At 62.7% G+C, this 57,671-nt stretch carries 49 protein-coding genes (1 of these 49 running past the window's edge); 16 read left to right on the top strand and 33 right to left on the bottom strand.

The window, feature by feature from the left end; genetic code table 11:
* Positions 1 to 1,685 carry the 3' portion of a TonB-dependent receptor gene (locus ACO550_RS14240; protein ID WP_485994881.1) on the top strand. Its footprint begins 565 nt before the window's first position, so only the last 1,685 of its 2,250 coding nucleotides appear in the window; its start codon lies beyond the left edge, outside the window; it ends in the stop codon at positions 1,683 to 1,685.
* A gap of 10 nt (positions 1,686 to 1,695) precedes the next feature.
* On the top strand, positions 1,696 to 4,107 hold the full coding sequence (locus ACO550_RS14235) for a TonB-dependent siderophore receptor (RefSeq protein WP_315593142.1): 2,412 nt from the start codon (positions 1,696 to 1,698) through the stop codon (positions 4,105 to 4,107).
* A 64-nt stretch (positions 4,108 to 4,171) separates the two neighbouring features.
* Here ACO550_RS14235 and ACO550_RS14230 read toward each other — a convergent pair whose 3' ends face one another.
* Together ACO550_RS14230 and ACO550_RS14225 are read right to left on the bottom strand one after the other, a co-directional pair.
* A complete protein-coding gene (locus ACO550_RS14230) occupies positions 4,172 to 4,906 on the bottom strand; it encodes a DUF4198 domain-containing protein (RefSeq protein WP_315593143.1) in 735 nt (244 codons plus the stop codon).
* 5 nt (positions 4,907 to 4,911) lie between these two features.
* Positions 4,912 to 7,074, bottom strand: a complete 2,163-nt coding sequence (locus tag ACO550_RS14225; RefSeq protein WP_315593144.1) for a TonB-dependent siderophore receptor — start codon at positions 7,072 to 7,074, stop codon at positions 4,912 to 4,914.
* Between the two features lie 394 nt (positions 7,075 to 7,468).
* Here ACO550_RS14225 and ACO550_RS14220 point away from each other — a divergent pair, with 394 nt between their 5' ends.
* On the top strand, positions 7,469 to 7,978 hold the full coding sequence (locus ACO550_RS14220) for a helix-turn-helix transcriptional regulator (protein ID WP_315593145.1): 510 nt from the start codon (positions 7,469 to 7,471) through the stop codon (positions 7,976 to 7,978).
* A 14-nt stretch (positions 7,979 to 7,992) separates the two neighbouring features.
* Here the strand turns inward: ACO550_RS14220 and ACO550_RS14215 are convergent, their stop codons facing one another.
* Entirely contained in the window at positions 7,993 to 8,727 is a 735-nt protein-coding gene (locus tag ACO550_RS14215; RefSeq protein ID WP_315593146.1) for a hypothetical protein, read from the bottom strand.
* Positions 8,728 to 8,832: 105 nt separating this feature from the next.
* The gene (locus ACO550_RS14210) at positions 8,833 to 9,282 is read right to left on the bottom strand and encodes a Fur family transcriptional regulator (RefSeq protein ID WP_315593147.1); all 450 of its coding nucleotides are present in this window, start codon (positions 9,280 to 9,282) and stop codon (positions 8,833 to 8,835) included.
* A gap of 390 nt (positions 9,283 to 9,672) precedes the next feature.
* Between ACO550_RS14210 and ACO550_RS14205 the strand changes: the two genes are divergently transcribed.
* The 3 genes from ACO550_RS14205 to ACO550_RS14195 all read left to right on the top strand — a co-directional run bounded on the left by ACO550_RS14205 (position 9,673) and on the right by ACO550_RS14195 (position 13,737).
* Positions 9,673 to 10,188 (top strand): sigma-70 family RNA polymerase sigma factor, encoded by a 516-nt coding sequence (locus ACO550_RS14205; RefSeq protein WP_315593148.1) that lies wholly within the window; start codon positions 9,673 to 9,675, stop codon positions 10,186 to 10,188.
* Positions 10,185 to 11,159, top strand: a complete 975-nt coding sequence (locus ACO550_RS14200) for a FecR domain-containing protein (protein WP_315593149.1) — start codon at positions 10,185 to 10,187, stop codon at positions 11,157 to 11,159. Before ACO550_RS14205 ends, ACO550_RS14200 begins: the two co-directional genes overlap by 4 nt.
* 133 nt (positions 11,160 to 11,292) lie before the next feature.
* Complete coding sequence (locus tag ACO550_RS14195; protein WP_315593150.1) at positions 11,293 to 13,737, top strand: TonB-dependent siderophore receptor; 2,445 nt, start codon at positions 11,293 to 11,295, stop codon at positions 13,735 to 13,737.
* 267 nt (positions 13,738 to 14,004) lie between these two features.
* On the opposite strand, the gene ACO550_RS14190 is transcribed toward ACO550_RS14195, so the two are convergent.
* The 3 genes from ACO550_RS14190 to ilvC all read right to left on the bottom strand — a co-directional run bounded on the left by ACO550_RS14190 (position 14,005) and on the right by ilvC (position 17,785).
* A complete protein-coding gene (locus ACO550_RS14190; RefSeq protein ID WP_315593151.1) occupies positions 14,005 to 14,997 on the bottom strand; it encodes a 2Fe-2S iron-sulfur cluster-binding protein in 993 nt (330 codons plus the stop codon).
* 76 nt (positions 14,998 to 15,073) lie between these two features.
* Positions 15,074 to 16,627 carry a Rieske 2Fe-2S domain-containing protein gene (locus tag ACO550_RS14185; RefSeq protein ID WP_315593152.1) on the bottom strand — a complete coding sequence of 518 codons (1,554 nt, stop codon included), beginning with the start codon at positions 16,625 to 16,627 and terminating at the stop codon, positions 15,074 to 15,076.
* A 141-nt stretch (positions 16,628 to 16,768) separates the two neighbouring features.
* Entirely contained in the window at positions 16,769 to 17,785 is a 1,017-nt protein-coding gene (gene ilvC / locus ACO550_RS14180; protein ID WP_315593153.1) for a ketol-acid reductoisomerase, read from the bottom strand.
* A 194-nt stretch (positions 17,786 to 17,979) separates the two neighbouring features.
* On the opposite strand from ilvC, the gene ACO550_RS14175 reads away from it, so the two are divergent.
* Positions 17,980 to 18,663 (top strand): FCD domain-containing protein, encoded by a 684-nt coding sequence (locus ACO550_RS14175; protein ID WP_315593154.1) that lies wholly within the window; start codon positions 17,980 to 17,982, stop codon positions 18,661 to 18,663.
* A gap of 21 nt (positions 18,664 to 18,684) precedes the next feature.
* Here ACO550_RS14175 and ACO550_RS14170 read toward each other — a convergent pair whose 3' ends face one another.
* Both ACO550_RS14170 and ACO550_RS14165 read right to left on the bottom strand, forming a co-directional pair.
* The gene (locus ACO550_RS14170; RefSeq protein WP_315593155.1) at positions 18,685 to 20,004 is read right to left on the bottom strand and encodes an MFS transporter; all 1,320 of its coding nucleotides are present in this window, start codon (positions 20,002 to 20,004) and stop codon (positions 18,685 to 18,687) included.
* Between the two features lie 117 nt (positions 20,005 to 20,121).
* Positions 20,122 to 20,964 (bottom strand): class II aldolase/adducin family protein, encoded by an 843-nt coding sequence (locus tag ACO550_RS14165; RefSeq protein WP_315593156.1) that lies wholly within the window; start codon positions 20,962 to 20,964, stop codon positions 20,122 to 20,124.
* A gap of 137 nt (positions 20,965 to 21,101) precedes the next feature.
* Between ACO550_RS14165 and ACO550_RS14160 the strand changes: the two genes are divergently transcribed.
* Positions 21,102 to 22,013, top strand: coding sequence for a LysR substrate-binding domain-containing protein (locus ACO550_RS14160; RefSeq protein WP_315593157.1), 912 nt, complete (start codon positions 21,102 to 21,104; stop codon positions 22,011 to 22,013).
* 23 nt (positions 22,014 to 22,036) lie between these two features.
* Here the strand turns inward: ACO550_RS14160 and ACO550_RS14155 are convergent, their stop codons facing one another.
* The 7 genes from ACO550_RS14155 to ACO550_RS14125 are packed head-to-tail and all read right to left on the bottom strand — an operon-like array spanning position 22,037 to position 29,770.
* Positions 22,037 to 23,047 (bottom strand): tripartite tricarboxylate transporter substrate-binding protein, encoded by a 1,011-nt coding sequence (locus ACO550_RS14155; RefSeq protein WP_315593158.1) that lies wholly within the window; start codon positions 23,045 to 23,047, stop codon positions 22,037 to 22,039.
* A 34-nt stretch (positions 23,048 to 23,081) separates the two neighbouring features.
* Positions 23,082 to 24,149, bottom strand: coding sequence for an Ldh family oxidoreductase (locus ACO550_RS14150; protein WP_315593159.1), 1,068 nt, complete (start codon positions 24,147 to 24,149; stop codon positions 23,082 to 23,084).
* Positions 24,150 to 24,197: 48 nt separating this feature from the next.
* Positions 24,198 to 25,145: a D-glycerate dehydrogenase gene (locus tag ACO550_RS14145; protein WP_315593160.1), complete on the bottom strand. Its 948-nt coding sequence runs from the start codon at positions 25,143 to 25,145 to the stop codon at positions 24,198 to 24,200.
* A gap of 31 nt (positions 25,146 to 25,176) precedes the next feature.
* Entirely contained in the window at positions 25,177 to 26,169 is a 993-nt protein-coding gene (locus tag ACO550_RS14140) for a tripartite tricarboxylate transporter substrate-binding protein (protein WP_315593161.1), read from the bottom strand.
* A 59-nt stretch (positions 26,170 to 26,228) separates the two neighbouring features.
* Positions 26,229 to 27,221, bottom strand: coding sequence for a tripartite tricarboxylate transporter substrate-binding protein (locus tag ACO550_RS14135; protein ID WP_315593162.1), 993 nt, complete (start codon positions 27,219 to 27,221; stop codon positions 26,229 to 26,231).
* 50 nt (positions 27,222 to 27,271) lie between these two features.
* On the bottom strand, positions 27,272 to 28,861 hold the full coding sequence (locus ACO550_RS14130) for a UxaA family hydrolase (protein WP_485994880.1): 1,590 nt from the start codon (positions 28,859 to 28,861) through the stop codon (positions 27,272 to 27,274).
* Positions 28,862 to 28,873: 12 nt separating this feature from the next.
* Positions 28,874 to 29,770 (bottom strand): dihydrodipicolinate synthase family protein, encoded by an 897-nt coding sequence (locus ACO550_RS14125; RefSeq protein WP_315593163.1) that lies wholly within the window; start codon positions 29,768 to 29,770, stop codon positions 28,874 to 28,876.
* Between the two features lie 157 nt (positions 29,771 to 29,927).
* On the opposite strand from ACO550_RS14125, the gene ACO550_RS14120 reads away from it, so the two are divergent.
* Entirely contained in the window at positions 29,928 to 30,968 is a 1,041-nt protein-coding gene (locus ACO550_RS14120; RefSeq protein ID WP_315593164.1) for a substrate-binding domain-containing protein, read from the top strand.
* Between the two features lie 3 nt (positions 30,969 to 30,971).
* Here ACO550_RS14120 and ACO550_RS14115 read toward each other — a convergent pair whose 3' ends face one another.
* The 6 genes from ACO550_RS14115 to ACO550_RS14090 all read right to left on the bottom strand — a co-directional run bounded on the left by ACO550_RS14115 (position 30,972) and on the right by ACO550_RS14090 (position 36,003).
* Entirely contained in the window at positions 30,972 to 31,961 is a 990-nt protein-coding gene (locus ACO550_RS14115; RefSeq protein WP_315593165.1) for a tripartite tricarboxylate transporter substrate binding protein, read from the bottom strand.
* A gap of 31 nt (positions 31,962 to 31,992) precedes the next feature.
* Positions 31,993 to 32,991 carry an aldo/keto reductase gene (locus ACO550_RS14110; RefSeq protein ID WP_315593166.1) on the bottom strand — a complete coding sequence of 333 codons (999 nt, stop codon included), beginning with the start codon at positions 32,989 to 32,991 and terminating at the stop codon, positions 31,993 to 31,995.
* Positions 32,992 to 33,101: 110 nt separating this feature from the next.
* On the bottom strand, positions 33,102 to 33,608 hold the full coding sequence (locus tag ACO550_RS14105; protein WP_315593167.1) for a cupin domain-containing protein: 507 nt from the start codon (positions 33,606 to 33,608) through the stop codon (positions 33,102 to 33,104).
* A gap of 32 nt (positions 33,609 to 33,640) precedes the next feature.
* A complete protein-coding gene (locus tag ACO550_RS14100; RefSeq protein WP_315593168.1) occupies positions 33,641 to 34,171 on the bottom strand; it encodes a VOC family protein in 531 nt (176 codons plus the stop codon).
* Positions 34,172 to 34,238: 67 nt separating this feature from the next.
* On the bottom strand, positions 34,239 to 35,015 hold the full coding sequence (locus tag ACO550_RS14095; RefSeq protein WP_315593169.1) for an SDR family oxidoreductase: 777 nt from the start codon (positions 35,013 to 35,015) through the stop codon (positions 34,239 to 34,241).
* 4 nt (positions 35,016 to 35,019) lie between these two features.
* Positions 35,020 to 36,003: a tripartite tricarboxylate transporter substrate-binding protein gene (locus ACO550_RS14090; protein ID WP_315593170.1), complete on the bottom strand. Its 984-nt coding sequence runs from the start codon at positions 36,001 to 36,003 to the stop codon at positions 35,020 to 35,022.
* 194 nt (positions 36,004 to 36,197) lie between these two features.
* On the opposite strand from ACO550_RS14090, the gene ACO550_RS14085 reads away from it, so the two are divergent.
* On the top strand, positions 36,198 to 36,701 hold the full coding sequence (locus ACO550_RS14085) for a carboxymuconolactone decarboxylase family protein (RefSeq protein ID WP_315593171.1): 504 nt from the start codon (positions 36,198 to 36,200) through the stop codon (positions 36,699 to 36,701).
* Here ACO550_RS14085 and ACO550_RS14080 read toward each other — a convergent pair.
* Positions 36,698 to 37,708 carry a substrate-binding domain-containing protein gene (locus ACO550_RS14080; RefSeq protein WP_315593172.1) on the bottom strand — a complete coding sequence of 337 codons (1,011 nt, stop codon included), beginning with the start codon at positions 37,706 to 37,708 and terminating at the stop codon, positions 36,698 to 36,700. The two genes, ACO550_RS14085 and ACO550_RS14080, sit on opposite strands and share 4 nt — an antisense overlap.
* Between ACO550_RS14080 and ACO550_RS14075 the strand changes: the two genes are divergently transcribed.
* Positions 37,688 to 38,596: a Crp/Fnr family transcriptional regulator gene (locus ACO550_RS14075; protein ID WP_485994879.1), complete on the top strand. Its 909-nt coding sequence runs from the start codon at positions 37,688 to 37,690 to the stop codon at positions 38,594 to 38,596. The two genes, ACO550_RS14080 and ACO550_RS14075, sit on opposite strands and share 21 nt — an antisense overlap.
* A 17-nt stretch (positions 38,597 to 38,613) precedes the next feature.
* Here the strand turns inward: ACO550_RS14075 and ACO550_RS14070 are convergent, their stop codons facing one another.
* Positions 38,614 to 39,120, bottom strand: a complete 507-nt coding sequence (locus ACO550_RS14070; RefSeq protein WP_315593174.1) for a cupin domain-containing protein — start codon at positions 39,118 to 39,120, stop codon at positions 38,614 to 38,616.
* Positions 39,121 to 39,376: 256 nt separating this feature from the next.
* Here ACO550_RS14070 and ACO550_RS14065 point away from each other — a divergent pair, with 256 nt between their 5' ends.
* A complete protein-coding gene (locus tag ACO550_RS14065; RefSeq protein ID WP_315593175.1) occupies positions 39,377 to 40,681 on the top strand; it encodes an MFS transporter in 1,305 nt (434 codons plus the stop codon).
* Positions 40,682 to 40,696: 15 nt separating this feature from the next.
* Here ACO550_RS14065 and ACO550_RS14060 read toward each other — a convergent pair whose 3' ends face one another.
* Both ACO550_RS14060 and acpA read right to left on the bottom strand, forming a co-directional pair.
* Positions 40,697 to 42,127, bottom strand: coding sequence for an MFS transporter (locus ACO550_RS14060; RefSeq protein ID WP_315593194.1), 1,431 nt, complete (start codon positions 42,125 to 42,127; stop codon positions 40,697 to 40,699).
* Positions 42,128 to 42,346: 219 nt separating this feature from the next.
* Positions 42,347 to 44,458 carry an acid phosphatase gene (acpA, locus tag ACO550_RS14055; protein ID WP_485994878.1) on the bottom strand — a complete coding sequence of 704 codons (2,112 nt, stop codon included), beginning with the start codon at positions 44,456 to 44,458 and terminating at the stop codon, positions 42,347 to 42,349.
* Between the two features lie 231 nt (positions 44,459 to 44,689).
* Between acpA and ACO550_RS14050 the strand changes: the two genes are divergently transcribed.
* Entirely contained in the window at positions 44,690 to 46,072 is a 1,383-nt protein-coding gene (locus ACO550_RS14050; RefSeq protein WP_315593177.1) for a cytochrome c peroxidase, read from the top strand.
* 78 nt (positions 46,073 to 46,150) lie between these two features.
* On the opposite strand, the gene ACO550_RS14045 is transcribed toward ACO550_RS14050, so the two are convergent.
* The 5 genes from ACO550_RS14045 to ACO550_RS14025 all read right to left on the bottom strand — a co-directional run bounded on the left by ACO550_RS14045 (position 46,151) and on the right by ACO550_RS14025 (position 53,119).
* Entirely contained in the window at positions 46,151 to 46,375 is a 225-nt protein-coding gene (locus ACO550_RS14045) for a hypothetical protein (protein ID WP_315593178.1), read from the bottom strand.
* A 292-nt stretch (positions 46,376 to 46,667) separates the two neighbouring features.
* A complete protein-coding gene (gene ggt / locus ACO550_RS14040) occupies positions 46,668 to 48,284 on the bottom strand; it encodes a gamma-glutamyltransferase (protein ID WP_315593195.1) in 1,617 nt (538 codons plus the stop codon).
* An 8-nt stretch (positions 48,285 to 48,292) separates the two neighbouring features.
* Positions 48,293 to 50,878 (bottom strand): branched-chain amino acid ABC transporter ATP-binding protein/permease, encoded by a 2,586-nt coding sequence (locus ACO550_RS14035; RefSeq protein ID WP_315593179.1) that lies wholly within the window; start codon positions 50,876 to 50,878, stop codon positions 48,293 to 48,295.
* 8 nt (positions 50,879 to 50,886) lie between these two features.
* A complete protein-coding gene (locus tag ACO550_RS14030; protein ID WP_315593180.1) occupies positions 50,887 to 51,765 on the bottom strand; it encodes an ABC transporter permease subunit in 879 nt (292 codons plus the stop codon).
* A gap of 178 nt (positions 51,766 to 51,943) precedes the next feature.
* Entirely contained in the window at positions 51,944 to 53,119 is a 1,176-nt protein-coding gene (locus ACO550_RS14025) for an ABC transporter substrate-binding protein (RefSeq protein WP_315593181.1), read from the bottom strand.
* A gap of 236 nt (positions 53,120 to 53,355) precedes the next feature.
* On the opposite strand from ACO550_RS14025, the gene ACO550_RS14020 reads away from it, so the two are divergent.
* From ACO550_RS14020 to ACO550_RS14010, 3 genes are read left to right on the top strand one after another with little or no spacing between them, the layout of a single operon-like run.
* Entirely contained in the window at positions 53,356 to 54,348 is a 993-nt protein-coding gene (locus ACO550_RS14020) for a polysaccharide deacetylase family protein (protein WP_315593182.1), read from the top strand.
* Between the two features lie 31 nt (positions 54,349 to 54,379).
* Positions 54,380 to 55,117 (top strand): FCD domain-containing protein, encoded by a 738-nt coding sequence (locus ACO550_RS14015; RefSeq protein WP_315593183.1) that lies wholly within the window; start codon positions 54,380 to 54,382, stop codon positions 55,115 to 55,117.
* Positions 55,118 to 55,129: 12 nt separating this feature from the next.
* Positions 55,130 to 55,765, top strand: a complete 636-nt coding sequence (locus ACO550_RS14010; RefSeq protein ID WP_315593184.1) for a flavin reductase family protein — start codon at positions 55,130 to 55,132, stop codon at positions 55,763 to 55,765.
* Here the strand turns inward: ACO550_RS14010 and ACO550_RS14005 are convergent.
* Both ACO550_RS14005 and ACO550_RS14000 read right to left on the bottom strand, forming a co-directional pair.
* The gene (locus ACO550_RS14005) at positions 55,742 to 56,788 is read right to left on the bottom strand and encodes an ABC transporter permease subunit (RefSeq protein WP_315593185.1); all 1,047 of its coding nucleotides are present in this window, start codon (positions 56,786 to 56,788) and stop codon (positions 55,742 to 55,744) included. The genes ACO550_RS14010 and ACO550_RS14005 overlap by 24 nt on opposite strands.
* A complete protein-coding gene (locus ACO550_RS14000) occupies positions 56,788 to 57,663 on the bottom strand; it encodes a branched-chain amino acid ABC transporter permease (protein ID WP_315593196.1) in 876 nt (291 codons plus the stop codon). The genes ACO550_RS14005 and ACO550_RS14000 overlap by 1 nt, the downstream gene beginning before the upstream one ends.
* Between the last annotated feature and the right edge of the window lie 8 nt (positions 57,664 to 57,671).

The raw sequence follows: 57,671 nt of genomic DNA, 5'->3' as shown, positions 1-57,671 counted from the left end.
TGGAGGTGCTGAAAGGCCCGGCGGCTATGCTCTACGGCATGTCTCCGAATAGCGGGGTGGGTGGCGTGGTCAACCTGGTACCGAAACGCGCCGGCAATACCGACCTGACACGTTTTACGCTCGACTACGCGTCGGATGCGCAGGTGGGCGGGGCAGTCGACCTGAGCCGTCGCTGGGGCAAGGACAAGGAGTGGGGCGTTCGCTTCAACGGCCTGCATCGTCAGGGAGGAACACCGCTGGACAACCAGAAGTCGCGCAGCGAAGTCGCGGCCGTTTCGGTGGACTATCGCGGCGATCGCCTGCGCGCGTCGCTCGACCTGATCGAGCAGTACCAGTGGATCGACGCACCGACGCGTCCGTTCCTGGTGGCTGCCGGTATCAACGTTCCGGCGGCACCGGACGGCCGGCGCAATATCACCCAGCCATGGGGGTGGTGGAAGTCCAACGACGTGTCGACGTTGCTGCGCGTCGAGTACGACGTTGCGGACAATGTGACCGTCTACGCCGATGCCGGTGGGACACGGTCGGACGTATCGCGGCTTTCCGACCAGACGCCAACCATCCTCAACGCGGCCGGTGACACGTCCACTGCCGTTCAGAACTGGCGGTTCCAGGTGAACCGGATGTCGTTCGACACGGGCGTACGCGCCAAATTCGATACCGGTCCCGTCAAGCATACGCTCGCTTTGCAGGGCAACTTCTATTCGGACCGCATCGCCAATGCGAACGTCGCCGGCACGCCAGTCCAGTCGAACATCTACAACCCGGTGGTACGTCCGGAGCAGTCGATTGCGCCGCCCAAGTATGTGCCCAAGGTTTCGGACTCGACCTTGTCGGGCGTGGCGCTGGTGGACACGCTTAGCGGCCTCGACGACCGCCTGGCGCTGACGGTTGGCCTGCGCTACCAGCAGGTCGAGTCGAACAACTACAACACCGCGACCGGCGCCAAGTCTTCGAGCTACGACGAGAATGCCGTCACGCCGCTGGCCGGTATCGTCTTCAAGCCGTGGCGCAATGTTTCGTTCTATGCGAACTATGTCGAAGGGCTGAGCAAGGGAGATATCGCGCCGACCACCGCTTCCAATGCAGGCCAGGTCTTTGCTCCGTACAAGACCAAGCAGCAGGAAGTAGGTGTCAAGGTTGATGCGGGTTCGCTGATGGCGACGCTGGCCGCATTCCGCATGACGAAGCCAAGCGGCCAGCTGTTTGGCACCGTCTATGCCGTCGACAGCGAGCAGCGCAACCAGGGATTGGAGTTGACGGTCTCCGGTGAAGTCGTTCGTCGTGTCCGACTGCTGGGTGGGGTGACCTGGCTTGACGGCAAGCTGACCAAGACCAACAGCGCCACGACGCAAGGCAATCGACCGGTGGGCGTGCCTGACTTCATGGCAAACCTTGGCGCGGAATGGGATCTGCCGTGGCTTCAGGGGCTGACCCTGACCGGTGCCGTCAACTACACCGGACGCGTTTACGTCAACCAGGCCAACACGCAGTCGGTGCCATCGTGGACCACGTTCGATTTTGGTGCCCGCTATCGCACCAGGGTGGCTGGCAAGGCAACCACGTTCCGCGCCACGGTCATCAACGCGTTCGACAAAAACTACTGGGGTGGCGTGGCGTCGTACAGCACCATTTCGCAAGGTGCGCCGCGCACCTTCCTGGGATCTGTGACGGTGGATTTCTGATGCAGGCCCCATGTCGATGAACCATCGCCAGGCCTTGGCCTGGGTTGCGACCGCGATGGTAGTTGCCATGGGCACGCAGGACTGCGCGGCCGCTGACCCGATGCAAGCGGGCGTGGCCGCAGTCCGACTGTATTCGATACAGCCCGGACCACTCGACAAGGTTCTTATCGAGTTTGCTACGGCATCAAGGATCGATCTGGTCTTTGAGGCCGAAGCATTGCGGAAAAACCAGAGTGCCGGGCTGGTGGGGCACTACAGCGTGGTCGGGGGCATACGCAAGCTGCTTGATGGCACAGGTTTCGAGGTTGTCGATCTGCGCGATGGCGGGTACGCGATACGCAGGCAGGCCGGTCCGGTTGAACGGGCTGAAGGAGGCGAAGGCGCCCCGACGTTGCCAACCGTGACAGTCGTCGGACGCGCCAGTGGCGATTCACGTTCGCATGATACGGATATCCGACGGGCCGCGAATCTTGGGCTGCTTGGCGATGTCGATGGCATGGATGCACCGGTCAGCACGAGTAGTTTCGATGCCAATGCCATCAAGGATCTCCAGGCATCCAGTGTTGCCGATGTGGTCGACACCGATGCTTCGGTGCGCTCGGTCAGCAAACCGGGCGGCATTCTCGATGCGTTCACGATTCGTGGATTCCCGTACAGCAATGGAAACTTCGGGGAAATTGCCTTTGATGGCGTCTACGGCATCGCCTCGAACTATCGTGTCGCGACCGGGTACGTCGAGAGAATCGAACTGGTCAAGGGGCCAACCACGCTGCTGTATGGCATGTCACCGGGCGGCAGCATTGGCGGGGCCATCAATATCGTGCCAAAGCGGGCAGAAGCCACGGATCTCACCGAACTCGGCGTGGACTACGGCTCCGTGGCTCAGTTCGGAACTTCAGTCGGCGTAAGCAGGCGATTCGGCAACGAGCGGGCTTTTGGGGTGCGCTTCAACGGCGCGTATCGGGCTGGGGACACCAGCCTGGACCATCAGCATCGCAACGCCGGCTCAGGCGCGCTGGCGCTGGACTTTCGAGGCAGGCGCCTGCAGGCGAGTCTCGACCTCATCGGCCAGCACGAGACCATTTCGGCGCCGTTCCGGCTGGTACATATCATCCCTGGCATTGCCGTTCCAGAGGCTCCCGACGGGCATCGCAATATTTCCCAGTCATGGGAGTCATCGAGGATCAATGACGGCTCGGTGCTCGCACGCGTCACCTACGACGTGGACGAGCGCGTCCAACTGTATGCCCATGCTGGGGGCGGTAGCACGCGTGTTGCGCGCGTGTTCGCCATCACACCCACCATCATCAACGAAGCCGGGGATGTCTCGGTATTCGATACGAACTACCGGTTCGAAGTCGCCAGGGCAACTGCGGAAGCCGGGGCGCGGTGGCGCTTCGATACCGGCCCGGCGACCCATCGGATGGCGCTGGCCATCAGCGGGTATCGGGACCAGCTCAATCGCGGGTTGGTGAATTCTTCGCTGACGTCGCTCACCAATCTCTATGATCCGGTCACGTTGCCTTCCCAGTCGATTCCCGAGCCTGCGAGCGTGCCGAAGGTGTCCTCGACATACCTGACAGGCTTGTCGCTGGTCGACACCGTCGGCCTGCTCGATCAGGCCTTGCAGGTCACGGCAGGGTTTCGCTACCAGAGAATCCGCTCCGACAATTTCAACCCGGATGGTAGCGTCGTCGCCCACTATGACAAGGGGGCGGTCACGCCGATGCTGGGTATCGTCTTCAGGCCGAGCCAGTCGGTGTCACTGTATGCGAACCGCGTCGAAGGCCTGAGCAAGGGAGATACCGCGCCGACCAGTGCCGCGAATGCGGGCGAGGTGCTGGCGCCATACCGTTCCACCCAGTATGAGATCGGCGTAAGGCTGGCACGGCAGAATCTCGTCGCCAGCTTCAGCGCCTTCCAGATCAGCAAGGTAAGCGGCGTGATGACGGGGACGCGCTTCGCCGCTGATGGCGAGCAGCGCAATCGTGGCCTGGAGCTGGCGCTGCGTGACGAAATTGTTCCGGGATTGCGTCTCAACGCCAGTGCCATGTGGGTCGACGCGTCGATCTCAGGAAGCCCGACGTTGTCCGGCAAGACGCCGATTGGCGTGCCATCCTGGCAAGCCAATCTGGGCGCTGAACTTGATGCTCCCGGGATTCCGGGACTGACACTTACCACCTACGTGACCTACAACGACGGTCAGTATGTGGATGCGGCCAACACACAACGAATCCCGTCATGGACCCGCTGGGACCTTGGTGCGAGATATCGCCTGACCGGCGATCGCTACCCGACCACTGTACGCCTGGTGATGCGCAACGTCCTGAATCGGCGGGGATGGGCGGCGGTTGACGCATACGGCGGGCTGGCGCAGGCCGACCCGCGTACGGTTCTGGCGTCGGTTACCGTGGGGTTCTGAGCATGTGGTGAAGCTCAGGCGCTGCCTAGCCCGCCATGGATGTGCGGCGGGCTGGCGGCAAACCTCAATGAGGCTGGGAAGAGCCCCATTTCACCGGGACCTGGGTTGCAGGACCGCCCGGGACATTGACGGTAGCCGTGGTGCGATGGCGCAAGGCCTCGTAGGCAGTGCCGTTGTATGTACCGGGAGTCTTCTCCAGATGCACGACGTGCAGGATGTACTGGCCGCGCCACGGGAACGCAAATTGCACCTTGCCGTCTTTGCCGGTGGTTGCCTCACGCGTCCAGGCATTCGGCGCGATGATGCGCACGTCCGTGGCAGCCAGCGGCGTGCCGCGGAACAGAACCCGGAACTCGCCGGCGTTGGCGGTCGGCAGGATGTCGAGGGTCATCGCTTCCGCATCGCTGGCGGGCACGCCATCGACCAGCCGGGCGTAGAACATCGGCTTGACGATGCCGATGCCCGCACGGGTCCAGTCCTTGACGGCGTAGGCGCCCTCGGTAGCCACGATGGTGGTGCCGCGTGCAGGGCGCGCGAACGCAAATCCGCCCGCCTCGCGCTTTGCCTGTACCGCGCTGGTCTGACCCGAAGCGGTTACGGCACGAAGCTCGGGTGCCGGCATCTCATCGAGACGGCCGGGAGACCGCTCGCGCAGCATCTCTTCGTACTCGCCAAAGTAGAGGTGTCCCCCCGCCTTGTCCTGTTCGAGCCACAGGTAATGGGCCTGGACTGCCGAAGGGAGCACGGCGGCAATGAGCGTCAGTGCCAGGCCGGCAAGAAGTGAATGGCGTTTCATCATGGTCCTCACTGGAAGCGGTAGCGTGCCGTCAGCATGGCGCTGCGCTTGTCGCCGGGCAGGGCGCCCGAGAACGTCGGCGAGACATAATAAGTCTTGTCAGTCAGGTTGCGCAGGTTCAGCGTGACGTCGAACTTCTTCTGACGATAGTAGATGGCGGCATCGAGCACCACGTACGACGGCACCTGGTACAGGTTCAGCGAATCGGCGTAGCTGTCGCCCTTGTAGGTCAGCCCCAGGCCCACGCCCCAGCCGTGCAGCGCCTGCTGCTGGAAGTCATAGGTGGTCCACAGGCGGCCGCCGGTACGGGACACGCCGGCGGGTCGGGTGCCGGCGATGCTGCGGTTGGTCACGCCCATGACGGCGTTCGATGCCAGCGCGTTCGATTCCACTTCCACGTTCTGCAGCACGAAGTTGGCCAGGATGGTCCAGCCGGGCAGCGGCAGGGCCGACAGTTCCAGCTCCACGCCGCGGCTCTTGTCGCGGCCATCGGGTGTCGGGCTCAAAGCGCCCGGCAGCGTGATGTAGTAGTTCTTGCGCTCGGTTTCGAACAGCGACACATTGGTATTCAGCTTGCCGTCCAGAAACTCGGCCTTGACGCCGATTTCCTTCTGCAGGGCCTTTTCGGGCTCGGTGGACAGTGCCGCCGGTTCGGTGGAGACATTGATGAACTTGCTGGTCGATACGCCGGCGTAGAACGACAGCGCGCGCGTGGGTTGCCAGACGCCGCCCAGCGAACCCGAGGTCAGGTTCTGCGTGTCGCCAATCGAGCGGAACGACGTGCCTTGGGTGCCGACGTCGCTGAACTTGACGCGGTCGGTCCGCACCGCGCCGCGCAGCTTGAAGTGCTCGCCAAAGGCCAGCTGGTCCTGCAGGTAGACACCTACGTCTTCCTGCTTGAGCACGCGATTGAAGCCTTGCGCGGGAACCGCGGGAATGCCGGCCAGTGTCGTCTCGCGGACGACCGGGGCATTGATGTTGAGGATGTCGGGCAGGTTGTAGCCGGTGCGGACCGTGTTGATATGCGTGTCCGAGTATTCCAGGCCGAACAGCACCGTGTGGTCGACCAGGCCGGTGCGGGTCTTCCAGACCAGTTCATTCTGGGCCAGGATGAAGTGTCCGTCGTCAGACTGCGTCCGGGCATTGCGGCCGGTCATCTGGTTCTGCGCATTGCCGCCATTGCCGCCCGCGTTGCGGGTCATGTCGAGCGAGCGTTCGTCGTAGATGAACGCCGTGCGCATGGTCAGCGCGGGATCGATGCGCCAGTCGTGGCTGACCGTGACGCGGTCGATCAGCTGGCGCGTGTCGTTGAACGGGCTGTAGTAACGCGAGTCGCGCGGTGCGCTGGCGATCTTGCCCTGGTTGTTGAAGACGATACCGTAGTTGTCCGGGACGATGCTGATGTCGCGGTGGTCGTAGTCGATCGTCAGCGTCTTGTTGGTGTCGTACGCCCAGCTGAACGACGGCGAGACTTCGCGGATGTCGCGTCCAAGGCCGCGATAGCCATCGCTTTTCTCATAGTCGGCGATCAGGCGTGCGTTGACCTGCGAGCTGACCGGGCCGCCCACGTCCACATAGGTACCCCAGGTACCGAAGCTGCCGCCAAAGGCGCCGACTTCGGCGCTGAACTTCGGCTGCGGCTGCTTGGTGACGATATTCACCGTGCCGCCGGGCTGCCCAGAGCCGTAGAGCGCCGAACCCGGGCCCTTGAGCACTTCGATGCGGTCCACGTCATACATGGTCCGGTAGTAGCCGTTCTGGCTCGGGCCGTCGATATAGCCGTCGCGCAGGAAGCGCATGGCCAGGCCGCGGATCGTGTAGTTGTTCGCGAAACCGTAACCGCCAGCGAGTTGCGGTTGCACGCCGGCAGAGTTCTGCAGCGCGTAGTTCATGTCGATGGCGCCCTGGTCGCGCAGCACGTCTTCGGGAATCACGGTGATGGCGGCCGGGATATCGCGCAGCGGCGTGTCGGTCTTGGTGCCGGTAGTCACCGATTCGTTGGGGTTGCCGGGCAGAACCTTTCCGCCCGAGACCGTCACCGGCGGCAACGTCTGCTCCGAGGGGTTGGACTGGGCCAGTGCGACGGCGGGCAGGCCAGCGATCAGGGCGTACGCCAGAGTGGCGATGACAGTGGGGCGTGGCGAGTGACCGCGGCGGGCAGGACGGGACATTGACGTAGGACGGTTGGAGTCGGAAATGTTGGAAGCGTTACTGCGGCGTTACTGCGGAGTTACTGCGCAAGGACGCCGGAATTCGGGCCAGTTGCACCGCGAGAAATGCGGAGCCAGCCCATGAAACCTAATGGGAATCATTTGCAGCAACAATCCGACTAGTGCGCCCCTCGGACCTTTGTCCCGTAGAAACTGGTCGTTTGCCGGGCGGATTTCGATGAACTTTTGCAACACAGGGCATATGTCCCGTGTGTTTCAGATGCCTTATAAGTTTCTTTTTGGCATTTGAGATGCCAGTCGCCTCTTCCGTCCTAAGTGAGAATCAGTTACATTTGTATGCCTTTTGGAACCGTCGAGCACGGTGACAGGGAATCCACGTCCTGAATTCGCGACCATGCCGATCAAACTCGCTTTGCTGCTGATTGTTTTTCCTGCCTATCAGGCATGGGATCTCTACCAGCTGTTTTCCAACGGTGCCGACTTTCACGTAATGACTGAAACGGTCGCGACCCTCGCATTCATCGCGATTCTTTTCGTCGTGATCCGGGAACGGCGACGAGCGGCAAAGGAATTTGCAAATCTCAAGGCTTCGGCCGAGGCGGCGCAGCGCGCGGTGGCCGAGCGGGACGAGGTATCCCAGCAGTCGACGCGGCATTTCCTGCAGACCATGCAGACGCAGTTCGATTCCTGGAAGCTGACGCCGTCGGAAAAGGACGTTGCACTGCTACTGGTAAAGGGACTTTCCCTCGAGGAAATCGCCCAGGCCAGAAACAGTGGTGCCAAGACGGTTCGCCAGCACGCGGCCAATGTGTACGCGAAAGCGAATCTCAATGGCCGGCATCAGCTGGCTGCCTACTTTCTTGAAGACCTGCTGGTGCCACCGAGCAGCCAGTTTGCCCACTGAGCGCATGGCGTGGTTTAACGCTTCCGCTGCGCCGCCCAATCAAGGGTGGCATCGAATAGCCTGAGGCCTTCAGGCGAGAGATTCGGGAACGTCTCGTTGTCGAGGAAGAACATTACGCGACGTGCCGGCGCGATGGCCTCGTAGTCCATGGTGGCGCCTTTCTCGTACGTGAAAACCGCTGCCTTGTCTGGCTGTCCGTAAAGCGTGGCAATGGTGCTCGCGCCAAGCCCCGGCTTGCCCCAACTCATGGCCGCCTGCTTCTGGTACACGTTCACCACGCCCGCTGGAAGCCCTGCGGCCGCCGGATGCGGGGCATTGACCAGCCAGACATAGCGTTCGCGCGGCACTTCGCCGAAGTCCGTGTCGTGGCGCTTGCCGGTCATCGCCAGATCATCGAGATAGTCGTTCTCCCAGGTCATGAGCGGCACTTGAAGCTGCTTCCAGCCGGCCTTCATCGACTTCGCGGACACGTTCGAGGACAGGATGACGCAATCAGTGTCGGCCACAGCATCCGGCGAGACATCCTGATTGTGGATACTGACGTGATAGCCGCGTGATTCCAGATGTTGCTTCACCATCTGGTCCACGGTCGCATTGGGGCCGGATACCTGCGTGACGAGTGCAATGTTGCCGCTGGCGGCACACACTGACGCAGACCAGATCGTTCCGGTGGCACACAGCACAGCAAGCAGTGCGTTTGGTTGGCGGAATATGCGTCGAACAAGGTAGGGACGATTCTGGAATGGCATGACTGGATCCGATTGCGAATGGCGATTGCGTGGCGTGAGACGAAGGGTCTCAACTGCTATGTCACGCGAGAATCCAGAACAGACCACCTTTACAGGTAACCCGGCTCAGCGCGGGCCGCTGCAGCCTGCACATGTCCCGACCATGGCCAGGTCTACGTTTGCGGGTTTGAGTCCGTGAGCCTGAAAGTGTCCCAGCAGCGCTTTCTCGAAAGTTTCGTCAAGGATCTCGTCGATGGACCCGCAGCGAACGCAATACAGGTGCCGATGGAACGGTTGGTCGGCGAGCTCGTAGAACGTCTGCGTCCGATTATTCCTTTCCTGCACCAGCACGCGCGCCAGCACGCCAAGGCTTGCCAGTTCGTAGACGGCGTTCTTTAACGTGGATACCCCAGACAACTCACCGCTTTCCAGCATGCTCGCGCACAACTGTTCCGCGCTCAGATGTCGGGTTGCACTACGCAGGAGTGCATTCAGGACTGCGACCCTGGCCGGGGTTGCCGCGACCCAATGACGTTCCAGCAGTCGTGCCGAGGACTGGTGCGTTTCGCTGGACATCGGGTAAATCATGGCTCCCATATGTTCGACCGACTCGCAAGGGTGAGGAGGGTGGCGCCGGTGGCAGCGGCATTGAAGGCTGACCAGCGTAGGCCGGACAGCGAGCGGTGCGCAAGGTGCATTCCGGTGGATTGGGACATTTGTACCGGTGCCTTTGTACGTTTGTACCGCCGGAATTCCACGTTGCCGCAACATGAGTCGGGGCAAGGGCGGGCCGCGATGAGGCTCGTCGGCTTGCCCCGAAGCTGCAGTCGCGGCTAAAATCAAATGATAATTATTCGCAAATCAACTCGTCGCACTGTTTTCAGTGCGGCATCGGGTCAATCTACCTAATCGCTTCCTTGTCGTACCTGACATCGCTCAGCAATGTCGAGGTTCGGCAGCATCGACATGTCCGGCAGTCCGCCTTCCTCCGCGCGCGATCTTGGCGCGCTTTATCGCGCCCATCACGGCTGGCTTTATCACTGGCTCCAGCGCCGGCTCGGATATGGCGGGAGTGCGGCCGATGCTGCCGACCTGGCGCAAGACACCTTTACGCGCCTTGCGGGGACCCGGGACCTGACCGCGGTGCATGAACCGCGCGCCTACCTGACCACCGTTGCCAAGGGCCTGATGATCAATTGGCTGCAGCGGCAGTCGCTTGAACGGTCTTACCTTGAGGCGCTGGCAGCCTGCCCGGAGCCATTGGCGCCTTCGCCTGAAGACCGGGCCATCGTGCTGGAGGCATTGCATGAAATCGACGCCATGCTCGATGCCTTGTCGCCACGCGCCAAGCGCGCCTTCCTGCTGTCGCAGCTCGAAGGCATGAAGTACGAGGAGATTGCCGACCGGCTTGGTGTCTCGCTGACATCGGTCAAGCGTTATATGCAGCAAGCGTTCCGGGTTTGCCTGGGAGCGATGTCATGACGCATGAAGCCGGGATCGATCCCCGCATTCTCGACGAGGCAGCCAATTGGCTGATGCGGTTGCATGCCACCAACGCCAGCGCCGAAGATCGCGCGGCGTGCGCGCGCTGGCAAGCGCAAAGTGCCTCGCATGCGCAGGCATGGGTGCGCGCGGAGCGGCTCATGAGCATGCTGGGCACCCTGCCGCCTGGCATTGCCATGCGTGCGCTGGACCGGCCGAACAGTCTGGCGCGCCGCAAGGCGGTAGCACGCCTGGCTGGATGGCTGGCGGTGGCGCCGGCCGCCTGGGCGGTGGCGAGGCTGGCACCTTGGGAGCAATGGGTCGCCACGCACAGTACCGGGCGCGCGGAGCAGCGTGAATTCCGCCTGGCGGACGGCACCCGCATCACGCTGGGCCCGATGAGCGCCATCGACGTGGCGTTCGACACGCAGCAACGTCGGGTAGAACTGCGCGCCGGAGAGATCCTTGTCGAGACCGCGCCAGACCCGGCTGCCGTACATCGCCCATTTATCGTCAGTACGGCTCAGGGCCAGCTCGAAGCCCTTGGAACGCGTTTTGACGTGCAGGTGCAGGGCGACCGGACCCGGGTAGCCGTGCTCGAAGGCGCGGTGCGCGTACAGCCGCGCGAACAGGGCGCATCGGCGCGCGTGCTGCGGGCCGGCGAGCAATCGGGTTTCACGGCTTCGGGCGTCGAACCACCGGTTGCCGCCGATGACAGTGCCATTGCGTGGACGCGCGGCATGCTGGTGGCGGACCGTATGCCGTTGGCCCAGGTGGCGGCCCAACTGGGGCGGTACCGCAGCGGCATCGTGCGCTGCGATCCGGCCATCGCGGCACTGCCCGTGTCCGGGGCATTGCCCATCGGCGATACGGACCGGACGCTGTCGATGCTGATGGCCACTTATCCGGTCGACGTCGTGCTCCGTACCCGCTTGTGGGTCACGCTGGTGCCGCGCACCCGCGACAACTGAATCAACTGAGTCTTTCCGCCGCTGTTACAAATTTTTCTGCGTTTCCCCTGGTACTTTTCGCGCGCCCGGCTGGCAAGGGAAGTGAAACACCTTCCTACCGCAAACCGTCGAGCAACGAAAAGGACCGATTTTCATGGCTGTCTCCCGCTCCCAAACGCCCGAGCGTCCCATCCATCGCGCCGTCAGGCTGGCCGTTCTGGCCATGTCGCTGGCCGGCGCCGGCGCGCCTGCGCTCACACACGCGCAATCGACCTCGGGCGTGGCCGCTCGCCAGGCCTACGACATACCGTCGGGGCCCCTGGGACGCACGCTATCCACGTTCGCGGCGCGAAGCGGCATTGCACTGTCGTTCGACCCGGCCTTGACCGACGGGCTGACCAGTCCCGGCCTGAAGGGCAGCCATACGCCGCGCGAGGCCATCGAACAGTTGATGGCCGGTAGCGGACTGAATCTGGTGCAACGGCCTGACGGCAGCTATATCCTGTCGCGCCCGGTTGCACTGCAAGGCGGCACCCCGGGCAGCAACGCCGAGACCCGCCTGCCGACGGTTACCGTGACGGCCGCTGGCGAAAGCGGCCGAAGCGCCGTGACAGGCTATGTGGCCAGGGAGTCCGCCACGGCCAACAAGTCGGATACCAGCCTGATGGCGACTTCGCAGTCGGTGTCGGTGATCACGCGCGACCAGATGTCCGACCAGGCCGTCCAGACCGTCAGCGACGCGCTCAAGTACACCGCAGGCGTGAACGCCGACCCGTATGGCGCCGATCCGCGCGCCGACTGGTTCTATATTCGCGGCTTCAACGCCGATGTCTACTGGGATGGCCTGCGCGTACCGCAGATTGCCAATCGCGCGGGCAGCTACGCCGCGTTTCGCGTCGACCCGTCATCGGTAGAGCGGGTCGAGGTATTGCGGGGCCCGAGTTCGGTGCTGTATGGCGCCGGCAATCTTGGCGGCTTTGTAAACCTCATCAGCAAAGACCCGCTGGCCGAGCCGTATCACGAACTGGCAATCGATTACGGCTCGCATGACCGGCGCCAGGCACGTTTCGACTTCAGCGGGCCGCTCGACAAGGACGGTACGCTGCTGTACCGCGTGAACGGCCTGGGGCGGCTCAGCAATACCCAGACCTATAACGTTACCGACAACCGCATCAACCTCAATCCGTCGCTCACATGGCGGCCCAACGGCGTCACGAGCCTGACGCTGTCGGCGACGTTTCTCTACGATGACATGGGCTCGTCCGCAAGCTACGGCCCGGCGATCGGCATGGTCACCCCGTCGCGCTACGGCAAGATTCCACGCAGCCTGCTGACCGGCGATCCTGCGTTCGACAAGTACTACAAGACCCAGGCGGCGGTGGGGTATCGGCTCGAACACCGCTTCGCCGACAACGCGGTGTTCCGCCAGAACGTACGCTTCACGCATCTGGACCTCGACTACAAGTCGCTGTTCGGCCGCTCGCTGGCCAGCGACCAACGCACGCTCAACCGTACCGCCTACCAGGCCCAACCCAACCTGAATGGCGTGCAGGTCGACAACAACGTGCAGGTCGACTTTGCCACGGGTCCGTTGACACACAAGGTCGTGACCGGCGTGGACCTGCAGTGGCAGGACTTCCACAACCGGGTGTGGAGCGTGAATGGTCCGTCGCTGGACCTTTACGCGCCCGTGTACGGACTCAACCCGGCGTTGCCGGCCAATGCCACCACCAGCACCGATCAGGAGCAGAAGCAACTGGGGCTCTATCTGCAGGACCAGTTGCGCTGGGGCCATTGGGTGCTGTCGCTGGCCGGCCGGCAGGACTTCACGCGCGCCAGCACGCTCAACAACCGCACCGGCGTGACGACCAACCAGGATCCGTCAAAGTTCACCTGGCGCACCGGGCTGCTCTATGAAGCGCCGGTTGGCGTGTCGCCCTATGTCAGCTATTCCACGTCGTTCCTGCCGACGCTGAGCACCAACCTGGCCGGCGAACCGCTCAAGCCCACCACGGGCCAGCAAGTGGAGGCCGGCATCAAGTACCAGCCCCCGGGCAGCCGCTCCATCGTCACGCTGTCGGTGTTCAACCTGACCCAGCAGAACGTCTCGACGACCGATCCGGCCAATACGGCAAACACCATCCAGACCGGCGAAGTCCGCTCGCGCGGCGTGGAACTGGAGGCCAAGGCAAGCCCGCTGCCGCGACTGAATCTGGTGGCAAGCTTCACGTACCAGGATCCGGAAGTCACGCAGAGCAATGGCGCAGACCTTGGCAAGCGCCCGTACGGCGTGCCGCGCACCATGGCTTCGGCATGGGCTGACTACACGCTCGCGCCAATCCAGGACGTGCGCTTCGGGTTCGGCGGTGGCGTGCGCTATATCGGCAGCACGGCGGGCGATACCGCGAACACGTTCAATGTCTCGTCCGTGGTGCTGTTCGATGCGTCAGTGCATGCCGATTTTGGCGCGCGGTGGCGGCTGCAACTGAACGCGTCGAACCTCTTTGATCGCGAATACGTGGCGGGCTGCAACTCAACGATCCAGTGCTACTACGGCAATGGCCGCACGGTCATGGCTACTGTCAGCACGCGCTGGTAAAGAAGACGAGGGGAGCGTTGGCACAGGCGGGTCGCCCGACTCGGCGGCCAACGCCCTCCGAAGCAGAACCAGGCGTCGGCACGTCGTCTGCGCACAATCCTGGAGTCGATCGTCGACGGACTGCCGCATCCAGGACTGCAGGTGGTGAAGCGTATGCCGGGCCGGCTCTCCAACGACAGGCAACAGCAGCGAAACCAGGCCGAGCAGCAGGAACACGTGCAGGAATGGGCCGCACTCATCGCGCATGGCTTTGCTCGCTGGGGATGGTTACAGGTCCAGGACCAGCGTACCTCCAGAGCATCGGGACACGCATGGTGTCATCACGGTCTGCCGTTCGGTCTCGTCAAGAATGAAGTCCTGGTGATCGACTTCACCGGCCAGGTATCGAACCTTGCAGGTGCCGCACAATCCTGACTGGCAGGACGTTTCCAACGGTGCGCCCGCTTGCTGAAGGACTTCGGCGAGGTTCTGGTCTGGTGCGACAGTCAGCTTCTTGCCCGATTGAGCGAGTTCGACCACGTATCCTTCGGTCGGACTATCCGTGGTGGCCGGCGCCTTCTGAACCGGTGCCTTGAAGTGTTCGCAATGCACCAGTTCCTGCGGCCAGTGTGCCGCGGCATCGGCGCACGCCTGCATGAAACCGCCGGGGCCACAGTAGTAGACATGCGTATCCGGCTCCGGATGCTTCAGCAGTTTGGCGATGTTGAGCCCATCCTTTGGATTTCCGCCGTCGAAGTGGCATTGGATTTTTCCGATCCGGGCCAGGCCCTTGAGCTCCGCCTCGAATGCGGCGTACTGCGGGCCCTTTGAGCAGTAGTGCAACTCGTAGTCGATCCACTTCGACTCAAGGCGATGGACCATGGCCTTCAGCGGCGTCACGCCAATGCCGCCGGCCAGCAGGATGATTTTCCTGGCACCCTCTGCCAGCGGAAAATTGTTCCTCGGTACGCTTACCCTGACGCGATTCGGAACGCGAAGGGTTTCGTGCATGCCACGCGAGCCTCCGCGACCTGCTTCGTCACGAAGGACGGCAACGACATAGCGGTGGCGCTCCTCGGGGTTGTTGCACAGTGAATATTGCCGGATGACGCCGGGGGCGATGTGAACATCGATGTGGGCACCCGCCGTGAAGCCCGGCAACTCGTTACCGTCGGGATCCACAAATTCGTACGAGTTGATGCCGGCAGCTTCCATGCGGACTTGCCGAAGAACCAGTTCCAGGTGGGTGAGCGCGTTGCGCTCGGCGGTGGGGGCATTCATGCTGAACCTCGTGTCTCCAGGTACATCGGGCCGGGCGGTACGGTGCCGCCCGGCGTTGTCATGTGCGACGGTGCGCTTACGCCTTCAGGCTCTGTTCCAGTTCATCGAACCTGGCCTTGACGAATGCGGCACGCTCCTCGCCCCTCAGGCCATCAGCCTCCGTGATGATTGCCACAGCCTTGCGTGCCAGCAGGCGACGATTGGCGACTTCCTGCTCCATCGTTGCTGCTTCCGGGAGCTCGAAGACATTGCCTGTGCAGTAGCTGTTGGGTGCGCCACCGACGTCACGCAGCCATTGCGCAAAGCCTTGCGCAGCCGCTGCGGCGTTGGAGCCGCGCACCGCCTCGCGCAGCATCTTGCGGAAGGCATAGAGGCCGGCGTCGAACTTGGTCGGGTTTTCCAGCGAGTGCACCGCGATCGGCCGCTGGCTGATGATGGCCTCGTAGTCGCCCGGCGCGTACTGGGCATCCTTGTAATTGGCGCGCTCGCGGTGATTGGGCGGAATCGGCGGCATGTCCTCGAGCTTGTACTTGCCGAACCGCTCGGGCCGGCGCATGGCCACCTGGCCATCGAGGAAGTCAATGGATTCGTATCCGACCATGCTCTTGTCGCCCACCAGGCGCGTGTCGATGCCGGGACCCATGACGCGCCAGCCGATCATCTTGCTGTTTTCGTCGTCGACGGGCACGGTCCAGCGGATGATGTGGAAGCGGCTGAACAGCTTTTTCTTCGAGCCATCTTCCGAGGTATAGGCATGCAGGCTGAGGTTCGGCAGGACCTGGTGCTGGATACGCAGGAACATCTTGTCCTTGTCGACCCGCCGGGCGCCCGCGCAGGCCAGGCCGCGGCCCTGATGCACTGGAATGAACTGCATGTCCGGTGCGACCTCCATCGACGCAGCACCGACTTCGTCGAATGTCGTGCTCTGGAACTTGCCACCCACGACGTTCTTCGCGGCATGCAGCGCGGTGGGGTGGAAGTTGTCGGCGGCGTTGTCCTGCACCTGGAGCCAGTTGCAGTGCTGGAAGTTGCTGTACGGCACCAGTTCGTCGGTAGGCAGTACCGTGAAGTCCTGTTCCCACTCGGGGAACGGCGGCTCTTCTTCCGGCGGTCCCATATAGGCGAAGACCAGGCCGTTGCGCTCGATGGCCTTGTACGCCCCCTGGCGAATCGAGCAGGCGTACTTGTCGGCTTCCTTCTCCTCCCCCTCAGGGAACGGCACATGCAGGCAGGCACCGTCCACGTCGAACACCATGCCGTGATAGCAGCATTTGATGCCACGTTCCTGGATCGCACCGTATTCCAGTGAAGCGCCGCGATGCACGCAATGGGCATGCAGCACACCCACGCGGCCACTGCCGTCACGAAACGCCACGAGTTCTTCGCTCAGGATCTTGAGGAAGCGCGGCGTGTCCGTGAGCTCCATCGACATGCACACCGGATGCCAGAAACGACGCATGTACTCGCCCGTGGGCGTGCCCGGTCCCGTTTCGGTGAGTTCAGGGTCGTGGCCTGGCACGCGGCTCGTGTAGTAGCCGCCGAAAGGAATCAGTTTCTTTGCGGTGGGGGCAGCAGCGGCGTTGCCCCCGGTGGTCTTGCCGGCGTCGTGTTGGTCGAACGGTGTGGTCATGGTGCGTCTCCTGAGGGGGTATCTCGTAGTCGTCTTTGACTACTGAATTCTGAACTCTGTATTCAAAGTTTAGGCGCGCAATACGGCGTTGTAAGTGCGGGTTTACGCGGGAATTGGCGCCTTGCTCGTCTTGCCGGGTGGTCAGTTTCTGGATTTGTCGACCAATGCCGACTTACGGATCCACGGCATCATCCCGCGCAGTTGCGCGCCGACCACTTCGATCTGGTGGGCCGCGGTCAGACGTCGGCGTGACTGGAGGGTAGGGCCGCCCGCCTGGCTTTCCAGGATGAATGACTTGGCGTATTCGCCGGTCTGGATCGATTCGAGAACGGCCTTCATGGCGGCGCGGGTCTGGTCGGTGACGATGCGCGGGCCGGTCAGGTACTCGCCGAACTCGGCATTGTTGGAGATGCCATAGTTCATCGTGCCGATGCCGCCTTCATAGATCAGGTCAACGATCAGCTTGAGTTCGTGGAGGCATTCGAAGTAAGCCATTTCCGGGGCGTACCCGGCTTCCACGAGTGTGTCGAAACCGGCCTTGATGAGCTCGACGGTGCCGCCGCACAGGACCGCCTGCTCGCCGAAGAGGTCGGTCTCTGTCTCCTCGCGGAAGTTGGTTTCGATTACCCCCGAGCGGCCACAGCCGATGGCCGTGGCGTAGGCCAGTGCAAGGTCGCGAGCGCGCCCTGACCGGTCTTGCGCGACGGCGATCAAGCCAGGCACGCCGCCGCCTTCCGCATAGGTCGAGCGCACCGTGTGGCCGGGAGCCTTCGGCGCAATCATGACGATGTCCAGATCCTTGCGGGGAATGACCTGCCCGTAGTGAATGTTGAAGCCGTGGGCAAAGGCAAGGGTGGCTCCTTCGCGGATGACCGGTTCAATCGATTCGCGGTACACGCGCCCGATGGTCTCGTCGGGGATCAGCAGAATGACAAGATCTGCCAGCGCGGCAGCGCGCTCGACTGGGGCAACCTTGAGACCTGCCGCCGTGGCTTTTTGCCAGGATTCGCCACCTTCGCGCAGACCCACGACCACATCGATGCCGCTGTCCTTGAGGTTCAGGGCATGCGCGTGCCCTTGAGATCCGTAGCCGATCACCGCCACCTTGCGCTCGCGCAAAAGCGACATATCCGCATCTTTATCGTAGAAGACTTTCATGCCATTCCTTGGTTGCTATACTTTGATTTCTGAACTCTGTATTCAGAGTTCAGATTGTTGATGCCGGATCGCGGCAAAGTCAAGCGGTTAAAGTCAAGCGGTGCTTCCGCTGCAGTGCGGCGGCGATTGCATTGATCCGGCGGCTCGACCACAATGGTCTGGATACAGAGTGCAGAAGACAGAAGGCAGTCATCATGGCAACCACGTTTCCCAAGATCCAGTCCCGGCCCGACTACGTCGATGAGGTGTACAAGATGCTTCTTGACGCCATCAGCGACGGGACGCTCGCCCCCGGCACACGGCTGACCCAGGAAGAGATCGCCGAGCAGATGCAGGTGTCGCGCTCTCCGGTCATCCAGGCGCTGCGCATCCTCAAGAAGGACGGGTTTGTGCAGGACGCGCCGGGGCGCGGCGTGCTGGTGACCCCGCTCGATGCGGTCTCGATTGGCCATCTCTATGAAATCCGCGGCTCGCTGGATGCGCTGGCTGCCCGACTCGCGGCGAAGCAACACTTCAAGGTCGATCCAAAGATCATTGCCAACGGCCGGCGCGCGACCCAGGGCAAGGACGTCAAGGCCATGATCGATGCGGACATGGAGTTTCATCACGCCATCTACCGTGCCGCAGGCAATCCGTTCCTCGAGCAAAGCGCGCAGAACTATTGGGTCCATCTTCGCCGCGCGATGGGCGCCGTGCTGCAATCGTCGGCGCAGCAACGCAAGACCATCTGGGATGAGCACGAGGCCATCGCGGAAGCCATTGCCGCGGGCGATGCCGCGCGAGCGGCTGAGTTGACGGATCTGCATACGACACGCGCGCGGGAGAACCTGACCAACCGTCTTGACGAGTTCTTTGGCGAGACCCGCCAGACGGCCTGACTCAGTTCTTCTTTCCGTTCCTTACCGGCGATCCCGCCTGCCGAGGTTTACCAGTCCGGCAGGTACGGTGAACACCAGCAGCGCGCCGATGACCAGACTCGCGGCCAGCACCAGCACGCCGTTGCCAGTGGTGCCGGTCGAAGTCTGGACCCAGCCAATCAGATACGGGCTGATCACGCCGGAGATGCTGCCTACCGAGTTGGCCAGCGCAATCCCGGCCGCGGCGGCTGCACCCCCGAGAATTGCCGGCGGTAAGGTCCAGAACTGCGAGATCGTGGTCATGATTCCCATCGTGCCGATGGTCAGGGCAAACATCGCAATGGCCGTGTTGTTCGCATAGGCCACGCTAAAGCACAGGCCCAATGCTCCGAGCGCGCCCGGTACCGCCAGGTGCCAGCGACGTTCGCCGCGGCTGTCCGAACTCTGTCCAACCAGAATCATCGAAACGGTTGCAGCGGCGTAAGGGATGGCTGACAGCAGGCCGATGTCCAGCGGATTGGAAACGCCGCTGGCCTTGACGATCGTCGGCAACCAGAAGCTGACGCCGTAGAGCCCCATGGTGAAGAAGAAATAGATCACGCTGAGCAGCAGGATCTTCGGGTTGGTCAGACCGTCACGCACCGAATGCAGCGCGTGACCACGGCTCTCCGCAGCCAGATTGTTTTCGATCATCGCCTTCTGGGACGAACTCAGCCACTTGGCGTCCGAGACTTTGTCATCGAGATAGAAGAACGCGACGATGCCGACAATGACCGTGGGAATGCCTTCGAGCAGAAACAGCCACTGCCAGCCGGCCCAGCCGTGGGAGCCGTGCATGGAGCTCATGATCCAGCCAGACAGCGGGCCGCCAATGACACCCGACATGGGGATGCCTGTCAGGAACAATGCGGTGACCTTGCTGCGGCGTGACGCCGGGAACCAGTACGTCAGGTAGAGCAGGATGGCCGGGATGAAGCCTGCTTCGGCGACGCCGAGCAGAAAGCGCATGATGTAGAAGCTCGTCGGTGTCTTGACGAACAGCATCGCTGCGGAAATCAGGCCCCAGGTGATCATGATGCGGGCGATCCATCGCCTGGCGCCCACGCGCAGCAGGATCAGGTTGCTGGGAACTTCGAACAGCAGGTAGCCCACGAAGAAGATCCCCGCGCCAAGGCCGTAGACGGCATCGCTAAGCCCAAGGTCCTGCATCATCTGCAGCTTCGCATACCCCACGTTGATGCGGTCCAGGTATGCGCACATGTAGCAGAGAAACAGGAACGGCAATAGCCGCCACATGACCTTGGAATATGTTTCCGATTCGGTGGCGACGTAGGGCGTCGCCACGCTCACTGGGGTTTGCATGGGGTGTCTCCTTGGGGCTGTATTTATCGATGTAGAGAAGGCCGCGTCAGCGTCGCGCTGCTCGGAATGCGGCCTGCAAGGTCACGGGCGTGACCTCTGCCGAGGCAAGGCAATTACTTAATCGAACATGTCCGGCTGGCTGAGGCGCAGGTGATCCCAGATCGGTTGGAAGTGCAGCCAGCCGATGTAGTCGCTGCCAACGTGTTCGCGGCTGTAGCGGGCGCGCTCGGGCGTGACCAGATGGGGCTTGACGCCCGTCGCTTCGATCATCAGTTGCTGCTTGCAGCAGCGCTCCAGTGCGATGAACCAGAATGCGGCGGCTTCGATGCTGTGACGGCTTGCCGTAAGCAGGCCGTGATTCTGGTGAATCGCGGCCTTGACGCCCTTGAAGGCATTGGCAACCTTGTGGCCGCCCTTGACCTCGACCGCTACCTTGCCGGCCTCGTCACCGATGACCACGTGGTCTTCGTAGAACGCACATGCGTCCTGCGTAATCGGCTCGATGCCCTTGCCCAGTGAAGCGAAGGCAGTGCCGTACTCGGTGTGCGCGTGGCACATGGCCACGATGTCCTGATGCATTTCGTGGACGGCAGCGTGGAGCACGAAGCCAGCGCGATTGATGGCGTAGTCGCCCTCGACCACGCGGCCTTCGTGGTCCGCACAGATCAGGTTCGAGACGTTCACCTGCGCAAAGTGCACCGCCATCGGATTGGTCCAATACAGTTCCGGATGCTCCGGATCGCGCACCGTCAGGTGGCCGGCAAAGCCGTAGTCCAGACGTTCCAGCGCAAACGCGCGGCAGGCCGCAACCAGGCGTTCCTTGCGATGCTGGCGCTCTTCTGCCAGCGTTGCGAACTTCGGCACGGACGGATAGATCAACCCCATCTGTTCCGGCTGATAAATGGAGGTGCGCTCCTGGTCGTTGAAGACCTGTGGGGCGCGTTCGAGTACTGCTGCCATGTCAACTCCTCGGTAAAAAACTTGTAGCGACTATTCGTGTTCGCAAGCCCGTTTGATGCCTGCGGTACGTGTTCATAGTCGTTGCCGGGGACTGCGTTGACAAACGATGGGTGTTCATGAAAGCATGAACCACACTCATGTATGGCAAACAGATAATGAGACGAGTGCCTAATTTTGTGCTGCTGCGAGCCTTTGAGGCGGCAGCGCGCCTGGAGAGCTTTACGCTGGCGGCCAAGGAGCTTCACCTGACCCAGTCGGCGATCAGCCATCAGGTGAAAGAGCTGGAGGAGTACTTCAGCCGCAAGCTTTTCGATCGGCGCACACGCCGCGTGGAACTCACGCCAGAGGGCAAGCGGCTTCAGGAAAGTCTTTCGCGCGTATTCGATGTCATTGAGGCTGCCTGCAATGAGGTGGCACTTGCCCCGCAGTCACAGGTACTGGCGGTCTACTGCGCGCCAAGTTTTGCCGTGAAATGGTTGGGGCCAAGGCTGCCGCAGTTCATGCAGACGCATGGGGATATCACGATCAGGCTGTCTTCGGGCGCGGAGGCCATCGACCTCACGCACGCGCGCGAGGTTGATGTCGCCATTACCTATGGGTCGGCGCACACCAGGGCGGGGTTGGTTGTTCGTCCCCTGGGTAAGGAGCGGATCGTTCCGCTATGTTCTCCGTCACTGCTCGATCCGGAGGAGCCGCTGCGAAGTCAGCTGGAGAAATTGCCGCTGATCGATTCCCAGCTTAGCCGTGTCAGTTGGCCGGATTGGTTCGGTGCAAACGGCATGACATGCCCGACCCGGCCACGTGCGTCATTTGACCGGGGCGCACTGGCGATATCAGCGGCCGTGGACGGCATGGGCGTCGCGCTGGAGAGCATACGGCTTGCGGAAAGAGAGTTGTCGAGAGGCGACCTGGTTGCAGTGGGCGAAGATCAATTCGCCCACATCGCGCGAGACACCCATTTCCTGTCTTTCCGGCAAAACGAAGCCCATCTTCCGAAGGTCGCAACCTTTGTCGATTGGTTGCTGTTGCAACTTGGTCTTGGGGAGTAGACCGGTAAGCGCCCGGATCTACTTCACGCCTTCGCCGGGGTGACGACCCGCCGCCATTTGGTAATTTCGGCCGAGAGGAACGCGCCCAGTTCCTCGGGGGTTCCCGTGCGAGGGAGAAGTCCGAGCGTCGCAAGCTTGTCGCGTGTGTCTTCGGTCGACATCGCTTTCGTGATCGCGGCATTGAGTCGCGTGATGATTGATGAGGGCGTACTGGCGGGCACGAACACGCCACCCCAGCTGACCACTTCATATCCCGCGACGCCCGACTCGGCTACCGTTGGAACATTGGGAAGGGCGGCAAGCCGCTGCGGTGTGGTCACGGCAAGTGCGCGGAGGTTGCCTGCCTTGAGGTGAGGCATCACCGCGGCGAGCGGGTCGATCATCACGGCGATGCGGCCGGAGATCAGGTCAGGATGTGCCTGCGTGCTGCCTTTGTAGGCGATCTCCACTACGTCCTTGAGACCGGTCTGGCGCGCCAGCAGATTCATGGCGAGTTGCTGCGGGCTGCCCAGCCCCGTGGTGCCGTAGCTCGCCGCCCCAGGGTTCTTCTTCAGGTATGCAACGAGTTCGGGCAGGGTCTTGACGGGTAGCGCCGATCGCACGACCACCACCAACGGGGTGGTGTGGGTGAACGCTACGGGTGCGAAGTCCTTGATGGTGTCGAAAGGCAGGCTCTCCAGCGTGACTGCATTGATGGCCATGTTCGACGAGCATTGGAGCAGCGTATAGCCATCGGCCGCTGCCTTCGCGACGTAGTCGGTTCCGACGACATGCGACGCCCCGGGCTTGTTGTCGACAACGATCGATTGCCCGAACTCGGCGGATACCTTGCTGGCCCACAATCGTCCCACCAGATCGTTGGGCCCGCCCGGCGTAATGGGAACCACCAGGCGAATGGGTTTGGAGGGGTAGTTGTCAGCGAGCGCCCATTGCGGGAGTGCCGCGCCAGCGGCGATTGCCAGCGATTGGCGGAGCATCTCGCGGCGGCTGATCGCTGCGGGGTTCTCCAAGGGTGAGCGGAAGTGTTTCATCATGTCTCCTTGTTTTCGTGCATCGAGGCACATCGCGTTATTTCTGCAGGGGAGCCGGGAAGGCGATATCGAGCTTGCCGGCCCATGGCGCGATGCTCTGGACGATCGCCTGTTGCAGGGCGATACCATGTCGTGAGGCTTCCCGCTTTTCGGAAGCGGCCCGGTCGCCGGGCACACGTACCGGCTTGCCAGCAGGCAGCGGGCGTGCATTGCGGCAGGCGTCCGCGACGAACTGCGTCTGACGCGTAAAGGTGTCCAGTCCCGAAAACGCCGTCGGATCGATGACCTGCATGTAAAGAGAGACACTTGTGCCCTTGGGCTGGTCGGCGCGGCCAAAGCCTGAGAGTCCCTGGGTCAAGGCCTCCACCAGCAATGCCAGGCTGTACCCCTTGTGCCCATGGTCCATTCCTCCCACCGGCAGCAGGGCTCCACCCTGTTTCACGACAACGGCGGGGTCGGCGGATGGATTGCCATCCGGGTCGACGACCCATTCCGCGGGAAACTTGAGACCGTCTCGCTCGAGTTGTCTGGCACGATTGAGCGTGGTAATCGAAGCGCTGATGTCGAGCAGGATCGGATCTGCCTGCGTCGGAAATCCCGCCGCAATGGGGTTGGGTGTGAACACCGGCTGGGCAGAACCGTATGGCGCGACGCCTGCGACCGAGGGCGTGGAACTCGCCATCAGGGCGACATATCCGCGCCGGGCCGCGCGTTCCATATAGGTTGCCAGCGCGCCAACGTGCCCGCATTCGCGGATCACGATGGTCACGGTGCCATACGTGCCGACACGCTCCATCGCCAATTCCAGTGCACGCACGGCAAGCCAGGCGCCAGGCAGGCGGCGACCGTTCCAGGTAGCACATGCACCACGATCAACCAGTACCTCAGGTTCTCCGGACAGGGTCATGGCGCCTGAGACTGCTGCGTCCAGATACCAGGGCAGTAGCGCCAGTCCGTGCGTCGCGTGGCCGAGTTCATCGGCTTCCACGAGGATCTGGGCGACATCTTGCGCGCGGTCCCTGGGCAATCCGGCTGCTGCAAGCAGGTCGATGGCGAAAGTGCTGAGTGCGCCGGATGAATAGCGTTGCGTATCGTGATCGGTCATGGCGTCAGTGGCGTCAATGGCGTCTGTAGCGTGGTTTGAGAGGTGGCTTTACAGGGGATCGAGCGCGGGCCTGCCGCCCAGTACCGCGGCGACGTTCTCCAGCGCACGGATGCCCAGCGCTTCGCGCGTATCCACCGTGCCGGTTCCCATGTGAGGCGTCATGAAGACGTTGTCGAAGCCGGCCAGTCGCGCATCGATGTTGGGCTCATTCATGAATGTGTCCAGACCCGCGGCAGCAAGCTTGCCGCTTGCCAGCGCGTTGACCAGCGCGTCCTCGTCGACAAGATTGCCGCGTCCTGCATTGACCAGAATGGCGTGGTCGGGCATCAACGCCAGCGTCCGGGCATTGATGAGCGGCGTCTCGCCGGCGGGCAGGTGTAGCGTCAGGAATTCGCAATGGGGCAGCATTGCGTCAAGGTCGGCGTGGTAGAGGGCGCCGTGTTCGAGTTCTGGTGGCAAGCGGCGGACGTCGTAATAGTGGATCTGCATGTCGAATCCGCGCGCCCGCTGCGCCACCGCCTGGCCGATTCGTCCCATCCCGGCGATGCCCAGTGTCTTGCCGGAGAACCGCACCCCCAGCAGTTCGTCGAATCCGAGCTTGCGACCCCAGCCTGCCCGCATCAGCGCGTTGTATTCATTGGCCCTGCGCGCTGCGCAGAGCAGCAGCATGAGCGTCAGGTCCGCGGTGCATGCCGTGACTGCCGTGGGGCAGTAGGTCACGGTGATGCCGCGCGCCTTCAAGGCCGGGACGTCCAGATGATCGAATCCGACACTGGTGGTGGCGACGACGCGAATCCTTGCCGGCAGCCGGGCCACGCTGGCCGCATCGAGCCGGATGTTCGATCCCAGCACCAGCCCCTCGGCGTCATGCTGTTCCAGTGCATCGATGGTTTCCCCGGGCGACAGCACGCGCTCGGCAACGAGGGCGTCGAACGTCTGGTGGGCGAAGTCTGTCACTCGCCGAGGCATTGGCCTGGCGACTACAACCTTGTGCATGTGTATTCCCCTGCTGGGAGGTTTGGGCGGACTACTGGGCGGTGATGTTGGCGGACTTGATGATCTCGCTCCACACGCGGATCTCGTCGGCCAACAGCTTCTGCAGATCCTGCGCGGATCCGTTTTGCGGCTCGGCGCCCAGGATCGAGAACTGGTTACGCAACCCATCCGCCCGCATGGCGCCTTGCAGGTTGCCCGACAACGTGTCGAGCACCGCTTTGGGGGTGCCGGTTGGGGCGAAGACACCAAACCAGCCCACTGCCTCGAACCCGGCAAGACCGGATTCTGCGACGGTGGGCACACCAGGCAACACGCTCGATGGCTTTCGGCTCGTGACAGCAAGCGCCCGTACATAGCCTGCCTGGATGTGTTGCCGCATCACCGCCACGTTATCGATCGCAGCTTGCAGTCTTCCCGTACGCAGATCCGCCACGACATCGGTCGAGCCTTTGTAGGGGATGTACTGCATGTCGGCGCCTGACATGCGTTTGAAGCGTTCCCAGCCAAGATGCTGGGCCGTACCGGGCGACGAGCCGGCATAGTTGATCTGGTCAGGGTGCTTCTTCGCATAGCTGATCAGTTCGGCCACCGATTTGACGGGTAGCGAAGGGTGAACAACCATGACATACGGGGTGGTCGCCACCAGCCCAACGGGGCTGAACGATTCGACGGGGTCGAACCTGACGTTGCGATACAGCTCCTTGTAGATCGCGTGCGTACTGCTTGCGAACAGCAGCGTATATCCGTCGGGGCGTGCCTTGGCAACATTACCGGTGGCCAGCATGCCGCTGGCGCCGGGCTGGTTCTCCACGACGACCGGTTGCTTCAGTGCCGTTGACAACTTCTCGGCAACCATGCGTGCCAGTACATCGGTGGTCCCGCCGGCGGGGAATCCGACGAGCAGCCGGATCGGCTGTTTCGGAAAGTCAGTTTGCGCGGAAGCATTGGCGCTGAACAGGCCTTGCGCCAGGACCACGGCGCCAAGCGCCGTCATCCATCGGTTGAAGCGGGTGAATCGAACCATGGTGTCTCCTTAATGTTGTCTCAGCAGGCCCGTACGGTGCGGACGCTGAATTGAAATCATCAATCGAGTGTGACGTGCGCGGTGTCGGCGACTTTCTTCCAGCGCGCGATTTCGGCCGCCACATGCTTCTGGAAATCCTGCTGGGAGCTTGCAACCACCTCGAATCCCTGGGCTGTGAGCTTCTGCTGGATGTCTGGCGTTCGCAGCGTCTTGACGACGGCGGCGTGGATGGCGCTGGCTGCCTGGGCGCTGACTTTGGCGGGCATGGCCACGCCTTGCCACGAATACACTTCAAGACCCGAGACGCCGGTCTCTGCCATGGTCGGAACGTTGGCCATCAGCGGGCTTCGCGCGCCGCTTGTAATGGCCAGGGCCTTGAGCTTGCCGGCTTTCACGTAAGCAGAGACCGCGCTCAGATTGAGGAAGCCGACGTCGGCATGTCCAGCAAGCAGGTCCGATACGGCTTGCCCGGAGCCCTTGTACGGCACGTGCAAGCCTTTGGTTTTTGTCTGCTGCCAGAACAGTTCGGTGTTCAAATGTTCTGACGATCCCAGGCCACCGCTGGCGAAGCTGATCGAACCGGGCTTCTTCTTCAGCATGTCGAGCAGTTCCGCTACGTTGTTCGCAGGAAAGCCGGCGTGCGTGACAAGTACGTTGGGCGTGCGAACCGCTTCGGTAATGAGGGTGAAATCCCTTTGGGGCTTGTATGTCAGGTTCGGCTGGATGGCGGGATTGATCGCGTAGACGCCGATCGAGGCAATCAGCATGGTGTTGCCATCGGGTGCCGCGCGTGCCACCGAGGACGCGCCAATAGCGCCGGTGGCACCTGGCTTGTTGTCGACGACCACCGTGCGTCCGAGCTCCTGGCTCAGTTGCTGGCTGATGGTGCGGGCCACGATGTCGGACGATCCGCCCGGGCCAAACGGCACCACCATCAGCATGGGCTGCGGCTGTGCCAGGACTTGCGGGGCTGCAATGATGGCTGCAGCGGTGCTGAGTGCTGCAGCCAGTTGCTTCAGTTGCTTCAGCCGGTTGCGACGTGCGCAATGCATGGTTGTCTCCAGTTCTTTATGTCGTCGGTGCTTTGCGTTCGAGCTGTGGGTCAGCCCATGATCCCGATCTGCCAGGGCACGAATTCGTTGTCGCCCAGGCCCAGTTCCTCGCTCTTGCTGTGCTTGCCGGACGCGGTATCGAGCAGTTCCTGGAAGATGCGCTGGCCCATTTCTTCCAGCGTCATGGTTCCGTCGAGGATCTCGCCACAGTTGATGTCCATGTCCTCGGTGAGTCGCGAGTACATTGGCGTGTTGGTCGCCAGCTTGATCGAGGGCACGGGCTTGGCCCCGAACATCGATCCGCGGCCAGTGGTAAAGGCAATCAGGTTGGCGCCGCCCGCGATCTGGCCTGTGGCGGAGCAGGGGTCGTAGCCCGGGGTGTCCATGAACACCAGACCGCTGGTGGTCACCGGCTCGGCATATTTGTAGACTTCCATCAGCGACGTGGTGCCGCCCTTCATCGACGAACCCAAGGACTTCTCGAAGATGTTGGCGAGGCCGCCCTTGCTGTTGCCCGGGCTGACGGCACCGTTGATCTGCACGTCACGACCCTTGGCGTAGTCTTCCTTCCACCAGCGGATGCGCTCCACGAGCTTCTCGCCGACCGCCTGGCTTGCCGCGCGGCACGTGAGCGTCTGTTCCACACCGTAGATTTCCGGTGTCTCTGACAAGATGGCGGTACCGCCGTGTCGGACCAGAATGTCCATGGCGGCGCCCAGCGCCGGATTGGCGGTGATCGACGAAAAGCCGTCTGAACCGCCGCACTGCAGACCCACCTTCAGATGGCTTGCCGATACCGGCGTGCGCGAGACATTGTTCGCTTCGGGCAGCATGGCCTGGACTTCAGCGATGCAGGCTTCGATCGTCTTGCGTGTGCCGCCGGTTTCCTGCATCACGAACGTCTTCAGGTTGGCACCGGACGCCAGACCTTCCTGCTCCATAAGGCCCGCGATCTGGTTGCGCTCGCAGCCCAACCCAACGATCAGTACCGCAGCGAGGTTGGGATGCCGGGCATAGCCGGCCAGCGTCCGGCGCAGCAGTTGCATCGGTTCGCCGGTCATCTCCATGCCGCAGCCAATGGCATGGCCGAATGCAACGACGCCATCGACGTTCGGATAGTCCGCCAGCCGTTCCGGCGTAAACCAGTCAGCCGCCTTGCGGATGACCGTGGCCGAGCAGTTGACGGTGGAGAGCAGGCCGATGTAGTTACGCGTGCCCACCTGTCCGTTGGCGCGCACAATGCCCTGGAAGGTTGCGCGCTGGTCTTCGGCAATGTATTGGGTCGGCTTGTAGTCCCGCGCGTGGGCGTAGTCCCGATCGAATTCGCGGAACTCGACATTGTGGGTATGGACCATTGTTCCTTGCGGAATGTCCTGCGCCGCAAAGCCTATGATCACGTTGTATTTTCGGATTGGCTCGCCGACCGTTATGTCACGCGCGGCGATCTTGTAGCCCGCAGGTACCTGGCTGCGAGACCGGTAGCGGTCGCCTTCGAGCATCTCGCCCAATGCGATATCGGCGCGTGCAATGACGACGTTGTCTGCCGCATGGAGCCGGATGATGGATCCGATGACGCGTTTGCCCGAAGTCGCCAGCACGGACGCTTCCTGGCGCACTGCGGTGGCCGTTTCGTGAGTCATGTTGCTTGCCTCCTACTTGAGCTTCTTCTCGAGCCGTTCGACCAGCAGGTCGATATCGGCCAGGTCGGCGGCGGTCAGGACGGGGCCGGGCGCCCGCATGGCGGCCGAACGGATGGCGCCGCGGCGCTTGAGCACCTCCTTGCGCACGGCGACACCCCACTGCGACTGGTTCTCGAAGTTCAGCAGCGGCAGGTAGGTGTCGAACAGGTCGTGGGCTTCCTGTACCTTTCCGGCGACGTGGAGCTTGTGCACGCCCGACAGCATCTCGGGATACGAAAAGCCGGCCATCGGGCCTTCGATGCCGTGCGCCAGTTCCTGGAGCAGGTACACGCCGTTGTTGCCGGTCAGGATCGGTACGTGATGCGGCAGGGCCGCGCGCAGGCGCGAGATCTTGGCTGCACTGGGGATGTCCTCTTCCTTGATGGCCTGGATCTGCGGATGCCGTTCGATCAGGCGGGCCATGGTCGGCACGGACATCCAGACGCCGGTCGAGAACGGAAAGTCCTGCAGCACGGTCGGCACGTTGCCGATCCGCGAAAAGACGGCGCCGAAGTAGTTCAGGATTTCTTCTTCGGTTTTCAGGCCGGTGGCGGGGGCGATCATCACGCCGTAGGCGCCGGCAGCCACCACTTCCTTGGTGACTGTCGCGAGCTGGGCCACGCTGGGGTTGCTGACGCCGGCAATGACTGGCTTGCCCTGGGCGCGTGCGACATAGCGACGTACGGTCGCAATCGATTCCTCCATCGACAGCTTGGCCGCCTCGCCGGCCACGCCCAATACGGTGAGGCCGGCGGCGCCGTGGGCGAGATAGAAGTCGCACAGCGTGTCGACGCTTTCCAGATCCAGCGCGCCGTCGTCGGTGAAAGGCGTCTGGGCGACGATAAAAAGGCCATTGAAGAGTTGGGACATCAATTTGCTCCGTGTTTGCTGATGTTGCCGCTAATTTGTTAGCGCTAATATTAGCGCTAACAAATGGAGATGCGATGCTGGGGTTTCCCCTTAGATTTAGCGCTAACACCCGGTCGTGATATCTTCCCCGCTTATGAGTCACACCTCGCCGACAGACATGGAAGTTAGTCATCCTCCCCGCCGCACCCGCCGTGGTTCGGGGCGCGTCACCCTGGCCGACGTTGCCCATGTGGCAGGCGTTTCGGCGCAGACGGTGTCCCGGGTGCTCAACAGTCCGGAAACCGTGCCGCCCCAGACGGTTGCGCATGTGCGGGCTGCGATCGCGCAGGTGCGCTATGTCCCGAATCGGCTTGCCGGCGGGCTGGCGTCGGGGCGCAGCAAGCTCGTGGCGGCCCTGGTGCCATCCATTGCCTCGCCGGTGTTTCAGGAAACGTTGGAGGCGCTTACCCAGGCATTGGCCGCCAAGGGGTACCAACTCATGCTCGGGGAAAGCGGGTATGACGATGCGGATGAACTGGACCTGCTCGAAAACCTGATCAGCCGGGGGCCGGACGGTATCGTGCTGACGCGCGTGGTGCAGTCGGAGGTTTCCAGGCAACGGCTCGCGGCCTCGGGCATTCCCGTCGTCGAGACCTGGGACCTCACCGACGACCCCGTCGACATGCTGATCGGGTTTTCACACGAAGCGGTTGGCGCCACCGTGGCCAACCTGATGATTGATCGCGGCGTCAAGGCGCCGGCCATGGTGTCCGGCAACGACCCAAGGGCGCGTCGCCGCAGGAAGGGATACGCTCGCCGGTTGGTCGAGCGGGGCTGCATTGGCGCGGAGAGCGAACTCCCCGTTGCGGAAGTGTCGGCCCCGGCGCCGCTGGGTCACGGCCGACGCGGCCTGAGAGAGCTTCTGGAGCGGAATATCCCGATGGACGGTGTCTACTGCAGTACCGACATGCTGGCCTTGGGCGCACTCATCGAGGCAAAGGAACAAAATATCAGCGTGCCCGGCCAACTCGCGGTGATTGGCTTCGGCGATCTCGTGTTTGCCCCCGATACCAGCCCATCGCTAACCACGATACGGATCGATGGTCGACGTATGGGAACGATGGCCGCCGAACTGATCATGCAGCGCGCCGCTGGAGGGGCGGTCCCCGAGCGGCTTCACGATATTGGTTTCGAGATCGTCAGGCGCGCCAGCGCGTGACCATCAATCCGTCGTAATTGGAGTTTTCGAAACGACCTCCCGCCAACGCACGGTCTCGCGGTTCATCAAGGATTGAAGATCCTTCCCGCCTACCGCCATCGGTACCGTTCCAAGGTCGTTCAGGCGCTTCTGTACCTCAGGCTCCTTCATTACCTCGGCCATGGCTTCAGTAAGCCGTGCGCTGATCTCTGCTGGCGTCTTCGCTGGAGCAAAGACCGCAAGCCAGCTGGCGCTCTCCGCGCCCTTTACGCCTGCTTCGGAGATCGAGGGAACGTCAGGCAGAACCGCCAATCGCTTCTCGCTCAAAGAGGCGAGAGCTCGCAGCGAACCGGCCCGGATAAAGCCCAGCGTGGACGACGGGTAGTCGAACGCCACATCCACGTTCCCAGCCAACAGGTCCTGAATTGCCGGTGAACTTCCGCGATAGGGAACATGCGTCAGACTTGTGTGCGTAATCTCCATGAATACGAGAGCGGCCAGATGCGCTGCCGTGCCATTGCCAGCTGTTGCGAGATTGACCTTGCCGGGGTTCTTCTGCGCATAGGAAACGAGTCCCTTCACGTCCCGAATCGGACTTTTCGCGTTGACCACGATAATCGCGGGGGCATCGCAAACGGTATGGATTGCCGTGAAGTCCTTTTCCGTAGGCAAGCGTGTCTTGTTGATCAGCGGGTTCGTAATCTGGGTGACTCGCGAGCCAAAGAGCAGGGTGTACCCGTCGGCTTTCGCTCGTTCCACGTAGTCAGTGGCCACGGCTCCGCCTCCGCCGGCACGATTCTCTACCACGACAGGCTGGCCCAGGCGCACGCCCAGGCTCTTGCCAACGAGGCGCGCGGCGCTGTCGGTCACGCCGCCCGGAGCGAAAGGTACGACCAGGGTGATCGGCCTTGAGGGATATGTTTGTGCAGTAGAGAGTCCTGCATACCCAAGAAAAGCCAGGGTTGCGGAAAGGAGAACGGTACGCCTGGTAATGGGGTTCATGATGTGGTTCATGATTTGCTGCCTGGAATTAGCATGGAAATGGTCAGGTGCGATCCAACATGGCCATCACGGTGGCGTTGTACCGATCGCCCGCGACCTGCTCCGGCGAAAAAAGATGTCCGACGGCATCGATGTCGTCATCCGATAGCGTGACGGAGAGGGCTTTGACGTTTTCGTCGAGGAACGCCAGCGTATCCGCACCGCAGATGGCTATCACGTTTGCATTCTTTCGGATGAGCCATGCCAGCGACAGTTGCGCCAGCGTGCAGTCATGTTGTTCGGCAATGCCACCGAGCCTGTCCACCAAAGACAGGTTCCACGCAAAGTTCTCTGCGGAAAAGCGCGGATACTTCCGCCGCACGTCATCCGCAGCCAGATCGTCCAACGTGCGGATGCGGCCCGTCAGCATTCCGCGCCCCAGTGGGGAAAATGCCATTAGCGAGACGCCGAGGTCGTCACACTCTTGCAGCAACTCAGCTTCCACGTCTCGCGTCCACAGCGAGTACTCGCACTGAATTGCGGCGATGGGATAGGCGTTGCACGCTCTGCGCAGCGTGCGGGGCGATACTTCGCACAAGCCAAGCGCTTTTACTTTGCCTGCCGACACCAGTTCGGCCATGGCCCCAACGGTTTCTTCGATTGGCACATTCGGGTCGACGCGGTGTTGAAAGTAGATGTCGATCTGATCCACGCCGAGGCGCCGTAGCGAGGCGTCGCAGGCCTGGTGTACGTATTCCGGGGTTCCGCATACCGCAAATCCATCGCCGTTTTTTACATAGCCGAATTTGGTCGAGACAATGGCTTCACGCCTTCGACCCGAGATTGCGGAAGCCACCAATTGTTCGTTGTGCCCCCAACCATAGAAGTCGGCGGTATCGATGAAGTTGATGCCGTTGTCCAACGCTCGGTGGATGACAGCAAGGGATTCCGAGTCCTCACGATGCCCGTAGGCATTGCTCATCGAATAGCAGCCGAGAGCGATTGGTGCGGATGCCAAGGCTGATTGACCAAGAGGACGTCTGCCAGATGCGGCATTTACCATTCGATTGTCTCCTCGCAGATTTCCCGGCTTGCCGGGAATGTTGTTGTGCGATCTTGGGTAGTGGCAGGCACGCCGCCCGACGGTGGCGTGCCACGCTCACGACGTGAAACTCAGTCGCCGGAAAACTTCGCGCCGCCAGCAGGGCGGATGTACTTTGGAATCGGAATGCCCGCACGCTTGGCAGCGGCGAGAATCCCGGCTTCGATCGCACCGGCATCGCGTACGCTATCGAACTCGCCATCCTTGAAGATCACGTTCGCGCCGTAGACGACCATGAATCCTTCCGCTGCTTCCTTGGCCTCGGCTGGAACCGAGAAGGTGTGCACGGAGCCGCCCGGCTCATACAAGTAGCTACCTGCGGTCTGAGGGTCGTCCGGATACTCGACGTAGTTCCACTGGCCCTTGGTCGTGAAGAAATGAACGGTACCGGTATGGAAGTGCGGCGGCAGCCGGGTGCCCGGCTCGAACTTTCCATAGAGCACCCAGATGCCGTTCTCGCGGTCCAGGAAGAGGGGAATGATGGTTGAGCCGGGTTCGGAACCCGGGAACTCGTCCACATCATGGATGTTGACGCTCAGCAGGCGATCCTGGTGTGTAACGACTTTTGGTAGGGACATGCTTACTCCGGATGGATGCGGGAGACTGTTATTCAGACGCGGATGACGGATTCCTTGCCGTCCCATTCCTGAGCAGCGGCGGCAACCTTCTTGAAGTACTCACCCTTGCCACCGCGCGTTTCGGAGATCTCGATCACGCAACTCGGCAAATCCTTGTGGACCAGATAGGTGAAGCGACCACGCTGGCCCATTTGGCCCGAGTGCCCCTCGACATAGCCGGCTTCGAGCAACTGGGCGCGCATGTCGTCGTAGTGGTCTTCGGTCCAGAACGCCACGTGCTGCATGCAATCGCCACCAGATGCCTTGAGCGAGTCGCGATAGAGCGATGGAGCGTCATCGTGCTGTTGAATCAGCTCAAGCTGGATGTAGTCGGAGTTGGCCACCGCGATCGAGATCTTTGGCGGGGTGGATTCCTTGCCGTAGTACGTGAAAGTCGACGGCGTTGCATCTTCACGATAGAACCATGGACCGACACCAAGCACGCGCGACCAGTGCTCCATGGCCTTCTCGATATCCTTCACGATATAGCCGATCTGGCGAATGCCGGCGTAGATTTGACTCATTTGTAGACTCCGAACGGATTTGTGTGGGTGGGCGGCATGGAGATGCGCGCCTGGGTGGATACGACAGCTAGACGGAAAGTGCGCCGTCGACGCGCAACTCGATGCCGGTGATGTACCTGGCGTCGTCGCTGACCAGGAATGCGGCGGCATTGCCGATGTCTTCGGGGGTGCCTTGCCGTCCCATGGGACAACGCGCATCGCGCTCGATGTTCGCTTGCACGGGATCGGCATAGAGCCTGGTTGCGTGCTCGGTGCGGATCATCCCCGGGAGAATCACGTTCACGCGAACCTGGTCACGCGCATACCGCCGTGCGAGAACCCTGGTCAGATGATTGACCGCAGCTTTCGACGTGTTGTAGGAGAGATAGAACGTCGTGGGACTTGGTCGGATACTGGCAGTCGACGAGATATTGATCACCGAGCCGCCGCCCTGTTTGACCATCAGCGGGATGAACTGCTGGCACGCGAACATCACGCTTTTCAGGTTGATGTCATGAATGCGATCCCATTGTTCCTCGGTGATTTCCTCCAGTTCGCAAACATGCTCGGTGCCAACCTTGTTATGGAGGATGTCGACCCGGCCATAGCGTTCGATCGTCATTTCCTTGATGGCGACGATGTCGGCCAGCTTGGCAGCGTCTGCTTGTGCGGCAACGGCCTTGCCGCCTGTCTTGAGAATGCTGTCGACCGTTCGCTGTGCAGCAGCAGGATCGATGTCGACGCACACGACTGTGGCGCCATCCCTTGCATAGCAATGCGCGGCCGCACCGCCGTTGCTTTGTCCTTGCGGCGGATTGCCGCCGCCGATAACCACCGCGATGCGGCCTTCGAGTCTTCGATGCATGGGCTTATCCGATGTGCAGGTTTGCTTTCTGGGACAGGGATCGATACTTGCTGACTTCGCCGGACAGGAACGTGGCGAACTCTGCCGGTGAGTTGGGGGTGGCGGTAACGCCGAGCGTAAGCAGCTTCTCGGCGACGGCAGGCTTGCGGAGAATCGTTGCGACGTCACTGCTGATTTTCTGCGCGATGGCGTTGGGCAGGCGGGCCGGCGCGAACAACCCGGCCCATGAGGTCAGGTCGTATCCCGGCACCCCGGACTCCCCGATGGTCGGTACCGCCGGCAGCAACGGCGAGCGTGTCTTGGTCGTTACGGCCAACGCCTTGAGCTTCTTTTCCTTGATGAACGGAATGCCCGCCGAAAGATTGTCGAACCCTAGCTGGATTTGCCCGGCAAGCAGGTCATTCAGCGCGGCGGCACTTCCCTTGTAGGGGACATGGACCATCTTCAAGCCGGTCATTTCGCAAAAGAGTTCGCCTGACAGGTGCGGCGACGTGCCATTGCCCACCGATGCGTATGAATACTTGTTCGGATTGGCACGCACCAGGTCGATCAACTGCTTGAGGTTGTCGGCGGGGAAGGACGGGTGTGCGAGCAGCACATTGGCGAGCGTGCCAACCAGCGTCAGCGCGGTGAAATCGCGGATCGGATCGTAGTTGATGCTCTTGTAGAGCGCGGGGTTGATCGCATGCGACGCGATACCACCCATGAGCAACGTGTAGCCGTCGCCGGAGGATCGGGCGACGTACTCCGCGCCGATACTGCCGCCGGCACCGGCGCGATTCTCGACGATAACGGGCTGACCCCACATCTGGCTGAGGTCCGTTGCGATCAGGCGGGCCATGATGTCTGAAGCATCACCCGGAGGATTCGGAACCACGATCTTGACGGGCTTGGTGGGGAAGGCGCCATCGGCTGCGCGAGCCGATGTGGACCACGGAGCGACCCCGGCAACGGCAAGCGTGGCCAGGAATCTGCGGCGATCGATCATGAAGCTGTCTCCTGATGTTTTTTGAGTGACACGCAACTAGTGAAGCAGCACTAGCCAGCGGCATGGCATCCATACTAATATCGTTATTAGTCGTTTTCAAGAGGGACCTGCAACGGCAGGTGCAACGCTTGGACGTCTGGCAACCCATCAACGTCGCATCGACATCACATCAACATCAAAACTGAGGAGAACAAATGACGATTCCGTACCCCGACATGACCGGTGTAGCGAAGGAGTGGCAGGAAGTGGTTGAGAAAAAGCCCTTGAACGTCTTCAAGATGCTCTTCCATTCGCCGAACATGGCGCCTGGCTATTTCTCGCTGGCCGAAGGCATCCTACGCGGCAATACGCTGCCAGGCCCGCTGCGCGAACTGGTGATCTTGCGCGTGGGAAACCTGTATGACGCGCCATACGAGCTGTTCCATCACGAGCGCCTGGCGCGTGCCGCAGGCCTGTCTGAAGCGGGGATTGCCGGCGCCAGGCTTGGCGCCGCGGCCGAAGGGCTGACCGAAGAGGAGCGATCCCTCATTACGTGGACGGACAGTATCGTGAACCATCACGAACTGGTCGGCCAGCAGCGTGACGACGCAGTAGCCCAGTTTGGCTACAAGGGCCTGATGGATATTGTCATGACCGTTGGTTTCTACCAGCTCGTGTGCAACTACCTGCGCACGTTCGAGATCGCAATCGAAAGCTAGTAGCGCGCACGCGGGGGCGCGCAGGAATGCCGGATCACCAGTTCTACCGGCACGCGTGCCGTCTCCGCCGGTATATCGGTGTGGGATTCCACGCGGAGCCGCGCCAGCAGCATGCGCGCGGCGATCCTTCCGCACTCGCCGATGTCCCATTTGAGGGACGTGATCGGCGGTGTGTGCAGCCGCACCAGATCGGTATCGCCAACCCCGATCAGTGAGATTTGCTCGGGGACTTTGAGCCCGGATGAGGCAATTGCGGACAGCACGCCCGCCAGCATGCCGGTACCGAGGCAGATCACCGCGGTAGGGCGGGTGTCCTGTTCGAGTAACGCGCGCGTCTGGCTGTAGGCTTCCTGGCCCGATGCGTCAAGCTCGCAGATCAGGGATGGATCAAGCGCAATGCCTGATTCCTTGAGCGCCATCTCATACCCTCGCAGCCGTTCGCGCCCGGGGCGGATCCTTGCGGCAGGCGTCAGTACTGCAATGCGCTTGTGACCCAGGCCGATCAGGTAACGCGTGGCTTCCAGCGCGCCGCTCATATGATCGGCAATGACCGCGTCACCCTTGCCGTGGCTTTCCCGATCGTGGAACACAATCGGCAGCTTGCTGGCTGCCAGGGCTTGCGACACTTTCTTGTCGGCTTCGTCGGCGTGGGCCACGATGAGCCCATCAACCCGCCCCGAACCGTAAGCATTCAGAAGTGCGACTTCGCGCTGAGGCTGGCTGTGCGTGCTCGAAACAAAGAGCAGGTAGCCCGCTTCGTCTAGCACTTCCTCGGCCGCGGCCAGGAAAATCCCGTGCAAGGGGTTGGAGATATCGGAAACCAGCGCAGCGACTGCCTTGGTGCGCTGGCTCTTGAGTCCTTGTGCCATCGGGTTCGGCACATATCCGAGTTCGCGGACCGATGCTTCCACGAGTTGCCGTACTTCCTCGGATACCCAGTTCTTGCCGGTAACCACTCTGGAGACCGTGCCTTGTGACACGCCCGCATGACGGGCAACGTCGAGCACTGTGATTCGCTTTTTCTCCGCAGGCATGTTGGGGTGGGCGTGGCCGTGGCAAGGCGCCCATTGTATGCCAGCGGGCGGGAACCCCCGGAATACGCTCCGCGGTTGCTTTATTCTAATAACGTTTTTAGAATCGGGCGAATGTCTGCCGGATGCCAGGGAGGGTCAACGGCATCGGGCGCAGTGACAGTCACCGGGGAAAATAGCGTGGGGAACCTGACATCGAAACGATGGTGCGCCCTGTCAGTGGGCTTTGATGCGGACTTGCGCGCACTCGCGGGTGAGCGGCGCGTGCAGCGTGGGGAAGTGCTTTTTCCACACGGATCGCCGCCGGATGCCTTCTACTGTGTTGAGAAAGGGCGTCTGCGCATCAGCGTGGCGGGGCCGAGCGGGCGAGAGGCGGTTATCGGCATGTATGAACCAGGCCAATGGTTCGGTGAAGTGTCGCTGTTTACCGGGGCTCCGCATCCCTATGACACGCGAGCCGTCGAGCCGACTGACGTGCTGGTGGTTTCTGCCGCAGCGTTTCATCGACTGGTGTCCGAGCGCCCCGAGTACCTGATGGAATTGACGCGCCTTGTCAGCATGCGTTGCCGACTGGCGCTCGACTGGATCGACGAGACCATACTGCTGCCGCTGCCCATGAGGCTGGCCCGCAGGCTGATTGCGGCGAAGGAAACCTATGGGCAGCCCGGCCAGCCCGGACATCGCGGGCACCCGGCTGGCGCGGTGTCGCTGCGGATCTCGCAGGAAGACCTGAGCCATATGCTTGGTGTGTCTCGCCAGAGCGTCAATCGGCAACTCAAGGAATGGGAGTCGCGCGAGATTCTGCGCCTGCGCTACGGTACGGTCACCGTGCTCGATCACGACGCTCTGCACCAGTTGGCCTAGCCCGCTGTGACTAACCGTCAGGCGCGCGAGAACATCGCGCCGCCGGTCGGCCGGATATAGACGGGCATCCCCATCATGCCCGCGCGTACCGCATCCAGAATGGATTGCTCGATCGCACCAGCATCCATGATGTTGCGGTATTCGCCGTCCACGAAGTTGATGTTGGCGCCATGCACGACCATAAAGCCTTCTGCGGCTTGCGCAGCGTCTGGCGGAACGGCAAACGTGTGGATCGAGCCGCCCGGTTCGTACAGATAACTTCCCGCAGTCTGCGGATCGTCCGGGTACTCAATGTAGTTCCAGACACCTTTTGTGGTGAAGAAATGAACGGTGCCGGTATGGAAGTGTGCGGGCAGCCGGGTACCCGGTTCGAACCTGCCGTAGAGCACCCAGATGCCGTGTTCGCGATCCAGAAAAAGGGGCGTGATGGTAACGCCCTCGACTTCGGTTGGCAGTGCCGGTTCGGCATTGATATTGACTGTCAGTAACCGGTCCTGATGTGTGGTGACTTCCGGAAGCGCCATTTGACTTGTGTCTCCTTGCGGGGTGGGGGTGGTCTGAATTTCCGACGCATTATCTCCGCGGCCTTACCGGAAATCTGTCATCCATTGGCACTTGCGCATCAGGGCTTTCCCGGTAGCGCACCTATTGCACGCAAACCGGGGAAATCCCTCACCCCGAAGCGCCCAAAGGCGACAGTCCAGTTTCTTGTGAATACCGATAATCGGCACACCGGGCCGGGATCTCAAGAATGCCCTACACCAGAAACTGGAGACACAGATGCACAGTAGCGACGATCAACTGTTCAGACGGATCACGTGGCGGCTGATGCCGATCTTGTGTGTCTGCTACGTGTTCAACTATCTCGATCGCACCAATGTCGGTTACGCACAGTTGCAGATGAAGGAGATTCTGGCGTTCAGCGATGCGGTGTTCGGATTGGGCGCGAGCGTTTTCTTTGTTGGTTACGCACTGTTCGAAGTGCCGAGCAATATGTTGCTTGCGCGGATTGGTGTGCGTGGCACCCTGCTGCGCATCTTGTGCCTGTGGGGAATGGCCTCGGCAGCGATGATGTTCGTGCGCACGCCGACGCAGTTCTATGTACTTCGCTTTCTTGTCGGTGTGTTCGAAGCAGGCTTTGCGCCCGGCGTGCTGTACTACCTTACGCTGTGGTTCCCTCAGCAACGGCTGGCGCAGGTCACGGCGATCTTCTTCATGTCTTTCAGTGTTGCGCCGATCGTTGCGGGGCCGACTGCCGGAGCCATCATGACCTACCTCGATGGCGCGGCGGGCCTGCATGGCTGGCAGTGGCTTTATGTTCTGGAAGGCATTCCCTGCATTGCGCTTGGCATCGCTGCCTTCCTGATCCTGCCGAACCGGCCCGCCGATGCCGCGTGGCTGGATCCGTCGGAGAAGTCTCGGCTTCAGGCCCTGCTGGTGCAGGGGAGCAATGCAGCGTCCGGTCACGGCGCAGGATTGCGTGAGGTATTCAAGGATGCGCGCGTGTGGGCGCTAGGACTCGTGGCCTTTCTTGTGCTGTTGGGAATCTACGCGCTGGCGTTCTGGAAGCCGACCATCTTGAAAGGCATGGGCCTGACAATCATGCAGGTGGGCCTCTATTCGGTGATCCCGGCCATCGCCGGCGTGGGGTCTGCAATTGTGCTGGGCCGGCATTCAGATCGAACCGGTGAGCGTAAATGGCATTTCGCCATTGCAGCCTGCGTCGCGGCGACGGGCCTGATGCTGACGACACTGTTCCCGGCCAGCCCCGGACCCGCCGTCCTCTGTCTGGCACTGAGCTCGGCCGGAACATCGCTTGCCTATACCGTGGTTTGGGCGATGCCCAGTACCGTGCTTAACGGACGAAACGCGGCGGGAGGCATCGCGCTTATCAGCACCGTTGCGGCAACCGCCGGTATCGTTGCGCCGGCCGCGGTGGGCGCCATCAAGGCCGCCACGGGCGGATTCATCGTCAGCCTATACCTGCTGAGCTCCGCGCTGGTACTTGCGGCGTTGGTCTTCCTGTGGACGTTTCGCACGCATCAGCCCTATCCACAAGGCCGATCACTGTCCGAAGCCAGCTAGCAGGACATCGCATGATCAATCCCGCTCCGCACCCAGCGGCGGTGCGATGTCCTCCAGCGGACGCCGTTCGGCATCCACGCCGAAGCGCAGGGCCATCAGGCCAGCCACGATCACCAGCGCCGCGCCGATCCAGTAGCCGACGGCCACCGCGCCGCGGCTGCCGGTTTCGATCAGCATCCCGAACAGCACCGGTGCGATAAAGCCGCCGGTGCCGGTTCCCACGGCGTAGAACACCGAAATGGCCAGGGCACGCATTTCGAGCGGGAAGACCTCGCTGGCGGTCAGGTAGGCCGAACTGGCCGCGGCCGATGCCAGGAAGAACACGGCTGACCAGCATAGCGCCTGGGACCGCGCATCGAGCCAGCCTTCCCGGAAGGCCCAGCCCGTGGCGGCCAGGCCGATGCCCGACAACACGTAGGTCACCGCGATCATCTTGCGCCGTCCAATACGGTCGAACAGGGGGCCCAGCACCAGCGGCCCCAACGCATTGCCGAGCGCGAACGGGAAGATATAGAGCGCCACGCGTTCCTCGGGCACACCCTGGAAGCGCGTCAGCACCAGCGCATAGGTAAAGAAGATCGCGTTGTAGAAGAATGCCTGCGCCACCATCAGCGCAAACGTGACGACGCTGCGGGTCCGGTAGCGCCGCAGCAGCAACCGCACGATATCGCGCAGGGCAGGTATCGGTTTTCCGGTGTAGGCAACAGTGGCGCCTGGCGCCAGTGGTGGCAAGGGGCCATGCCGGCGCGCTACCTCGGTCTCGATTGCCGCAATCACCTGTGCGGCTTCCTCATGCCGGCCATGGGTGGCCAGCCAGCGCGGGCTTTCCGGTACATGGCGGCGGATCAGTACGATGGCGATGGCCAGCACCGCGCCAAGCGCGAAACAGGCGCGCCAGCCCCAGACCGGGCCGAATACCCGGGGATCCAGCAGGACCAGACTCAATCCCGCACCGAGCGCGGCACCGATCCAGAAGCTGCCGTTGATGGCCAGGTTTACGCGTCCGCGCACGCGCGCCGGAATCAGTTCATCGATCGCCGAGTTGATGGCTGCGTACTCGCCGCCGATGCCCAGCCCCGTCAGGAAGCGGCACACCGCAAAGAAGGCGAAGTTTGGCGAGAACGCCGTGGCCAGGGTGGCAGCCATATAGACGGCCAGCGTGGCCAGGAACAGCTTCTTGCGGCCCAGCCGGTCAGCCATGCGGCCGAATACCAGTGCGCCAATCACCGCGCCGAGGATATAGAGCGAGCCGGTCCAGCCCACCTGTGCCGCATCGAGGCCAAGCGTATCGGGCCGTTCGAGGACCGCGCCGACCGATCCAACCAGTGTGACTTCGAGCCCGTCGAGCACCCAGGCCACACCAAGCGCAATCGCGACGCGCCAATGCCAGGCGGAGCACGGCAGCCGGTCAAGTCGTGCGGGGATATCCGATTGCCAGCCGGTGATGGGAGTCTCCTTGTTGGTTTTTGGGAGGGAACTCACCGGACTATAGTCCCATCGGCCTCGCATGCCTGTCGGTGAAGCGCCGACGCCAACCCTTCAGGCAAAAAAAAGGTGGTCCTTGCGGAACCACCCTCGATCTGACCGCAATCCGCACAGCATGCGCTGGCGGACCGTATCCGGCTTATTGTGCAGCCTTATTGTGCCGGCTTATTGTGTGCCACCTTACTGCGCCGGGAACGTCAGCGCATTGCTCAGGTCGCCCATCGCAGGCTTGCCATTGGCAAGCAGCGAATCGTCACGCAGCTTCAGGCCCGGCAGCGTTGGCAGCGCAAAGCGGTGGGTGATGAAGCGCAGCACCGAGGCAGTGTCGTATTGCGTGTGGTCGACGAAGCCGCGCTTGGCGAACGGCGACACGATGATGGCCGGAATCCGCGTGCCTGGGCCCCAGCGGTCGGCGGTCGGTACCGGTGCGTGGTCGTAGAAGCCGCCGTTCTCATCGTAGGTAACCACGATCAGCATGTTGTTGTACTGCGGGCTCTTCTGCAGTTGGGCAATCAGGTTGGCGATATGCGCGTCACCATCTGCCACGTTGGCGTAGCCGGCGTGCTGGTTCAGGTTGCCTTGCGGCTTGTAGAACGACACGGCGGGCAGCGTACCGGCTGCGGCATCGGCCAGGAACTGGGTATCGAAGTCCTTCAGGTGGGCCGCACGGTAGTCGGCGTGGTCGATCGGGCTGAATGCCGCGTAGAAGTTGAACGGCTGGTGGTGCGTCTGGAAGTTCGGCACGGCCTGGCCGTTGTTGATCAGCGTGCGATCGGCCGAGACAGCCTTCCATGCGCCCGAGTACCATGCCCAGCTCACGCCGCGTTGATCCAGCAGTGTGGCAATCGTGTCCTGGGTTTGCGCGGGCAGCGTGTTGGCCTTGGACGGGTCGGCCAGCAGTTTGGTCGTGTCCGCGGAGGCCGGTGCATTGCCGCTAGGCTGGTAAGCGGGCTGCATCGTGTTCACGGCGTAGAACATGCCGCTGCTGTCCTTCGGCGTCAGCGTGCTGTCGTTCTGGTATGCGGCCGTGCCGGTCAGGATGCTGGCCGGGCTGGTGTCCTTCAGTGCCAGGCTCTTGCCGTCGGCGGCTACCAACGAGATCGAGGCCGATGCCACCGACTTGTCGGCATCGGGGTATTTCGGTGCGCAGGCGCAGACCAGATACTGGTGGTTCAGGAACGAACCGCCGAACGCACCCATGAAGAAGTTGTCGGCCAGCACATAGTCCTTGGCCAGCTTCCACATGGCCATGCTGCTGCCGTCGTAGTAGCCCATGGTGATGCCGCCGGCATCGGAGAACGCGGCGAACTTGTCGTTCTTGCCGCCGTTGATCTGCATCTGGTTGTTGTAGAAGCGGTGTACCAGGTCGCGCGTGATCACGTTCTGTCCCACGACCACGCCGGTGCCGTTCACGCCGGCCGGATCGTCGATGCGGAACGGCTTGTTGGCCCAGCCCACGGTGTTGGCCTGCGGCAAGGTCACCGTCTGGCCTGCCGCCGTGAAGCCACCCCAGGTGGGCGGCAGCGAGGCGAGCGTGGAACCGTCGAAATCCTTTTGCGGCTCGACCGTGCCGACTGCGGTCGGGTTCACGCCCGGAATGCCGTTGGCGCCGGGGAACAGGCCGTAGAGGTTGTCGAAGCCGCGGTTCTCGGCGTAGATCACCACCACGTTCTTGATGTTGTTCAGCGCCAGGCGCTTGGTTACGCCGTCGCGGATCGCGGCACCAATATCGCCGCCGGAGGCCACGGCCGTTGCGATCAGGTCGATGGCCTGTTCGATTTCGGCTTGCAGCGCGGCCTTGACCTTGCTGTCGGTTTCCTTGTTGTGGTCTTCCAGCAGCTTGTCTGCCGCCACGCCAAGACGGGCAGCCAGCTGGGTACGCGCGGTGTCAAGGTTGCCACCGTTGGCGTCTATCAGCGCGGCCAGCTCGGTGGAGATCGCGCTGAGCACGGCATTGGCGTTGGCCGGTGCACGGAACACCAGCTTGCGAGTCACCGCGGCATGACCGCCGGCATCGTCGTTACGGAATGCGTCCGTATCGATCTCGGCCACGACCGGGCCCTGGCCGTTCACAGTGAATGCGCCCTTGGCATCGGTGAAGACCGATGCTTCGCCGCTATCGCACTTGGCATTGTTGTTGGCGTCGATACAGACCTTGGCATGCTCGAAGTAGCTGCCGGTCACGACGCCCGATGTGGTGGCGGCGGGCGTGCTGGAATCGCTGCCGCCACAGGCGGACAGGCATGCAGCGGCCAATGCGGCCAGCGGCCACAGACGGGGATAACGACTCATGGTTTTCCTCTTTCTTATATGTGGGAGTGCTGCGGTGCTTCAAGAAAACGTGGGTACTTCTGGGTGCGCCGCGAGTTTGAGCCGCCTTTGTGTCAGATTGATGATGCGCTTTGCTTCACATCGATACATGCCAACACAGGGTGTCGGTTCAATGACGTGACATGTGGATGTCACATACACCGCATAGCCTGTGGCGCCATTCCTTCGTCATCTTGTCGTCATCGTCGCGTCATGAGTTTGCCGCCGCTGTTGTGGAACGCTGCGTTCCCGTCGCTCTATACCTGGATTCGTGTTGCCGGCGGCCTGCTGCTTGCGCTGCTGGCCAGCCTGACCACGGGGTGTGGCAAGCAGGAGGGTGCCGCCGCGCCGTCGGCAGGGACCGTGCAGGTTGCCGCCAGCGCGGCCACGGGCGTTGGCCCCAAGCCCGCTGAACCGAAGCCGTTCTACGCGATGATGGCCGAGCGTCATCCGAACATCGCGCAGCTCAATGCACTGGGCAAGGCGCTGTTCTTCGATCCCTCGCTGTCGGCGTCGGGCAAGCAGTCATGCGCCAGTTGCCACAGCCCGGAACATGCGTACGGGCCGCCGAATCATCTGTCAGTGCAACTGGGCGGTGCCGACATGACCCGCACCGGGGTGCGCGCGGCGCCTTCGCTGCGCTATGTGCAGAACGTACCGGCCTATACCGATCACTATCATGAGGATGATGGTGACGACTCCGAAGACCAGGGGCCGACTGGCGGCCACAACTGGGATGGTCGCGCGGGGTCGGCGCACGAGCAGGCACGCATTCCCTTGTTGTCGGCGCACGAAATGGCCAACGGCGAGCCGCGTGTGGTCGTGGAAAAGATCCGCAACGGTCCGCATGCCGACGCGTTCCGCAAGGTGCTGGGTCAGGATGTGCTCGACGACGAGGCTACCGCGTTCAATGCGGTGCTGATGGCGCTGGAGGTGTTCCAGGAAACACCGTCCGAGTTCTACCCATACACCAGCAAGTACGATGCGGTGCTGCGCGGCCAGGCAAAGCTGAATCCGCAGGAACTGCGCGGCCTGCGCGTCTTCAACGATCCGAACAAGGGCAACTGTGCCGCATGCCACCCGGGTGATATCCGTGAAGGCGCATTCCCGGCGTTCTCGGATTTCGGTTTTATCGCGGTAGGCGTGCCGCGCAACCGCAAGCTGCCCGGCAATGCCGACCCGGCGTTCTACGACATGGGACTGTGCGGCCCCGATCGTACCGATCTCAAGGATCGCACCGACTACTGCGGGTTGTTCCGCACGCCGTCACTGCGCAATGTGGCATTGCGCCAAGCATTCTTCCACAACGGCATCTTCCATTCGCTCGACGAGGTGCTGCATTTCTATGCCGAGCGCGACGTCAAGCCGCAGAAATGGTATCCGCGCGGCAACGACGGTCAGGTACGCAAGTTCGATGACCTGCCGGTCCAGTATCACGCCAACGTCAATATGGAAGCGCCGTTTGGCGGCAAGCCCGGCGACAAGCCCTTGATGACCGAGGGCGAGATGCGCGACGTGATTGCATTCCTGAAGACTCTGACCGATGGCTACCAGACGCCGGCGGCCGCAACGAAGACGGCAGCCGTTGTCCGGTAACGAAACCGGCAGATTAATCGGCGGAAAAGCGCGGCAAGGCGGTAAAGCAGATGCAGGAGCAGTAAAGCTGATGCAGGACTACGCTACGCGGCCAACCGCTGCAAGCATCGAGCGGCCGTGGGCGGTGATTTGCGGGCAAGGACGTTTGCCCTGTTCGGACTGCAGAATTACCAGTTCCCTGGTGATCAATGCATCGAGATCGACAGGATCGATTTCGCGAGGAGCGACGGCAACGGTGTCGTCGCGGGTTTGTGGGCCGTTGCCGATCAGCATCAGCGTGGCCAGTTCATGTGGGCTCAGCACGGTGTTCTCCTTGGCGAGAGGGGAGCGGTTTGCTGGGGACATTGGGGAATGCATGGACCGTTGCAACAGTGCAGCGGTGCATCCCTCCGTCGGGATTGTGGACGATCGCGCCGGCACTTGCACGCTGCAGCGCACCGTGACGGCCAGTCGACAGTCATTGCATTGGACGGTCCGAGCGAGCGTGGGTTCCGGTCCGATACAAAAGCGCTACAGAGCCTAGGTGTTTCATACGGGCGTCATGCAGGGCTTCGCCGATTTCCTGCATGATGCCGGACATTGGTGGTTGGGTGCGCTATGTCCCTTGCAGCCCCATGGCGATACCATCGCTGCGTGGATCATGCGCACCGGCATAGCTACCGTCGTCGTACAACGCGATGGCACCAGGATGTCCTGCCAGCGGACTTTGCGCGGCGATCACGCTGATTTCGTGACCGCGGGTCGAAAGCGCGGCAATCACATCGTCGCCGGCATCGGCCTCGATCTTGAGACTGTCGCGCGTATCCGAGAACGTGCGGCCCAGCAGGAACCGAGGCTGCGACAGGGCTGCAAGCGGATCCATGCCATGGTCGATCATGCGCGTCAGCACCGCCGCCAGCGTTTGTGGCTGGCCATCGGCGCCCTGGGTGCCATACAACAGCCGTGGCTTGCCTTCACGCAGATACATTCCCGGATTCAACGTATGGAATGGGCGTTTGCCCGGTTGAATCGCGTTGTGATGTGTTGGGTCGGCACTGAAAGCCGCACCGCGGTTATGCCACAGGATGCCGGTATCGCCTGCCACCACACCGCTGCCCCAATCGAAGTAGACGGTTTGCAGCACGCTGGCACAGCGGCCTTCGGCATCCACCGCGGCCAGATACACCGTATCGCCATGCTGGTACACGTGCGGCCAGGGCAGGGCATGCGCAGGGTCGATGTTTGCCGCCAGGGCGGAGAGCCGTGCCGGCGACAGCATGTCATCGGCGGGTACTGTGACGAACTCCGGGTCGGCGACATGGCGGTTGCGCTCGATAAACGCCTGTTTGATGGCCTCGACCAGCACGTGGTAGTAGTCCGCGCTGCCCTCCGCGATGCTGGCGATGTCGAACCGGTCAAGGATGCCCATGATCTGCAATGTGGTCACGCCTTGGGTCGGCGGTGCCAGGCTCAACAGTTCGCCGCCACGGTAGGGCACGCGCAGTGGTGCTTCGTCGCGCGCCGCGGTACGACTCAGGTCCTGCATGGTCAGCGGGGAACCTGCCTGGCGCAACCCCGCGATGATGCGTTCGGCCAATTCACCTTCATAGAATTCGCGCGCGCCGTGTTCGGCAATCCGTTCGAGGCTATGTGCCAGCGCAGGCTGGCGCAGCCGATCGCCGGCCTGCGGGAGCCGGCCGTCCGGCATGAAGGCCGCGGCAAAGCCCGGCCACTGTGCCAGTTCGTCCTGGCGAAACGCCTGCCAGAACTGCTGCGATGGCGTGACGTCGAATCCTTCGTGGGCCAGCGCAATCGCGCGCTGGAACAGGGCCGCCCACCGTTGCTGGCCTCCCCATTGGGCCCGGCTGATGGCAAACGCACGGTCCCAGGTGTCGACCGTTGCCGCGGTCGTCAATGCCGAGGCCGGCCCGCGTGGCGGGATGGCATTGCCATAGTCGGGTAGCGTGGCGGCGGCCTGGCCGATGCCCGACAGCGTCCTGACGCTGCCATGCTGGTCGCTGAGGATCCAGAATGCGTCACCGCCAAGGCCGGTGAAATGCGGATAGGTAACGGCCAGCGTGGCACCCATGGCAATCGCGGCCTCGATCGCATTGCCACCTGCGCGCAGGATCTCGAGGCCGGCCTCGCTGGCCAGCGCATGCGGGCTCGTGACCATGCCCGTGCGTGACCTTGCCAGTTGAGGCATCGGCGTCGGCATCGATGTTTGCGTCATTGTCGGCATCAGTGTTGTCCGCCCAGGTATGCCTGCACCAGCGCCGGATCGTTGGCCAGCGTTTCGGCATCGCCGCTGGCGACGACACGGCCTTCCTCGAGCACATAGGCCCGATCGGCCAGCGACAACGCCAGTGCGGCCATCTGGTCCACCAGCAGGATCGTGATCGAAGCCTCGCGCAGCTGGTCGAGCGAGGCAAACAGTTCGTCGATGACCTTTGGTGCCAGGCCCAGCGACGGTTCATCGAGCAGCAGCACCGATGGCTTCGACATCAGGCCACGCGCCACGGCCAGCATTTGTTGCTCACCGCCCGACAGCAGGCCCGCACGCTGGTGCTGGCGTTCGCGCAGGCGCGGAAAGCGCGAGAACATCGACTCGATCCGCAGCATCATCTCGCCGCGCGCAAGCGGACCGGACGGAAACGCGCCGAGGCGCAGGTTGTCCAGCACCGACAACTCGGGGAATACCTGCCGGCCCTCCGGCACCAGCACCACGCCCATCTCGGCAATCTTCGCCGCATCAAGGCGCGCAAGGTCGGTGCCGTCGAAGGTAATGCCGCCTTGCACCGGGCGGTGCAGGCCGGACAGTGCGCGCATCAGCGTGGACTTGCCTGCACCATTGGCACCCAGCAGCGCCACCATCTCGCCTTCGCGAACCTGCAGGTCGACGTCGTGCAGTACCGGGGCGGCGCCATAGCCCGCGCGCAGGGCACTGACGCCGAGTACTTCCGGCGGCGATGCCTGGCCGGCGGCCGTGGCGATGCGCTTGCGTTGCGGCGCGCTCGATGCATCGCCAAGGTAGGCGCGGCGCACGGCCGGATCGGTGCGCACGTGCTCTGGCGTGCCGGCCGCCAGCCGCTGGCCGGCATCGATCACGACGATGTTGTCCGAGACATCCATCACCAGCGACATGTCGTGCTCGACCAGGCCGACGGCTACGCCGCTATCGGCAATCCTGCGCAGCAGGCGGCCCAGCGTGGCCTTGTCTTCGCGCGACAGGCCCGCGGCGGGCTCGTCGAGCAGCAGTACGGCGGGTCGCGTGGCCAGTGCGCGGGCAATTTCCACCAGGCGGCGGTCCACGTGGGCCAGGTCGGCCGCGCTGGCATCGGGGTTGCCGGTGTAGCCGCAGGCGGCCAGCAATGCGCGCGCTTCATCGCGCACCGAGGCGGCGGTGAAGCCGGCAATGCCGAGCAAAGCGCCAAGCTTGCCGCGCGTCAGCGCTATCGCCACGTTGTCGAGCGCGCTCATGCCTGCAAACAGTTGCGTGGTCTGGTAGGTCCGCGAGATCCCGTTGCGCGCGCTATGGCAGGCGCCGCGCGCGGGCAAATCGGCGGCGCCAAGCTTGCGGCCACCGGTACGCGGACGGTAGTAGCCGGACAACATATTGAGCACCGTCGATTTGCCGGCCCCATTGGGGCCGATCAGGCTGGTCACCTGTGCGGGCGGCAGGTCGAACGACAGGTCGTCCACCGCGCGCACGCCACCGAATACCATCGACAGGTTCAACGCAGACAGGCCACGGCGCGATTCGGGGGCACGCACGGGCAGCGTGGCGCCGGCTACGTGTTCATGGGCGGCCGGCGACGCAGGATGCAGGCGTCGGAACCCCGAGATCACCACGCCGACGATGCCGGTCGGCGCCACCCACAGCACCACCAGCAGCAATACGCCAAAGCAAAGCAGACGCAGGTTTTCCAGGCTCGACAGCAATTCGGGCAGCAACCCGACCACCACGGCACCGGCAATCGGCCCGGCCACGGTGCCCGCACCGCCAATCATCACCACGAGTACGAACAGGATCGACTGCAGGAACGAGAACATGCCTGGCGTGACCATGCCTTGCAACGGGGCGAACAATCCGCCGGCGAGCCCGGCCAGCGCAGCCGAGAATGCAAAGCCCACGGTCTTCACCACCAGCGGATTCACGCCAATCGATGCGGCGGCGGTCTCGCTGTCGCGCACCGCGCGCATGGCTGCGCCCCAACTGCCGCGTGCAATCCGCGCATAGGCTGCCAGCGCCAGACCCAGCACCGCGATGGCAATCACCGCCAGCGCGCGCTCGCCACCTTCCACGCCGGGCAGCGACGGTTGCGCTATGCCCATCAATCCGTTCTGGCCACCGGTCAGTCCGCGCCATTCGACGGCGCCATGTTCGACGATAAAGCCGAACGCAATCGTCACCATGGCCAGGCCCGGGCCCTTTACACGCAACGCGGGCAGGGCCAGCAAGGCACCGAGCATGGCGGCAACCAGGGCGCCGACCGGCCATGCGGCCCAGAAGCTCCAGCCGGCCTGGCCGGTCAGGATGGCCACCGCGTAGGCGCCAATCGCATAGAAGCCCACATGGCCAAACGAAACCTGACCCGTGAGTCCGAGCAGCAGGTTCAGGCCGACGCCACAGATCGCCAGCATGGCAACGCCGGCAATCACGAAGACAAAATAGCCATTCAGGCTCAAGGCCAGCGCGGCAGCGGCCAGCAGGCCTGCCACCGTGGCCACGATCTGCAGCGGCGTGCCAAGTCCGAGCCACGGTGTGGCGGCACGGGGCGGCGTTGCCGAAGGTGTGGCGGAAGTGGAAGAGGCGGAAGAAATCATGGTCTTGCTCATACCTTGCGTACCTCCGCGCGTCCGAACAGGCCGTCTGGCCGCAGGGCCAGCAGCGCAATCACCAGCGTGAACGTGATGATCTGTGTGTAGCTGGAACCGAGCGAGGCGGTGACCAGTGCTTCGGCCACACCGAAGATCAGTCCGGCAACCATCACACCCCAGGCACTCGACAGTCCGCCCAGGATGGCCACCGCAAATGCCTTGAGTCCAAATACGGTGCCCATGTCCGCCTGCACATTGAACAGCGGCGCGATCAGTACGCCAGCGATACCGGCCAGCAGCGTCGACAGCGCGAATGCGCCGGCAATGGTGCGACGGATAGGAATTCCCATCAGGCGCGCGGCATCGCGGTTCTGTACGACCGCCAGCATTGCCACGCCCCAGCGCGATTTGCGCAGGACGTAGTGGAGCAGGGCGGCCAATGCCAGGCCCACCACGGGAATCACCAACTGCAGCGGATACACGCCCACGCCGGTGCTACCCAGCTGCACCGACTGCGCGGCCAGCGGCGACGGCAGGCTGCGCGGCTCGGTGCCGAACCAGAGCATCACCACGTTATCGAGCACGATGCCCAGCGCGACGGTCGCCATCAGCCATGCATTCGAACCACGGCTCGCAAATGGCCGCACGGCAAGGAATTCGACCGCCAGGCCATACAGTGCGCATAGCGCCAGTGCCAGCACGATGGCCAGCGGCATCGGCCAGCCCAGTGTCTGCGCGAACGTGTAGGTGAGCACGGCACCCAGCATCATCGAGCTACCCTGCGCGAAATTGACCGTGGCCGATACCGCGTAGGTGATGTGGAACCCCAGCGCCATCAGCCCGTACATGCTGCCCAGGCCAAGCCCGCTGATGAGGGCCGATATCCATAACATGGTGAATCCTTAGTGGTGGTGTTCTCCCCTCTCCCGTTTTGCGGGAGAGGGGCGGGGGAGAGGGCCGGCGGTCCAAATTGCGATTCGCGGCAAGCAGAACCTCTTGCCCTCTCCCCCAACCCCTCTCCCGCGCTGCGGGAGAGGGGAGCAAAGACGAACAATCAGGGGTTGAAGCGCTTTACTTCTGGACCGGTACGATGCGGTTGTCGATGAACTGGGCCCACACGTAGTCGTTTTCGGTCAGTGCGTCATGCTGCTGCGGCGAGAACGGCTTTACGTAGGTCTTGATCAGGCCTTCGTAGCGGTCGATCTTGTAGAAGCCTTCGCGAACCGCATCGCCCTTGGTGCTGCCGGCCTTGGCAATGGCCAGCGCCGCGAGCTGCGTCGCGTCGTAGGCATTGGCCACGCCCACTGCGGGGGTAATGTCGTCCGGTCCCTTGACGTCGCTGTACTTGACCTTCAGGTCATTGATCACGCGCGTGCTGACCGGCGTTTGCGTGCCAAAGAAGCTGTAGGTCTGCACGAAGTGGACGTTCTTCGCGTTGGGGCCGGCCAGTTCGGTAAAGCGTCCGCCGGCAGGACCCCAATGCGACACCACCGGCACCTTCCAGCCCATGCGGTCGAGCGACTTGACCACCTGCGCGGACGGGCCCACGTTGCCTACCATCAGCAGGACGTCGGCACCGGCAGCTTTCAGGCGCCCCAGTTGCGGCACTACGTCGACGTCGTTGGCTTCGAACTTCTCGACGCCCACCGGCTTGCCGCCCTTGGTGGCCATGGCGGCGACGATGCCTTTCTCGTTCGATTCGCCCCATGGGTTGTTCACCAGGATCAGGCCGGGCTTGCTGGCATTGAACGCCTTCTGCGCGTACTGGAGCATGGCCTTGTCGACCACCTCGTCCACGGCCGACACGCGGAACGCAAAGTTGGGGTTGGCGCCGTTATGCGTGATCGGGGTGCCCGCGGCCCAAGGGCCCATGAACGGCACCTTCTCCTGGTTGGCGATCGGCACGATGGCCATCGATACCGGCGTGTCGAGTCCGCCAAACAGTACGGCGACCTTTTCCTTGTAGATCAGCTCGCGCGCGGCCAGTACGCCCTTGGCGGGGTTGCCCTCGTCGTCGCGGCGTACCAGTTCGAGTTTGCGCCCGCCAAGCAGGCCGCCCTTGGCATTGATCTCGTCGATGGCCACGGTCATGCCACGCGTCAGGGCTTCGCCGGCACGGGCCGACTGCCCCGACAACGCCGTGATCAGGCCGATCTTGATCGTGTCGGCGGCGTGCGCGGGCAGGGCGGTCATCACGCAGGCGGCAGCGGCTGCCGCGATCAGTGCACGGCGTTGGGGACGAAACATGGCAGATCTCCGGATGGGTTGGTGTCGAGGCGGTGGCTTGCAAGAGCCATGCCAAAGCGTTGACAAATCACCGGAGAACTTTGCGACATATGGAAATACAACACGTCTACGATCTGGTCTGAATATTGCGAACGATTTGGTGAAACGTATGCATACGATCTGAAACGGGGCGCCGCGCACGAATGCGGTGCCAGTTTCCGGGGCGATGCACCAAATCAGAAGAAAGGCAATCGTTCATGACCCTCAATCCGCGCCCGTCGGCGGCTGTCCAAGCTGTAGCAGGGCCCACCTTTGGACCCGCGTTTGGCCCATTACGCCATCACGGCCGCTTCCCGTACCGGCCGATCACCGACGTCGATGACTTCCGCTGGCCCTCGGGCGCGCGGCTGGCGGTCTACCTGGGCTTCAACATCGAACACTTTGCGTTTGGCGAGGGGTTGGGCGCCAACCTGGGGCCGGTATCGCCGCAGCCCGATGTGCTGAACTACAGTTGGCGCGAGTATGGCAACCGGGTCGGCGCATGGCGTTGCCTGGAACTGTTCGACCAGCTCGAAATGCCGGCCGGCGTGGTCCTCAATACGTCGCTGTATGACCATTGCCCGGAATTGCTCGATGCCTGCCTGGCACGCGGCGACGAACTGATTGGCCATGGGCATACCAACGCCCATCGGCAGAGTGAATTCGATGAGGCCGGCGAACGCGCGTTGCTCGAGCATTGCCGCGACCGGATCCGCGAGCACAGCGGCAAGGCGCCCGCCGGCTGGCTGTCGCCATGGATCTCCGAGACACCGGTCACCCCCGACCTGCTGGCCGAGAGCGGCTATCGCTATACGCTGAACTGGGCGCACGACGACCGGCCGGTACGGATGCGCACGCGTGACGGCGGGGCACTGTGGTCGATTCCGTATCCGCAGGAGCTCAACGACATTCCGATGATCATCGGGCGCCAGCTCGACGGCGCGGCGTTTGCCGACATGATCATCGACCAGTTCGACGAGATGCTGCTGCAGGCCAATCATGCGCGGCATCCCCAGCCGCTGGTAATGGGCATTGCGCTGCATCCGTACCTGGTCGGACAGCCCTACCGGCTACGCCATCTGCGTCGTGCGCTGGCCCATATCGCGGCACGCCGTTCACATGGCGAGGTCTGGATGACCACGCCGGGCGCGATCTGCGACGCCATGGACGCGCGCGTTCCGGCCGAATCCGACAGCGCGGCTTCGCGCTAACATCATGGCCATAGTTTCCCTGACCGACGTCATGTCCACCAAAGCTGCCAAGAAAACGCCCGTCACGGCCGACGATAAGCCCGCGGATACCGACCCGCTGGATGCCGATGCCAGGATCTACCAGTCGATCTTCGACGGCGTGCTCAACCATCGCCTCGTACCCGGTACCAAGCTGCCGGAACCGGAACTGTGCAACCTGTTCGGCGTAGGCCGCGCCGTGGTGCGCCGGGTACTGGAAAAGCTTGCGCACGACGGCATCGTGGCGCTGCGGCCGAACAAGGGGGCGGTGATCGCCGAACCGACGCCCGAGGAAACCAGCCAGATCTTCGAGGCGCGCCGCGCCATGGAGCGCGTACTGGTAGAACTGGCCGTCGCCCGCGTGACCGAGGACGATTTGCGCGATCTGCGCCGCCAGCTTGCCGATGAGCATGATGCGATGCACCGCTTCGACCAGCCGTCCTGGGCGCGTCTGGCCAGCGGCTTTCATCTGCGAATCGCGGCACTGGCACGCAATGCGGTACTGCAGCGCTATTTGACCGAACTGGTATCGCGTTGTTCGCTGATCGTGGGTCTTTATGAACCCCCGGGCCATGCACCGTGCGAGCACGACGAGCATGCGGCCATCGTGGCCTGTATCGAAGCGCGCGATGCGGCTGGCGCGGTAGCACTGATGGAAGCGCATTTGCGCGAACTCGAACAACGCATCGAAACCTCGCGCATGCAGGGCGAGAAGAGCCTGGCGCAGATGCTGGGGCTGCCACAGCCCTGAACAAGGAACACCATGGAAATCGATTTCAGCGCGATCACCGAGTACCAGCGCTACAAGCTCATGGCCAGCCTGATCGTGCCGCGGCCGATCGCGCTGGTGACTACGCTCAGCCCCGATGGCACGGCCAACGCGGCGCCGTTCTCGATGTTCAACATGCTGGGCGAGGAACCGCCGATCGTGATGATCAGCGTCAACCGGCTGGCCGATGGCGCGCTCAAGGACACGGCCGCCAATATTGTGCGCACCGGGGAGTTCGTGGTGCATCTCAGTGACGAGGCCATGGCCGAGAAGATGCATCGCTGCGGCGAGCGCCTGCCGCCCGATGTCAGTGAACTGGCGCACGTTGGCCTGACCGCGGCGCCATGCACGCAGGTGGAGCCGCCGCGCATTGCCGAGGCGCCGGTGGCTTTCGAATGCAATCTCTGGGAGACGCTGGAAACGGAAAGCCGCCAGATCTTTATCGGCCGCGTGCTGCGCTTGCATGCACGCGACGGGCTGATCGACACCGAGCGCTGGCGCGTGCGGCTGCAGGACTACTTCCCGGTTGGCCGCTTCGGCGCCAGCTTCTATGTGACCACGCGCGACCGTTTCTCGCTGGAGAAGGATGCCGGCGTGGTCACCGCGTCAACCGCGATCGACGAGATGTGAGCCGAGCGGCGCGGCCGGCTTGCGCCGTGCCCGCCATTGTTCGGCGAGCCCATGGATCTCGCCGGCAATGCCACGCCGGAAGGTCAGTACGCAGATCACGAAGATGATGCCGGTCACCATGGTGACCGACTCGCCCAGCGTATTGAACCAGTCGATGCCCGTGATGCCGGCCAGAAACGTGCCGAGATCGCCGAGCTTGTTCTCGAGCGCAATCACCACGAAGGCGCCGACGATCGGCCCGGTCAGCGTGCCAAGGCCGCCCACCAGCGTCATCAGGATCACCGCGCCCGACATCGACCAGTGCACGTCGGTCAGCGTCTCGAAGCCCAGCACCAGCGCCTTCAACGATCCGGCAAGGCCCGACAGCGCGGCGGACAGCACGAATGCCAGCAGCTTGAAGCGGTCGACGTCATAACCCAGGGAAATGGCGCGCGGTTCATTCTCCTTGATGGCCTTCAGGATCTGCCCGAAGGGCGAATGGATCGTACGCACGATCAACGCGAACGCAGCCACCACGATCACCAGTACCACGTAGTAGAGCGTCAGGTCATTGTCCAGTGGCAGCAGGCCCAGCAGCTTGCCGCGCGGAATGCCCTGGATGCCATCTTCGCCGCCCGTAAACGGTGCCTGCAGGCAGAAGAAGTAGAGCATCTGCGCCAGTGCAAGCGTGATCATCGAGAAATAGATCCCCTGGCGGCGAATCGCCAGGGCGCCCATGGCCCAGCCGGCCAGTGCGGCGAACCCGGTGCCGAGCAGCAGGCCCAGTTCAGGCGTCAGGCCCCATTCCTTCATGGCGTGGCCAGCCGCGTAGCCGGCGCCGCCAAAGAATGCCGCATGCCCGAACGAGAGCAACCCCGTATAGCCGATCAGCAGGTTGAAGGCACAGGCAAACAGCGCGAAGCAGAGCACCTTGAGCACGAATACCGGATAGGCGCCGAGCATTGGCGCGAGCAGGGCGAGCAGTAGCAGGCCGCCGAATACCGCGACCTGGCCGCGGCGAGACGAGTGTTGGCGTTGCGCCATTATTTTTCCTTCCCGAACAGACCCGCGGGTCGCAGCATCAGTACGATCACCATGATGAAGAACACCACGGTCGACGACGCCTGCGGATAGAACACCTTGGTCAAACCTTCGATCACGCCCAGGCCAAGCCCCGTCAGGATCGATCCCATGATCGAGCCCATGCCGCCGATCACGACCACGGCAAATACCACGATGATCAGGTTCTGGCCCATCAGCGGCGAGACCTGGATCACCGGCGCCGCGAGCACGCCGGCAAACGCGGCCAGTGCCACACCAAAGCCATAGGTCAGCGTCACCATCAGCGGCACGTTGACGCCGAATGCTTCAACGATCTTGGGGTTCTCCGTGCCCGCGCGCAGGTAGGCGCCCAGCTTGGTCCGTTCGATCGTGAACCATGTAGCCACGCATACCACGATCGAGGCCACCACCACCCAGGCCCGATAGTTCGGCAGGATCATGAAACCAAGATCGGTGGCGCCCTGCAGTGCATCGGGCGGCGAGTAGGGTAGGCCCGATACACCGTAGATCGAACGCAGTACCCCTTCGATGACGAGCGTAACCCCGAGAGTCAACAGCAAGCCGTAGATATGATCGAGCTTGTAGATCCAGCGCAGTAGTGTCTTCTCGATGACCACGCCGATCACGGCTACCGCGAGTGGCGACAGTACCAGCATCACCCAGTAGTTGAGCCCCGCGTATTCCATGCCGGCCCATGCCAGCACGGCACCGAGCATGAACAGCGCCCCGTGCGCGAAGTTGATCACGTTGAGCAGGCCGAAGATCACGGCCAGCCCCAGGCTCAGCATGGCGTAGAAGGCACCGTTGACAAGCCCCAGCAGCAGCTGGGACAGCAGCGCCGGCAGGGGAATTCCGATATCAAAAG

The sequence above is a fragment of the Cupriavidus sp. genome (genome assembly GCF_057315035.1).
The sequence above is the reverse complement of the archived record's forward strand: the minus strand, read 5'-3'. Positions and strand labels throughout refer to the sequence as shown.

Coding starts and splice junctions, on each gene's coding strand:
- ilvC (WP_315593153.1), bottom strand. CDS start 17,785: ATGAAAGTCTTCTACGATAAAGATGCGGATATGTCGCTTTTGCGCGAG.
- ACO550_RS14210 (WP_315593147.1), bottom strand. CDS start 9,282: ATGTCCAGCGAAACGCACCAGTCCTCGGCACGACTGCTGGAACGTCAT.
- ACO550_RS14130 (WP_485994880.1), bottom strand. CDS start 28,861: ATGACTCACGAAACGGCCACCGCAGTGCGCCAGGAAGCGTCCGTGCTG.
- ACO550_RS14010 (WP_315593184.1), top strand. CDS start 55,130: ATGGAAATCGATTTCAGCGCGATCACCGAGTACCAGCGCTACAAGCTC.
- ACO550_RS14030 (WP_315593180.1), bottom strand. CDS start 51,765: ATGTTATGGATATCGGCCCTCATCAGCGGGCTTGGCCTGGGCAGCATG.
- ACO550_RS14220 (WP_315593145.1), top strand. CDS start 7,469: ATGCCGATCAAACTCGCTTTGCTGCTGATTGTTTTTCCTGCCTATCAG.
- ACO550_RS14025 (WP_315593181.1), bottom strand. CDS start 53,119: ATGTTTCGTCCCCAACGCCGTGCACTGATCGCGGCAGCCGCTGCCGCC.
- ACO550_RS14190 (WP_315593151.1), bottom strand. CDS start 14,997: ATGAATGCCCCCACCGCCGAGCGCAACGCGCTCACCCACCTGGAACTG.
- ACO550_RS14035 (WP_315593179.1), bottom strand. CDS start 50,878: ATGATTTCTTCCGCCTCTTCCACTTCCGCCACACCTTCGGCAACGCCG.
- ACO550_RS14005 (WP_315593185.1), bottom strand. CDS start 56,788: ATGGCGCAACGCCAACACTCGTCTCGCCGCGGCCAGGTCGCGGTATTC.
- ACO550_RS14175 (WP_315593154.1), top strand. CDS start 17,980: ATGGCAACCACGTTTCCCAAGATCCAGTCCCGGCCCGACTACGTCGAT.
- ACO550_RS14150 (WP_315593159.1), bottom strand. CDS start 24,149: ATGACCGATCACGATACGCAACGCTATTCATCCGGCGCACTCAGCACT.
- ACO550_RS14225 (WP_315593144.1), bottom strand. CDS start 7,074: ATGTCCCGTCCTGCCCGCCGCGGTCACTCGCCACGCCCCACTGTCATC.
- ACO550_RS14020 (WP_315593182.1), top strand. CDS start 53,356: ATGACCCTCAATCCGCGCCCGTCGGCGGCTGTCCAAGCTGTAGCAGGG.
- ACO550_RS14205 (WP_315593148.1), top strand. CDS start 9,673: ATGTCCGGCAGTCCGCCTTCCTCCGCGCGCGATCTTGGCGCGCTTTAT.
- ACO550_RS14065 (WP_315593175.1), top strand. CDS start 39,377: ATGCACAGTAGCGACGATCAACTGTTCAGACGGATCACGTGGCGGCTG.
- ACO550_RS14090 (WP_315593170.1), bottom strand. CDS start 36,003: ATGATCGATCGCCGCAGATTCCTGGCCACGCTTGCCGTTGCCGGGGTC.
- ACO550_RS14070 (WP_315593174.1), bottom strand. CDS start 39,120: ATGGCGCTTCCGGAAGTCACCACACATCAGGACCGGTTACTGACAGTC.
- ACO550_RS14185 (WP_315593152.1), bottom strand. CDS start 16,627: ATGACCACACCGTTCGACCAACACGACGCCGGCAAGACCACCGGGGGC.
- ACO550_RS14200 (WP_315593149.1), top strand. CDS start 10,185: ATGACGCATGAAGCCGGGATCGATCCCCGCATTCTCGACGAGGCAGCC.
- ACO550_RS14105 (WP_315593167.1), bottom strand. CDS start 33,608: ATGTCCCTACCAAAAGTCGTTACACACCAGGATCGCCTGCTGAGCGTC.
- ggt (WP_315593195.1), bottom strand. CDS start 48,284: ATGACGCAAACATCGATGCCGACGCCGATGCCTCAACTGGCAAGGTCA.
- ACO550_RS14195 (WP_315593150.1), top strand. CDS start 11,293: ATGGCTGTCTCCCGCTCCCAAACGCCCGAGCGTCCCATCCATCGCGCC.
- ACO550_RS14145 (WP_315593160.1), bottom strand. CDS start 25,145: ATGCACAAGGTTGTAGTCGCCAGGCCAATGCCTCGGCGAGTGACAGAC.
- ACO550_RS14015 (WP_315593183.1), top strand. CDS start 54,380: ATGTCCACCAAAGCTGCCAAGAAAACGCCCGTCACGGCCGACGATAAG.
- ACO550_RS14085 (WP_315593171.1), top strand. CDS start 36,198: ATGACGATTCCGTACCCCGACATGACCGGTGTAGCGAAGGAGTGGCAG.
- ACO550_RS14135 (WP_315593162.1), bottom strand. CDS start 27,221: ATGCATTGCGCACGTCGCAACCGGCTGAAGCAACTGAAGCAACTGGCT.
- ACO550_RS14215 (WP_315593146.1), bottom strand. CDS start 8,727: ATGCCATTCCAGAATCGTCCCTACCTTGTTCGACGCATATTCCGCCAA.
- ACO550_RS14115 (WP_315593165.1), bottom strand. CDS start 31,961: ATGAACCACATCATGAACCCCATTACCAGGCGTACCGTTCTCCTTTCC.
- ACO550_RS14100 (WP_315593168.1), bottom strand. CDS start 34,171: ATGAGTCAAATCTACGCCGGCATTCGCCAGATCGGCTATATCGTGAAG.
- ACO550_RS14170 (WP_315593155.1), bottom strand. CDS start 20,004: ATGCAAACCCCAGTGAGCGTGGCGACGCCCTACGTCGCCACCGAATCG.
- ACO550_RS14050 (WP_315593177.1), top strand. CDS start 44,690: ATGAGTTTGCCGCCGCTGTTGTGGAACGCTGCGTTCCCGTCGCTCTAT.
- ACO550_RS14140 (WP_315593161.1), bottom strand. CDS start 26,169: ATGGTTCGATTCACCCGCTTCAACCGATGGATGACGGCGCTTGGCGCC.
- ACO550_RS14230 (WP_315593143.1), bottom strand. CDS start 4,906: ATGATGAAACGCCATTCACTTCTTGCCGGCCTGGCACTGACGCTCATT.
- ACO550_RS14155 (WP_315593158.1), bottom strand. CDS start 23,047: ATGATGAAACACTTCCGCTCACCCTTGGAGAACCCCGCAGCGATCAGC.
- ACO550_RS14235 (WP_315593142.1), top strand. CDS start 1,696: ATGTCGATGAACCATCGCCAGGCCTTGGCCTGGGTTGCGACCGCGATG.
- ACO550_RS14110 (WP_315593166.1), bottom strand. CDS start 32,991: ATGGTAAATGCCGCATCTGGCAGACGTCCTCTTGGTCAATCAGCCTTG.
- acpA (WP_485994878.1), bottom strand. CDS start 44,458: ATGAGTCGTTATCCCCGTCTGTGGCCGCTGGCCGCATTGGCCGCTGCA.
- ACO550_RS14075 (WP_485994879.1), top strand. CDS start 37,688: ATGACGGGCAACGTCGAGCACTGTGATTCGCTTTTTCTCCGCAGGCAT.
- ACO550_RS14165 (WP_315593156.1), bottom strand. CDS start 20,964: ATGGCAGCAGTACTCGAACGCGCCCCACAGGTCTTCAACGACCAGGAG.
- ACO550_RS14120 (WP_315593164.1), top strand. CDS start 29,928: ATGGAAGTTAGTCATCCTCCCCGCCGCACCCGCCGTGGTTCGGGGCGC.
- ACO550_RS14160 (WP_315593157.1), top strand. CDS start 21,102: ATGTATGGCAAACAGATAATGAGACGAGTGCCTAATTTTGTGCTGCTG.
- ACO550_RS14095 (WP_315593169.1), bottom strand. CDS start 35,015: ATGCATCGAAGACTCGAAGGCCGCATCGCGGTGGTTATCGGCGGCGGC.
- ACO550_RS14125 (WP_315593163.1), bottom strand. CDS start 29,770: ATGTCCCAACTCTTCAATGGCCTTTTTATCGTCGCCCAGACGCCTTTC.